We start from the raw sequence: 57,671 nt of genomic DNA, 5'->3' as shown, positions 1-57,671 counted from the left end.
CATAATCATATTGATGTTTGGTTGGCTCACAAGGTTTTGGCTCTATAAAGAATGTACCTTTAAAACCATTTTTTCGGGCATAGTCTTTGGCCGTATGTAAAAACTTAGCCAAATGCTCCTGCTCCCGTTTCATATTGGTATTCAACAGGCTCATATAACCTTCACGCCCACCCCAGAATACATAGTTTTCGCCACCAAGTGCAATGGTTGCATCTAAAGCAGTTTTCACTTGTGCAGCACCGTGAGCCAGTACATGAAAATCGGGATTGGTTGAAGCACCGTTCATATATTTACGGTCTGAGAACAGGTTTGCCGTTCCCCAAAGTAATTTAATTCCTGTTGCAGCTTGTTTTGCTTTGGCGTAATCAACCATAACCTGCATGCGGCGTTCGTTTTCAGCCACATCCTGACCATGATCTACAACGTCTACATCATGAAAGCAATAGTAAGGAAGATTCATTTTGGTTAGAAACTCAAAAGCTGCATCCATTTTATCTTTCGCACGTTCAATCGGATCGCTTTTTACATCCCATGGGAAAAGATGTGTCGGGCCGCCAAAAGGATCGGCTCCGTTACCGCAGAAAGAATGCCAGTAAGCACCCGCAAAGCGTAAATGGTCTTCCATGGTTTTACCCGCAATTACCCTTTTGGCATCGTACCATCTGAAAGCTAAAGGATTGTCGCTTTCCAAGCCTTCATAACCGATCTTTCCGATACCTTTAAAGTATTCATTTTCAAAGTTTAACGTTGACATATTGCTTTTATTTAATGTTGATTTTAAGATTTATGTTGATTTAAATGTTGTTCCAGCAGGCCTTTCCATTCCTGGTAAGCATTTTCCAGCCCCTGGTTTTCGGGCTGGATCATCTGTAATGGTTTTCTGTTAGTAAATGCTTCGGCAGCTGATTTAAAGATACCAGCACCTATACCCGCGCCAACTGCTGCGCCATAACTGCCATCATTGTCGTGTAGCTCAACCGGTACCTGTGTTATATTGACAAAGGAACTGCTGAATACCTCGCTAAGGAAAAGATTGGATTTACCAGCCCTGATAATTGCAGGCTTCATTCCATTTTCTCTTAAAATGTCCAGACCATAACGGAAAGAAAAGGCAATGCCTTCCTGTACCGCTCTGAAGATATGTGCATCACGATGCAGGTTTAAATCGATTCCGTTTAAATGAGCACCCACGATTTGATTGTTTAACATCCGCTCTGCACCATTTCCGAAAGGCAATACCCGCAAACCTTCACTTCCCGGCGCCACTCCTTGAGCAGCAGTATTCATCTCAGGATAGCTCAAACTGGCAGCAAACCTATTTTTTGTCCAGCGGTTCATGCTTCCTGTACCGTTAATGCACAACAAAACACCGAGGCGCTGTTGTTCCGGACTGTGGTTTACGTGGGCAAAAGTATTTACCCGGGACTGCGGATCGCAAAGCAATTGATCAGTAACCCCATAAATTACGCCTGACGTTCCTGCTGTTGCAGCTACCTCACCAGGTTCTGTCACATTCAAGGAGAGGGCGTTATTGGGCTGATCTCCGGATTTATACGCTATGGGGATACCCGCTTTTAAACCAAGTTGTTCAGCTACTTCTTTGGAAACTTCTCCGTGGCTGGAAAATACAGGCTTCAGTTCAGGGATCAGGCTTTCATCGAAGCCGAAATAATCCATTACTGCGGTAGAAATCTGATTTTCTTTAAAATCCCAGAAAATACCCTCAGATAAAGCAGATATACTCGTACTGGAAGTCCCCGTCAGTTTGAGGGCAATATAGTCTCCGGGCAACATGGCCTGATGTACTTTGGCATAAACTTCAGGTTCATTTGCTTTGACCCAGGCCAGCTTTGCAGCTGTAAAATTGCCTGGCGAATTGAGCAAGTGTTCCAATGCGTAAGCCGGGCCGATCGCTTCAAAAGCTTTATTGCCAATATCAACAGCCCGGCTATCGCACCAGATGATGCTGTTTCGCAAACTGTTTCCCGCCTGATCGGTAATGACCAGACCATGCATCTGATAGGCTATCCCAATGGCTGCAATGTCCTTAGGGTTGTAACTTTTTTTCGCGTTACATATCGCCAGTGCCTGACAAACATGGTCCCACCACATGTCTGGCGACTGCTCTGCCCAGCCGTATTGCGGAGAAATGATATCCGATTCTCCAGGTGGATAATGCGCGGAAGCCAATGTACTGCCTGAATTGGCATCGACTACAGAAATTTTTACGGAAGATGTACCTACATCAATGCCTAGTAACAACATGTATAATTGGTTTTTAGATAAACGAAAATAAACAAAAAAACAATAAAAGCAATCGATTGCTTTAAAAATATATATTGATATTTACCATCGGCTATAGAATAGCCTTTAAAACCCTGTTAAGCCAATGAAGAGTCAGAAAAGGACAACGATTTATGACATTGCAAAAAAGTTGAATTTAAATGCATCCTCTGTTTCCAGGGCATTGAACAATAGCAGCAATGTGAGTGAAGCTACCCGGGAATTGATTTTTAAGACTGCAAAAGAGTTAAATTATAAGCAAAACAGTCTGGCCTCTAACCTTCGCAAAGGGCACAATCAAACTATTGGTGTGGTGGTACCACGGATCAATCAAAATTTCTTTGCCAACGTTATTGCGGGAATTGAAGAGATTACTTATCAGAAAGGGTATAATTTAATCATTTGTCAATCTAACGAATCACATGCCAGGGAGGTTAAATGTATCAATACGCTAACCAATCAGCATGTCAGTTGCATCATCATTTCGGTAAGTGCAGATTTCGAAGATGACAGCCATTTAAAAAACATTAAAGAACAGGGAATTCAGCTGATCCAGTTTGACCGGGTTGCCGATCAATTGGATACGCTCAAGGTACTAAATGACAATGAACAAGCTTCAATGGAAGCGGTAACGCATATGATTGAACAGGGCTATCAGCGGATTGCCTTATTGGAGGGGCCTCAAAACCTGAACATCTTCCGCCAGCGTAAAGCAGGTTACCTGGCTGCACTGAAAAAACACGGTATAGCTTTAATACCTGAACTGGTGATGGAAAATGCCTGGACCAAAGAATTGGGCGCCGAAGCTACAAGGAAATTACTAAACCTTCCGAATCCACCGGATGCCATTTTTGCATCCACCTCTGATTTCTCGGCACTTGGGGTATTGGAAATCGCAACTAAAATGGGCATTAGGGTACCGGAAGATCTGGGTATTTGCGGTTATTCCAATGAAGCTTTTACAGAAATAACGAGTCCGGCCATCACGACTATTGACCAACATAGTGTGCAAATGGGCAAAACCATTGCAAAGCTCTATTTTGATGAAGCACAACCAAATGAGGGAAACCCATCAGCAAACACTGTAAATATACAGCCTGAGCTGATTATCCGGGAATCGACCTTAAGAAAAAAGTAAAGCTTATTTATCTACCCGCAAGGCCTCCATGCTACTCATATACCGACTGAGCGCCTCTTTATAGGTAACGTTTGCCTGAGCAGGTTCGTTAATGAATTGTTTAAAATCGGCCAGATCATTTACTGTAAACCCAATTTTTACGAATAGTTCTTTATCGGCTTCCCAGGTTGCCGGGTTTACCTTTTTCAAAGCCATTGCCTGATATAAGTTTAACCCTTTCACAAAATCCTTATAGGCGATGGTATTTTTAAAGGCGGCAAAGTATTCGATTAAAGTTCTGTAGGTTGCCGGTTTTCCCAATCGCACCTGATCCAGCATCAAAGCACCCAACAGGGAACCTTTCAAAAACACACTATCAGCGACTTCTAAATTACCACAATGTTTTAAAATCTGAATATCCCGAAGCAGCAGGCTGTCCTTTTCGTTGCCTTTATGCCTGACAAAGTAAGGCTCCCGGTCCAGCACCTTGTTACAATCCATCTGATCCTGTGCAAAAATGGCCGAACAGGAAAAAGCGAGTATAAATAAGATAAAATATTTTAAAGGCATAGTGTAATATTGGAAAGCAAAAGTACACTTATTAAAAGTGAAACATACATACATCCTCACATCTAATCATACAGACCATATTCATTTATTAATTAATCATTATATTGAACCATGAAAAAATTGACATTACTCACCTTATTACTGATCATTGCTAAAACAGGTTTGATCTTCGGCCAGTCTGAAAGCGATGATAGTAAATATACCATGACTAAATTCAAGAGATTCTACAATGCCGAACAACCTGACAGCATTTTTAATCTTTTTAGTCCGGAAACTAAAACTGCACTACCCATCAGCAAAACCAAGGCATTCCTTACCCATCTTAAAGACAACTACGGAGCCATAAAACAAACTCAGTTTATCAATAATCTTGGTCAATTTGCAATTTACAAGACAGATTTGGAAAGAGGCACGATACTACTTCATCTTGGGACAGATCCGCATCAATCAATTACTGGACTTTATGCCAAGCCATACGAAGCACCACCAGTTACGCAAATCCAAAAGCCGAATATCAGTAAAATGCAATTGCCCTTTAAAGGAGAATGGACTGTAATTTGGGGTGGTGATACGAAAGCGCAAAATTATCACGTAGTTGCCAAAATGCAGAAGAATGCTTTTGACATGGTCATCACCAATACAGATGGCAAAAGTTATAAAACTGATGGCAAAAGCAATGCAGATTATTATGCTTTCGGACAATCGCTAACCGCACCATGTGATGCCGAAGTTGTATTTGCGGTAGATGGTGTTAAGGACAACATTCCAGGAAAGATGAATACGCTGCTGACCATCGGAAACACTGTGCTTTTAAAAACGAAACACAATGAATATATACTTTTTGCTCATTTTAAGCAGGGCACAGTAAAAGTTAAACAAGGAGAGAAAGTAAAAATCGGGCAGCTTTTAGGGGAATGCGGAAATTCAGGAAACTCATCAGAGCCACACCTGCACTTTCACATTCAGGACGAAGAAGATTTTGACCAGGCTACAGGGATTAAATGCTTTTTTAGCAAGGTCAAAATAAATGGTCTGGTTAAATCTGATTATTCGCCTGTTAAAGGTGACAAGATTAGTATCCCATAGCATTACAGAAAAATCCCTTGAAATAAATCACCAGGCAACTAACGAACTGTTTCCTTTTGCTTCGTTAAATAATAAATCGGTATCCCAATCAGTACAATAATAAGTCCCGGCCAGGTAAACTGAGGTTTGAACCAGATCAGCAACAAACAGAAACTGATTCCTAAAATAATATATAAGGCTGGCAATACCGGATATCCGAAGGCTTTATACGGACGTTCTGCATTGGGCAATCTTTTGCGCAGAATAAAAATACCACCAATGGTCAATACATAGAAAATAACGACTACAAAAGAAATCATATCCAGAAGGTCACCATACTTGCCGCTAAGGCAAAGAATTGCGGCAACCAGGCATTGTGCCCAAAGTGCCCATTGCGGTACCCCATGTTTGTTTAATTTTCCTGCATTTTTAAAAAACAGACCATCTTGCGCCATGGTATAATAAACTCTTGAGCCAGCGAGGATCAAGCCATTGTTACAGCCAAAAGTTGAAATCATAATCATTACCGCAATCAATCCAGTACCAATGTCTCCAAAAATAACCTGGGAAGCAGTTACGGCTACCCTATCCTTTGCCGCATGTGCAATTTCATCCATGGGCAGTACGGCAAGGTAAACCAGATTGGCACATACATAAATAACAGTCACAATCAAGGTACCCAGGAACAGGCTAAGCCCGATATTCCTTTTTGGGTTTTTCATTTCACCGGCAATGAAAGTCACATTGTTCCAGGCATCGCTACTAAAAACAGAGCCTACCATAGCAGCGGCAATACCACCCAGCAAAGCTGTTCCCGCGATTGGCGTTACACTGAATCCTGCAGCAGGTTTACAGGCATCCAGCAAAGTCGCTTTTGTTGCCATCCAGGTATTGTCCCAGTTCGCATGCCAGATTTCGGGCTTAAACATGACAAATCCTGCAATGATCAAACCAAAAAGTGTCAGCAGTTTGGTAGAAGTAAAAATATTTTGAATCCATTTTCCGCCTTTTACACCGCGGGTATTGGAATAAGTGAGTAATGCAATTACTGCGATAGACATGAGTTGTGCAGAGCTTACAGAAAAATAGGTTGGGCTATTACAACTGTCCAGTCCGGTCTGGATGCGAAGCAATTTATTGTCTTCGCTCAATGCTGGGATCAGGTAAGCAGCAAATTTAGAGAAAGCCACCCCCACTGCGGCTATTGTACCTGTTTGTATCACTGCAAAAACACTCCAGCCATATAAAAAGGCAATCAGTTTGTTGTAAGATTCTTTCAGGTAAACATACTGACCACCAGCTTTGGGGTACATCCCACTCAATTCGCCATAACTTATGGCTGCAGTCATGGTCATCAAACCAGTAATGACCCATACGGCAATCAGCCAACCGGCACTACCTACATTTCTTGTGATGTCAGCACTGACAATAAATATCCCTGAACCGATCATGGATCCAACGACAAGCATTGTACCATCTAAAAGTCCGAGCTCTCTCTTAAAAGAGGCATCCTGGGGTTGGTTATCCATCATGGTTTCTGGTTTGGTTAAGGTTGCTTTGGTATTGCTAATATATTTAATTTTTTAAAGATCAATTCATAATGAGAAAATAAAAACCTACATTAACCTAAACAAAGTTGAAAACTGTACATTTAGAAAAAGCATGCCACAATAAATAGATGGCTGCCAGTTGAGATACGACGTAAAATGCTTAAAACAAACCAAATATAAACTAACCAAAATTCAGAACCACTAAAAGAGAATTAAAGTATGGAGTTTTTACAAAACAATTTAATTTATCTGATTCCTGTAATGGGCTTAATCGGCATCCTGGTGATGGCCGTTAAAAGCGCCTGGGTAAACAAACAGGATGCAGGAGATGCGAACATGCAGGAACTTGCCGGCTATATTGCCGATGGAGCAATGGCCTTTTTAAAGGCTGAATGGAAAGTGCTCAGTATTTTTGTGGTTTTTACCGCAGCTTTACTGGCCTATTCGGGTACAGTACATGAAGTAAATGGTGTAGCATTACACTCCAGCTGGATTATTGCAGTCGCCTTTGTGATCGGCGCAGTATTTTCAGCCACTGCGGGTTACATCGGTATGAAAGCAGCCACCAAAGCCAATGTGCGGACCACACAGGCAGCCAGAACAAGTTTAAAACAGGCTTTAAAAGTCTCGTTTACCGGTGGTACGGTTATGGGACTTGGTGTAGCCGGACTGGCTATTTTAGGCCTTGGCGGTTTATTCATCGTGTTTTTACAAATTTTCAATGTGTTAGAAGCTAACAGTACCGAAATGAAAACAGCCATAGAAGTACTGACCGGTTTTTCTTTGGGTGCGGAATCTATCGCTTTATTTGCACGCGTTGGCGGTGGTATTTATACCAAAGCTGCTGATGTTGGTGCCGATCTGGTTGGAAAAGTTGAAGCAGGTATTCCGGAAGATGATGTGCGTAACCCGGCCACGATTGCAGATAACGTGGGTGATAACGTAGGTGACGTTGCCGGCATGGGCGCCGATTTGTTCGGTTCTTATGTAGCCACCATTCTTGCCACTATGGTTTTGGGACAGGAAATTATTGTTGAAAAAATAAATGGGATAGCGGTAGACAACCTGAATGGCTTTTCGCCGGTGCTGCTTCCGATGGTCATTTGCGGACTGGGCATTATATTTTCTATTATAGGCACCTGGTTTGTACGCATTAAAGGTGAAGATTCGAATGTGCAAACGGCCTTAAACCTGGGCAACTGGGGCTCTATTGTCATTACAGCGATTGCTTCTTACTTTATCGTAACCGCTATGTTGCCCGATCAACTTCATTTGCGTGGGGTTGATTTTACAAGTATGGATGTGTATTACGCCATCATTGTAGGTTTAGTTGTGGGCACGTTAATGAGTATCATTACTGAATATTATACGGCCATGGGCAAAGGCCCGGTGAATTCGATCATTCAACAGTCGGGTACCGGGCATGCGACCAATATCATTGGCGGCTTATCGGTAGGTATGAAATCTACTGTGGCGCCCATCCTGGTATTGGCTGCTGGGATCATCTTGTCTTACTCATTCGCGGGTCTATATGGTGTAGCTATTGCTGCTGCCGGAATGATGGCTACAACAGCGATGCAACTGGCGATTGATGCTTTTGGACCGATTGCAGATAATGCAGGTGGTATCGCAGAGATGAGCCAGCTTCCTCCAGAAGTTCGCGAACGTACGGACAATCTGGATGCTGTGGGTAATACTACAGCAGCTACTGGTAAAGGCTTTGCCATTGCCTCTGCAGCTTTAACCTCATTGGCTTTGTTTGCTGCATTTGTAGGTGTAGCCGGCATTTCCGCCATTGACATTTACAAAGCACCCGTATTGGCCGGACTATTTGTTGGCGCGATGATTCCATTTATCTTTTCCGCTTTGTGTATTGCTGCTGTAGGTAAGGCAGCGATGGATATGGTTCAGGAAGTAAGACGCCAATTCCGCGAAATCCCTGGAATTATGGAGTATAAAGCAAAGCCGGAATATGAAAAATGTGTAGCCATCTCTACCAAAGCTTCTATTCGTGAAATGATGTTGCCTGGTGCCATTGCACTCCTGGTACCGATCATTGTTGGTTTTGGCTTTAAGGGCGTATTTCCTACCGTAAGTTCGGCAGAAATATTAGGTGGATTACTGGCAGGAGTGACGGTTTCAGGTGTACTGATGGGTATTTTCCAAAGCAATGCCGGAGGAGCGTGGGATAACGCAAAAAAATCATTCGAAAAAGGAGTGAAAATCAATGGCGAGATGTTTTACAAAAAATCAGAACCTCATAAAGCTTCGGTAACAGGTGATACTGTAGGTGACCCTTTCAAAGATACCTCTGGCCCATCGATGAATATTTTGATCAAACTGATGTCTATCGTATCGCTGGTTATCGCGCCATATATTGCAGTGTCAGTTCGTGATGACCTTTCTGCAAAAGCGGTAGTTAAGACAGAACTAAAAATGAGCGGACATCTGGATGCTGCAAATCAGCAATTGCAAAAAGAGCTGGATTCGATGCAAACCGAAATGAATAAACTGACAAGTAAGGCCATTCAGAATGCGCCACATTAATGTGACAGTCAATATTTAATAAAAGGGATTTCTAACACGAATCCCTTTTATTTTTTAATATATTTTATTTAGGTTTGGTACTGAGTAATTTTACATTAAACTAACATTCATAAAACCCAAACTAACCTAAAAACTGTATATGTTATTTAAAAAATCTATTCCGCAACTATTGGCTGAAGCAAATGAGAGCGGCGAGGGAACTTTAAAACGTTCTCTAAGCAGCTTCAATCTCGTCGCCTTAGGCGTTGGGGCCATCATAGGTGCAGGATTATTTTCGCTGACGGGTATTGCCGCAGCAGATAATGCCGGACCGGCAGTAATCCTATCCTTTATTATTGCCGCAGTGGGCTGTGGTTTTGCAGGTCTTTGCTATGCTGAATTCGCCTCCATGATACCCGTTGCAGGAAGTGCCTATACTTACTCCTATGCCACTATGGGTGAGTTTATGGCCTGGATTATTGGCTGGGATCTGGTATTGGAATATGCTTTAGGGGCAGCTACTGTAGCTTCCAGCTGGTCGCAGTACTTTTCCCAGTTTCTACTGGAATTTGGCATACATTTCCCGGCAGAACTGTTACATGGCCCTTGGGAGGGCGGTATTGTCAATTTACCCGCAATCATCATCGTATGTCTGCTTTCTTTATTGCTGATGAAGGGTACAAAAGATTCTTCAGCTGTAAACAATGTACTTGTTATTGTAAAAGTCGCTGTAGTACTGATATTCATCGTTTTAGGTTGGAGTTTCATCAATCCGGCCAATCATCAACCATTCATACCTGCCAATCCTGGTGAAGATGCTGTAAAAGCAGGCACCAAAGGCTTCTTTGAATTCTTCTCCAGTCCGGATTTCGGACACTTTGGAATCAGTGGTATTTTACGTGGTGCAGGTGTCGTGTTCTTTGCTTTTATCGGCTTTGATGCCGTTAGTACCGCCGCACAGGAGGCTAAAAACCCGCAAAAAGGTATGCCGATTGGCATCATCGGATCCCTCGTGGTATGTACCCTGTTATACGTACTTTTCTCTTATGTGATGACCGGCCTTGAAAATTACACCAAATTTGCCGGCGATGCAAAACCAGTAGCAACCGCTTTTGCGCAGACAGGTTATAGCTTTTTGAACCGCTTTTTAATGATCGCCATCCTGGCTGGTTATACTTCTGTGATCCTGGTGCTGTTGCTGGGACAAAGTCGCGTGTTTTACAGTATGAGTAAAGATGGTTTATTGCCAAAACTATTCTCAGATTTACATACAAAAAATCAGACACCCTGGAAAACCAATCTGTTGTTTATGGTTTTTGTGAGTATTTTTGCAGGCTTTGTACCTGTTTCTGACTTGGGCCACATGGTGAGTATCGGTACTTTGTTTGCTTTTTCGTTGGTTTGTATTGGGGTGTTGATCCTGAGAAAAACAGAGCCAGATTTGCAGAGACCCTTCCGCACCCCCTGGGTTCCATTGGTGCCAATATTGGGTATCCTGGTTTGCGTACTGATGATGGCTTCCCTTCCGATTGTAAGCTGGGAACGGCTAGGTATCTGGATGGTACTTGGTGTGGTGATTTACTACGCCTACAGCAAGAAACATAGTAAGATCAGAAATGGACAATAAAAACACGACACTTAACAATTAAACTAAAATATGCTATTTAAAAAATCTATTCCGCAACTGTTAGCAGAAGCAAATGAGAGTGGCGAAGGTACATTAAAGCGATCGCTGACCAGCTTCAACCTGGTCGCCCTTGGTGTTGGTGCAATTATCGGGGCAGGTTTGTTTTCCCTGACTGGAATAGCCGCGGCTGATAACGCGGGACCAGCGGTAATCCTGTCCTTCATTATTGCAGCAGTTGGTTGTGGTTTTGCTGGACTGTGTTATGCAGAGTTCGCCTCCATGATTCCTGTTGCAGGAAGTGCTTATACCTATTCTTATGCTACCATGGGTGAGTTTATGGCCTGGATCATCGGCTGGGATCTTGTGCTTGAATATGCGCTGAGCGCGGCTACTGTAGCCTCCAGCTGGTCGCAGTATTTTTCCCAGTTCCTATTGGAGTTTGGAATCCAATTTCCCGACAAATTTTTGCATGGCCCCTGGGAGGGTGGAATTGTAAACATTCCGGCGATTGTCATTGTATGTCTGCTTTCACTCTTACTGATGAAAGGCACTAAAGATTCTTCGGCAGTAAACAACATCCTGGTTATCGTAAAAGTAGCCGTGGTACTGATATTTATTGCTTTAGGCTGGGGTTTCATCAATTCGGCCAATCATCATCCGTTCATACCACCAAATCCGGGAGAAGATGCAGTGAAAGCTGGTACACTTGGATTCTTTGATTTCTTCTCCAGTCCTGATTTTGGACATTTCGGAATCAGTGGTGTTTTGCGCGGTGCGGGTGTAGTATTCTTTGCCTTTATTGGCTTTGATGCAGTAAGTACCGCAGCACAGGAAGCTAAAAACCCACAAAAAGGAATGCCAATCGGTATTATCGGATCATTGATTGTATGTACCCTATTGTATGTACTTTTCTCCTATGTGATGACTGGCCTGGAAAACTACACCAAGTTTGCCGGTGATGCCAAACCTGTTGCGACTGCATTTGCTCAAACAGGCTATACCTTTTTAAACCGCTTTCTGATGATTGCGATCCTCGCTGGTTATACTTCTGTAATCCTCGTGATGTTATTGGGACAAAGCCGTGTGTTTTACAGCATGAGTAAAGATGGTTTGTTGCCAAAGATATTCTCAGATCTTCACCCTAAAAATCAAACCCCATGGAAAACCAATCTGATATTTATGGCTTTTGTTAGTCTTTTTGCCGGATTTGTACCGGTATCAGATTTGGGCCATATGGTGAGTATAGGTACACTTTTCGCCTTTTCTCTGGTTTGTATTGGTGTATTGATTTTGAGAAAAACTGAACCGAATTTAGCCAGACCTTTCCGTACACCATGGGTACCTCTGGTGCCGATATTGGGTATATTGGTTTGCGTATTGATGATGGCTTCCCTGCCGATTGTAAGTTGGGAGCGTTTAGCCATCTGGATGATCCTGGGCGTTGTCATTTACTATGTATATGGCAAAAAACACAGTAAGATCAGAAACGAATATAAAAACAGCGGCCAGCAATAAAGCTACTGGACTGAACCTAAAAAACGGAGTGTAACTATGCAGCTACACTCCGTTTTATTTTATCGAAAAAATTGCGTTACTTTTGTAGCATAAAAAAACTGTGTATGGAATTTAATTTCAGTCAAATCCTGTCAACTTCAATGATCTTATTCGCCATCATTGATATTCTGGGTGCTATACCAATTGTAATAGAACTCAGAAAAAAAGCTGGCCATATTGAATCGGAGAAGGCAACTTTAGTAGCGACAGTTTTGATGATTTTGTTCCTATTTGCAGGAGAAAGCCTATTGAAAATTATCAACCTCGATGTAGCATCCTTCGCGATTGCCGGTTCAATGGTGATCTTTGTAATCGCGCTTGAAATGGTATTGGGGTTAACCATTTTCAAAGAAGGTGATGCTCCTGAAACCGTTTCTATTGTTCCATTGGCTTTTCCTTTAATTGCAGGGGCAGGTACGATGACCACCCTGCTATCGCTAAAAACAGAATATGCTACCCAAAACATAATTGTAGGTATTATGATCAACATGATGTTTGTTTATTTCGTGTTGAAGAATACCGAACGTCTGGAAAAACTATTTGGAAAATCGGGGCTGAATGTATTGCGCAAAGCCTTTGGTATTATTCTTCTGGCAATCGCCATCAAATTGTTCAGAAACAATACCGGACTATAATGCTTTTTTAAGCAGCCGTGCAACAAACATGGTATCTGCTTTTTGGGTATAGCCTTTAACCAGCTCCATTTCTTCAAGCTCCAGCGGTAAGTTCTCCAGCATCCAATGAACTACCCCTTCATTTTCCTGTTCAAATGCAGAGCAGGTAATGTAGATTAATGGTTTGCCGGGCTTGAGGTATTTAATGACATTGGCAGCAATGTTCTTTTGTAGCCTGGAGAAATAATCAATTTTATGATCTTCAAAGTAATACAGCATTTCTGGTGTACGGCCCCAGGTACCAGCACCAGAACATGGCGCATCCAGTATGATGCCGTCGAATTCATAATGATGCAGGTCAGGATCGTTGTTTTGAAGCAAGTCAAGCACTTTCTTTTGGTATTGCTTTAACCCAGCTTCCTGAAAACGCTCATCCAGATTGTTTAAGCTATTTTCCCGGACATCACTGACCAGTAGTTCCACTTTAGGTTCCAATGCATGTAGCAACAGCGATTTACCACCAGAGGCTGCACAGCAATCCCACCATTTATCCCATGGCTGTGGTTTAAAGAACTTACCAGTTTGCTGCGAAGATAAATCCTGCACCTGATAATACTTTTGTACCGGCAGTACCTGTTCCAGTTTGGTACCATTAGGCAAAGCCAGGGTGTATTCAGTAATGGCGTTAAAAGGCACAGCATGCTGCTTCAAAGCCTCGAAGGTTTGTTGTGCAAAAGCCGTGTTTAAACGAATAAACAAATCTGGCTGTACAAAAAAGGAGGCGAAAAACAGCTTTTGATCTATGCTTTTGGAAAGGGCTGCATGAAAAGGAAAAACATCTTCCAATTTAAACTTTGGATAGGCTTTTTGGATCAATTCAATTTTTTCTGCTGTTGGGCGTGCTACCTGTTCTGCCAGTTGAGGCAAATAAGTACTGGTCACCAAACTTGCATCCGCGTTGCAGAGGAAATCGGCAATGGCCAAACGCAATAAGGGGTTTTCCTGAATTAAGGCCTTACCCAATCGGAAAAAGCTATAGATATAGCGTGTAGCCCAACGCCTGTCGGACGAGCCCATCTGTTTATGCTGTTTATAATACATAAACAAAAACCGATGTAGCGGATTTACGCCATCATATTCTTTAAAGATTTGCTCAAAAGCCCTAACCTGGTGTTCTACCCTCATTCTACAACGTTTAAAGCAAAGTTTTTATAATGTAACAGCATCAAGCTGGTATTAATATACCCAAGCGCATTGTCATGAACAAAGCTGAAAGTATTGTGCAGGCCTTTGTATTTATCTTTAGTCAGGTGTTTCAAATAGCTTTGTCCGTGCTGAGCCAGCAGTTTACCGAAGTAAAAACCAATGTCAAAACCTTTAAAAGCATATTCTCCAGGTTCAAAATTGAACAAAGCCCGGTATTGTTTGATAAAGACGTTTACCTCAGAGCGGGTATAATCGACTTTGTAAGATGAGGTTACATAGGTATTTAAGGCCTGTAACTGATCGGTATTGTAATTTTGTTTCACCCAATCCGGATGTCCAAAAAGTAGTTCATCCAAACCTACCCTTTTCATTTTCATGAGTTTATCCAGTGTTGGAACCACAAATTTGCGATCGGACGAGCTCAATAGGATCACGTACTTCTTCCCTTTCTGTAATTTGGTTTCCAGGGTAAAAACGGAACCATATTCCTGAAACTGAAAATTGGGTTTGGCAGAAAAATACTGCCTCAATGGCGCGCCCATCACTTCATCGCTTGCCGACTTGGGGTTGATCAATACCACAACGGTTGTTGCCGGATTATAAGTCCTGGTAACGTAATCACCTATTTTACGCGCATGCAAATCTATGTTATTGACAATAGAAATGAGGTTGGGATTGTTAAATTCCGCAGGCTGAGAGGCGGCCAATGGATTAACCACAGGGATACCTTTAGTAACGGAATAATTGGTCATGTATTTTAATCCATCGGGATACACTGGCCCAACGATCAAATTGGTACCGATTAAACCTCCGTTTTCAATGATGCCTTCGATTTGAGTATTGCTATCCCGGGTATCAAAAACCTTGAGTTTAAAGTTCTGACCCGCTACTGCAGCAGCCGAATCTACACCCAATTTAAAACCCTGGTAAAAGTCAATGGCCATGGCTGCTTTTTCCACATCGGCTTTAACAGCAGTTTTAAGTTTAATTTCATTTAAACGAAAAGGGACGAGCAGGGCAATGTTAGCCTCAGAAAATCTGCTCACAGTTTTTTCCGGAACTTTTACCTCTTTTGGAACTTCGGGCTTTTTAGTTACGGGTTTTATTTTTGGCGAGCAGGCGGACAAGAGTATGCCCGCCATGCAAATCAGCCAGTATTTATTCCCACTCAATGGTAGCTGGTGGTTTTGAACTAATGTCATATACTACGCGGTTAATTCCTTTTACTTTGTTGATGATTTCATTGGAAATTTTAGCAAGTACCGGATATGGTAAATGACACCAATCGGCAGTCATACCATCTACAGACTCGACAGCGCGCAGGGCTATTGCGTTTTCATAAGTACGCTCATCTCCCATTACCCCTACAGATTGAACTGGCAAAAATATCGCTCCGGCCTGCCACACTTTATCGTACAAACCAGCTTCTTTCAAATTATTGATATATATTGCATCTGCTTCCTGCAGGATCGCCACTTTCTCGGCAGTCACTTCACCCAAAATACGAATGGCCAGACCTGGTCCAGGGAAAGGGTGACGTCCGATAATGAAATGCTCCAATCCTAAAGAAGTACCTACCCTTCTTACTTCGTCTTTGAACAAAGTTTTCAATGGTTCTACTACTTTTAGTTTCATAAAATCAGGCAATCCGCCAACATTATGGTGAGATTTGATTGTTGCTGAAGGCCCACCATTTACAGATACAGACTCAATGATGTCCGGGTAAATTGTGCCTTGTGCCAACCATTTTACGTCTTCAACCAGGTGCGCTTCCGTATCGAAAACCTCGATGAATACACGTCCGATTGCTTTACGCTTCAACTCAGGATCGGTAACACCGGCAAGCTGGCTTAAGAAACGTTCTTTAGCATCTACGCCTTTGATGTTTAAACCAAGGTGTTTATATTGCTCCAGTACGGCAGCATATTCATCTTTACGAAGTAAGCCGTTGTCTACGAAAATACAATGTAAGTTTGCCCCGATTGCTTTGTGTAATAAAACCGCGGCAACGCTGGAGTCTACACCACCTGAAAGGCCAAGGACCACTTTATCATCTCCAAGCTGAGCTTTCAACTCTGCAATTGTAGTTTCTACAAAGGCATATGGGGTCCACTCTTGTTTACATCCGCAAATGTCTACCAGAAAATTCTCTAACAATTGTTTACCATCGATGCTGTGTGTAACTTCAGGGTGAAACTGGATACCATAAGTTTCGCTACCTTTTACCTGGTAAGCAGCCACTTTAACACTATCTGTACTTGCAATCAATTCGAAGTGTTCAGGCACTTTAGTGATCGTATCACCATGAGACATCCATACCTGAGAATCTAAGGCTATATTCTTCAATAATTTATTGTCTGTAGCTACAAAATTCAAATTTGCACGTCCGTATTCACGAGTAGAGGAAGGCTGAACCTCACCTCCGGAATGCTGAGCGATGTATTGTGCGCCATAGCAAACAGCCAGGGTCGGGTAATTAGTAAACTGACCCAAATCTACCTGCGGTGCATCTTCCTGACGAACAGAATAAGGGCTACCTGATAGAATAATTCCTTTTACATCAGTTGAGAGTTCAGGAATCTTATTAAATGGATGAATCTCGCAATAAACATTTAGCTCACGTACCCTTCGGGCAATCAATTGTGTGTATTGGGAACCAAAATCGAGAATAATGATTTTTTCTAGCATGGCCAAAGTTAAGAATACTTAATGACTTCTACGCCAAACCGGCTCAAAAAATCTACTCCTTCATCACTTGGAAGGCCTTTATAGGCCGCATATGAATCTTTGAAATATACGGTTTTAATTCCCGAAGATAAAATTAAACGGGCACAGGCAATGCACGGCGATAAAGTGGTATAAAGGGTTGCACCTTCTATATTGGAACCGTTTCTTAGTCCGTAAAGAATGGCATTTTCCTCTGCATGTATCGCCAGGGAACAGCTTCCCCTGGAATCCCTGGCACAGCCATCCTCCGGCCACTCTTCATCGCAGTTGTGTGTTTCTGGTGGCGGACCGTTATAACCAATGGAAATGATCCTGGTGTCTTTGGTTAAAACAGCACCCACCTGAGCACGTACGCAATGTGAACGACCGGCCAGATCGGTGGCCAGATTCATAAAAATATGGTTGAAGCTTGGTTTTGTTCTGATATTATTTGTAGTCATACTATTCCTTGTAATTTCGATACTTAATGGGCATCAACAGCGTTTAAGTTAAGTTATTTATTGGCCCGGATGCTAAGTAAGGTCAAACTTAGACAAAAATAAAATAATGCCCCAGACAAAATTCATTGAGAAAAAAGGGGGCACTTTATGTTTAAAATTGCATATTAGCACAATAATATATATACGTTAGGTGGATGTTTGAAGCAATATTACAAGGGATAGGAGCGGGTATTTTATTTTCTTTTTTAACAGGTCCGGTCTTCTTCTCGATGATCAAGACCAGCATTGAAAAGGGCTTTAAAGCAGGTTTCTCTCTGGCGATTGGTGTAGTCTTTAGCGATATCATCTTCATCGCACTCACCATATTCAGCGCACAGTTTGTAAATTATAAATCAACATATTTTCAGTATATAGGCATCATTGGAGGCCTTTTTTTATTTGGGATCGGGTTGTATTACCTGCTCCATAAGGTGAAAGTCAGTTACGATGTCAGCGAAATCGCCAAGATTAAAAAGCGGGGTTATATCCTCAAAGGATTTTTAATGTGCCTCCTCTCTCCTACTACCTTAATGTTTTGGATTATGGTAGGTGGTATTGTTTCAGTGCAGCTGCATTTAACCATGGCAGAAAAGGTTGTATTCTTTATTGTGGCCATGGCGACACAACTTACCGTAGATGGGGTAAAAACATATTATGCTGCTAAATTAAGATACCGCATCAAGGAAAAGACCATACAGAACCTCAACAGGATTGCAGGCGCCGTGATTATCATTTTTGCCATTCGGCTGTTTGTAGAGGTGTTGTTGAAGCACTATAAAGTGTAAAGTGTAAAGGGGAAAAATAATACATCGTTAAATGTAAAAAAAAGACCTGTTACAACGCGTAACAGGTCTTTTTTTACATTTATTTTAAGGGACGCCAAACAAGCCGCCCAGTTAACACACTATACAAGCCGCCTAGTTGGAAGCAAAAATGCTTACTGTGAAGAGGCCTAAGCGCTGTGCGCTTTTTCAGCGCCTCAGATGCCAGACTCAGAACAGTACAGCTTTTTTGCCTAGTAAGCCCGCTGGTTATTTCCTTCTTTCCAGTTTACAAAAGCTTTATTCACTACTTTATTACCACCTGGTGTAGGATAATTTCCTGAGAAGTACCAATCTCCGGTATGATTAGGACAAGCCACGTGTAAGTTATCAAGTGTCTGATAAATCACTTCAACTTCCGCATTGATATTTTCCGGAGTAATGATTTTGGTGATTTGCGCAGAAATCTCTTCCTGTTTAAACGGTCTGTAAATATCTTTTACGTGGTTTACGATTTCTTCTTTAGGCAATAATAATGAAGCTTTACATTTCTGATAAACCTCTTCAATGATATGCTCAAGGCCTCTTTCTTTCAACAATTGAATCGCTGCTTCGAAGGCTACAAACTGTCCCATTTTAGACATATCAATACCGTAGCAATCGGGATAACGGATTTGTGGTGCTGAAGATACAATGATAATCTTTTTAGGATGCAGCCTGTCAATAATTTTGATGATACTTTGCTTTAAAGTTGTTCCCCTTACGATGGAATCGTCAATGGCAACCAGCGTATCCGTATGATTTTTAATTACACCATAGGTCGTATCGTAGACATGGGCAACCATATCGCCACGATCTGCATCCTGGGTAATGAAAGTTCTCAATTTAACATCCTTAATGGCCAGTTTCTCTACCCTTGGGCGCATAGAAAGCAATTCATCAAGTGCGGTATCATCCAGAATATCTTTGCGACGCAATAAAGCATCCTTTTGGAAATCCCTGATATAAGCATGCAGACCGTCTACCATTCCGTAAAATGACACCTCTGCAGTATTTGGTATGAAAGAGAATACTGTATTTTTCAAATCAGCACTCACCGCTTTTAAGATCTGGTCGCACAATAATGCACCCAGGTGTTTTCTTTCTTTATAGATTTCGGCATCACTTCCTCTGGAGAAATAGATCCGTTCAAATGAACACGCTCTTTTTTCTGCAGGCTCTCTGAATTCTTCTTGAGTTACGGTACCGTCTTTTTTAACAATTAGCGCATGCCCTGGTTTAATTTCCTGAACATTTTTAAACTGAATATTGAAAGCCGTTTGAATCGCTGGTCTTTCAGAAGCTGCTACCACGATCTCATCGTCAGCATAGTAATAAGCCGGACGGATTCCAGAAGGATCACGCAAAACAAAAGCATCACCATTACCTACAATTCCGGAAATGGCATAACCTCCATCCCAGTTTTTTGCAGAGCGTTTTAGAATTTTAGCAATGTCCAGGTTTCTAGAGATCTTTTGAGTAATCTCTACGTTATCCAGACCTTCTTTTTTATACTGATCAAACAACTGCTGATTTTCATCATCCAGGAAGTGACCAATTTTTTCCAGTACGGTTACGGTATCCGCCTGCTCTTTTGGGTGCTGACCAAGCTCATATAACTGCTCCAGTAACTCATCCACATTGGTCATGTTGAAATTTCCGGCAATTACCAGGTTCCTGGTCATCCAGTTGTTCTGACGAAGGAAGGGGTGACAGTTTTCGATGCTGTTCTTACCGTGTGTTCCATAACGCAGGTGCCCTAACAATACCTCACCAATAAAACTTACATTTTGTTTTAGCCATTCCGCATCTTGCATCAGTTCCGGCGTCTCATTTTGGATGTCTACAAACTTGTTCTGCACATACCCAAAAATATCTGCTACAGCATTTTGTGCCATAGAGCGGTATCTGCTGATGTAACGGTGTCCTGGCTTAACATCAAGTTTAATGGTTGCAATACCGGCGCCATCTTGCCCGCGGTTGTGCTGTTTTTCCATCAAAAGATAAAGCTTGTTCAGGCCGTAAAGTGCAGTACCGTATTTTTCCTGGTAGTATGAGAGAGGTTTTAAAAGGCGGATAAAGGCTATTCCGCATTCGTGTTTTATCGAGTCACTCATTAGGTGTGTTATTTGAGCCGCAAATTTACCGTTAATAATAATCAGAACCTAGAAAGAAATAGAATCTTTCATTCAGATTAGAATTGCAGGTTCAAGCACCTATAATTTTAAATCTACACGGTTCGAATTTACTGTTTCACCAAAAAAGATGGATGCACTGGCATCAAAAGCCCGGGGATCTCCGGAAGTATAAAATGCTCTTATTGCTGCTTTACCGAGCTGACCTGCGATCTCCGGATGCCTTTCGAGATACGACACCAGGCTATCCGCCACAATATCATCCTGGCCCAGGAGATCAATCCCGTTGGGAAGAAATTCTTTAATTTTAGGGATCAGCAAGGGATAGTGTGTGCAAGCCAGAATGATGCAGTCTATATGCGCATCCTTAGCCAGTAATTCAGCTACGTATTCTTTGACAAAGTAATCAGCACCTGGCTCCAGGTGTTCATTGTTTTCAATCAATGGCACCCACATCGGGCAGCTCTGCTGTACCACTTTAACATTTGGAAAGAAGTGATCAATTTCCATCAGGTAAGATTCTGAATTGACAGTTCCCCTTGTTCCCATTACACCTACAACATTGGATTTTGTAAAGTCACCAACAATTTCCGCTGTGGGTCTGATCACGCCAAGCACCCGGTATCCCGGATATTTATTCGGTAATATGTTTTGTTGAATGGACCGTAAGGCTTTTGCTGAAGCTGTATTGCAAGCCAGAATCACCAAGGGGCAATTTTGCGCAAACAACCATTCCACACATTCCAGCGTGTATTGGTAAATGGTATCGAATGAGCGGTCTCCATAAGGCGCACGACCATTATCCCCGAGGTAAATGTAATTGTAGTCAGGAAGTTTATTTACAATAGATTTGAAGACGGTTAAACCACCATATCCGGAATCAAAAACACCAATAGATTGCTGCGTATTTATCATAAAAAAACGGGATTGAGTTTTAAGACTCAATCCCGCAATTTAAATATTATAATTTAATACTGACTATTTTTTAGGTGCAGGTGCAGCTGTTTTAGCAATACCCAATTTAGTTTTTACTGCTTCAGTGATGTCGTCACCACCTTCCCAGTAAATCAAAGCCTGGTTTGCAGTATCGAATACATAAGCAAAACCTTTTTCTTTAGAAACTGCTTTAATTGCAGCATCCGCTTTAACTTGAATTGGATTAAACAATTCAGCATTTTTGGTTTCTAATTCTTGTTGTGCTTTAGTTCTTGCATCAGTAATGCGTTTTTCTAAATCCTGTAACTCACCGCCCAATACTTGCAATTCTTTTCCAACCACTTCTTTATTGGCTTCGCTCATTGTTTTTTCTTTTTCCTGAGCTGCTTTCAATTTAGTTTGATATTCGGCAATCATTTTTTCAATATCAGCCTGTTTTGTTTTCTGGAAGGTTTCCAAAGTAGCACGTGCTGTTTTAACTTCTGGCATTGCCTCAATAATAATTGCAGAGTTTAAATGTGCCAACTTTTGTTGTGCATTTGCAACATTCGCAATTAACAATAATCCTGCTCCAACAACAAATGCGTTAATTAACTTTCTCATTTCTATTTTTCTTAATAATTGTTTCTAATATATGTTATATTTTTTATTTAATCATAGCACCTGGCTTAAAACCAAGTTTTTTAATCACATCGTTACTTACATCGTATGTGCTGCTGGCATAAATCATCATGGTTGCCTCACTGCTCTTGTCAAAAATAAAGTCGAGCAATTTGGACTTGGCCACTTCGGCAATCACCTTAGTAACATTATCCTGAATCGGGTTCAATAATTTGGTACGCGACTGGAACAACTCCCCTTCCGGACCAAAAATCCGACGCTGAAATTCCTTCGCAGCTTTCTCTTTTTCAATGATGTCATTTTCCCTGCGCTTACGCATATCCTCTGTAAGCAATACCTGATCGGCCTGATAAGCTTTATACATCTTATCGATCTCGGTAAAATTATTATCTACCTGTTGCTGCCACTGACCAGATAACACGTTCAATTGGTTCAATGCAGACTTATAATCAGGTAAGTGCTTTAAGATATATTCCGTATCCACATAAGCAAACTTTTGAGCAAATGCGCCTGAACACGCAAATATCAGGATGCAAATTAAAAAGTATTTCTTCATTTTCTAAATATTTATGAATTAAAGTCCTCCAAGCTGTTGAGCGATACTGAACGTGAAGTTCTGTTTTCCACCATCTGTAATTCCTGGAATCCGGTCAAACGCATGTCCGTAATCGATACCCAACATTCCAAATATCGGTAAAAATATCCTAGCTCCAATACCTGCAGAACGTCTAACGTTAAAAGGATTGAAATCACCAAACTTATTCCAGGTATTACCAGCCTCACCAAAGGCAACCAAAAAGGCTGTAGCCTGCTGACTTGCAATAACCGGATATCTCAACTCCATCACATATTTAGAGAAGATCGGACTACCTGACTGTTGTGCAATACTTGGATTGGATCCTTGTGGGATAACCGCATTGTTTGCATAACCACGCATTTTAATCACCTCAGAACCTTGCAGGAAGTCGAAGCCTTGCATACCGTCGCCACCCAATTTAAAGCGTTCAAATGCAGACTCTCCAACAGCACTGTTGTACGTTCCTAAGAAACCAAATTGTGCCTGTGCCATCAATACGAATTTACCAGTTACCCTTTGGAACCATTGAGATTCGAATTTCCATTTGTGGTACTCTGTAAATTTATAACGTTGTTTATCTGATGCAGTAGCATAGTTCACATTGTTCATTAAAGAGTATGGTGGTGTTGCCTGTACAGTAAACTTGAAATAAGAACCTCCGGTTGGGAAAATTGGGGAATCTCTTGAATCCCTGCTGATCTCTTGCGTTAAGTTGAAGTTATAAGAAGTACCTGTGCTGAATAAAAAGCCCGGGTAATTGTTCAGAATATATTGTTGCGCATTCACCGCGTAAGTCAACTGAAAGTAGTTGTCCGGGAAGTTCAAACGTTTACCTAAACTCACTGTTATACCATTCAAACGAATCTTTTGGTAAGAAGGATTACTTGGATCAATCGTTGCATAATAAGGACTCTTTCCTCCATTTGATTGCAATGAAGTAAATGCACTCACACCAAAGCTGATTGGTTTTTTACCACCTAACCATGGCTCTGAGAAGGAGAAACTATACGATTGGTAATATTTACCATTGGTTTGTCCACGTAAACTTAACTTCTGTCCGTCACCTTTTGGAAGTGGTTTGTAGGCACTCAGGTTAAACAGGTTTTTTAATGAGAAGTTGTTGAACGTTAAACCCAGTGTACCGATGATGTTACCACCACCAAAACCACCTGATAACTCAATCTGGTCAGAAGGTTTTTCTTCTACTGTATACTCAATATCTACCGTTCCATCTGCCGGATTTGGTTTCGGAACAGGATTGGTTTTTGACTCGTCAAAATTACCCAACTGACCAATCTCACGAACCGTACGGATCAATAAATCTTTAGAGAATTTTTCTCCTGGTTTGGTACGGATCTCACGTCTCACTACGCGGTCGTTGGTAATGGTATTTCCTTTGATGATGATCCTGTTGTTGGTATACTGCGGACCTTCATAAATACGCATCTCTACATCAACAGTATCGTTATGGATTTTGGTTTGTACCGGATCAACGTTAAAAGTTAAATAACCATCATTCAGGTATACACTCGAAACATCATCTCCATTCGCACTACCTCTTAGTTTTTTCTCTAATTTTTCTTCACTAAAGACCTCACCTTTTTCAATACCCAAAACCTTCTCCAGGTAATTGGTGGTGTATTTGGCATTACCTACCCAGGTGATACCGCCGAAATAGTATTTAGGACCCTCATAAAGGTCAATTTTAATGCCTACAGATTTTTCATTAAAACGATAAACAGTGTCTTTCAAAATTACCGCATCACGGTAACCTTTATCATGCATTTTAGCAATCAGTTTCACTTTATCCTCATCGTATTTTTCTTTATTGAATTTACCGGAACCAAAGATTTTATAAAAAGCCTGTTGTTTGGTTTTCTTTAAAAACTTGCGCAGTTTAGCAGAAGAGAAATCTTTATTTCCTGTGAAATTGATCTCATGAACCTTCACCTTGCGGCCTTTATCCACAAATACCTGTAAGGTTACCGTATTCTCCTGAGAAGGATCCGGTTTTGTTTTATAAGTTACATCGGTAAAGAAATAGCCTTTTTCCAATAAGAACTTTTTGATTTTTGCAGTTGTGGTATTGTATAAGTTTTCGTTGATGATGGATTTACCTGTTTTTTCATTCAGTTTTTCAAGGATATCCGTTTTTTGGGATTTGCTGACACCATTGATTTCATATCCACCTAAACGCGGACGTTCTACCACTTCGATATCGAAGAAAACAGTATCTCCTGAAATTTTGGCAATGTCCAGTTGGATATCGTCAAACAATCCCTGGTCCCAAAGGTTTTTAATTGCATTTGCTGTTGCCTCACCCGGCAAAACAATGTGTTCTCCGACGATCAATTTAGAGAGTGTAATGATTACATCCTTATCTAAATATTTTGTCCCGGTTAAAGTGGTACCACCAATGATGTACTCTTTAGGATTGAAATAATCCAACTCCAGGCCATTCACTTTTAGCGAAGGCATTGCCGGGTTAGACTGAGGACGGGTAATCTGTGCCATTGTTGGTAAACCAATCAATAACAATAATATGAGTTGATATATTCTTTTCATTTACAATCTAAAAATCGATGCTAAGTTAATTTAAACACATGTTAAAAAGTGTTAAAAGTAAAATTAGTTCAGTTGTTCGCTAATTTTACCGAAGCGGCGTTCGCGTTTTTGGTAGTCTACAATGGCTTCAAAAAGGTCTTCCTGTCTGAAGTCAGGCCATAAAGTATCCGTAAAATATAATTCTGTATAAGCCATCTGCCACAACAGAAAATTACTCACTCTATGTTCTCCGCTTGTTCGGATCATCAATTCCGGATCGGGAATATTGACAGTGGTGAGTTCGGCTGAAAAATTAGCCTCATCAATGTCATCAATGCTAATCTGACCGTCTTTAACTTTAGCGGCAAGCTTCTTCGCGGCTTCCAGGATCTCCCATTTTGCGCTGTAACTTAAAGCCAATGTCAAAGTACAACGCGTATTATTTGCGGTGTTGTCCATGGCACTTTTCAAGTCGTCAATACATTTTTGCGGAAGTGAGGCGATGTCGCCAATCGCGTTCAGACGGATGTTATTTTTGTTTAAAGTAGGCGTTTCCTGGTTAATGGTAGAGATCAGCAATTCCATTAAAGCATTCACTTCTTCTATCGGCCTGTTCCAGTTTTCAGTGGAAAAAGCATATACAGTCAGGTATTTAATGCCAATATCGGCGCAACCTTCCACAATATCTTTTACGGATAACACACCGCTTTCATGACCAAAATGCCTGAATTTGCCTTGATTTTTTGCCCATCTGCCATTGCCATCCATGATGATTGCAATGTGTTGCGGCAGTTTTGTGCTATCTATTTGTTCTTTAAATCCCATTTATTCTTGCAAATATGCCTAAAATGTATAACATTTTTGGGACACAAAGGTATAAGATATGCCAATACCTACAAACATATAAGTATCTCTTTTTCTAAAATCGCCTCTTTGTAACCCTGGAGTACCATAAGGAGCTACATCTGAAGGGTTTGAAAGTCGCTTTCTGGTGTTTAAATCTCCATCTTGCGGCCAGACTGCCGGACTCGGATACCGGGCGCTTACGTCATCCAGATAATCGGTAAATACGGTCCGGTAGCCAACCTGGGAAAACAGTCCCCAGTTCTCTTTCATCCGTAACTTAACCCCTACTCCATACGGAACTGTGATTGCATAATTTTTATATACTTCAGTCTGACCTTCAGTCTTATAAAAGCGAAGGTTGTAATATTTATCTTCCAGCGTAGGATCGTTTGTATATTTTGCTTTTGGACTGAAAAACACCCCACCAATTCCAGTAAAAATATAGGGCGTAAATGACTTGGTACCACCTCCGGCAAAGTAATTGAACAGATTAAAATCAACCTGGGCACTCACTTCGTTTAAAGCCGTTTTGAAATTAAGATTGCGGTCCCTGAACTGGGCATTGTCGGAAGTCGCATCGTTTGCCCTGACTTTACCGTAATTGTAATGCAATCCAAGTGCCCAATACGGATCCAGGTTTAACTTCACATATCCACCCAGGTTCATGCCTGTAATTTTCAAAAGCTTATCCTGATTTAAATCACCGATATAACCAGCACCACCACCAGAAAGACCAAGCTCCAGGGTCTGCGCTTTTGCAGCACAAAATGTCATAAAAACAACAAGAATACTGAGTAAATATCGTTGGTTTGGCATGTTAATAATTGCGCGTATCAATACCCCATAACAATTTATTTCTTAACGTAGTGAGGTACGTTTCGTTGTTCAATCTGATCAAATTTACATGAAACTTAGCTTTATTCAATGTAATTTTTACAGAACGGTCTACCGTTTCTGTTCTTGAATCACAGGATACCAAGAATTTAGCACTTCGAACTTCCACTTCAAAAGTGAGTGAGACATCGTCAGGCACAATAACCGGACGAACGTTCAGGTTGTGAGGTGCTATTGGCGTAATTACAAAATTCTGCGAATTCGGATAAATAATTGGCCCGCCGCAACTTAAAGAGTACGCTGTTGAACCTGTAGGTGTGGCAATAATTAATCCATCCGCCCAATAGGAATTGACAAATTCATTATTCATATAGGCATGAATGATCATCATGGCTGAGTTGTCGCGTCTGTGGATGGTGATGTCATTCAGCGCAAAATTCTCTTCTCCAAAAAGATCATGTGTAGATTCCAGACTGATCATGGTTCTTTGATCAATGGCGTATTCTTTATTTTTCAAGGCGTGAATGGCCTTTTTAATTTCTTCTTTATTGATACTGGCCAGAAAACCCAAACGGCCAAAATTAATCCCAACCACTGGCAGACCGGAGTCACGGATCAGTGCAAGTGTATCCAGCATGGTACCATCTCCTCCAAGGCTCAGCAATACATCCGTACGGCCAAGCAAATCTGCATGTTTACTAAAAGTTTCTACATGTACCGGCAGCTTAATCTTATCTTTAATAAAATCCAGGTACTTCTTGTAAACGAGGATCGGGATCTGCTCCTGTTCCAGTACATTAAAAACTTCCTGAACATAAGGGAGCACACTATTGTTGAACTCTCTGCCGTAGATTGCAATCTTCATCAATTTGTTATTGTTTATACATTCAGATAGTTCATGAATGAATTAAATCGGTCTTCAGTACCGTCGTCAGTCTTAGTATTGTTAAAAACGGCCTTCACCTGGTAATTGTAGCGTTCAAAAGCGGCAATGATACCAGACAGTTCCGTTTTATTTATTTTAAGGGTAACTTCTAATTTGGTAGAATCAGGAAAAGACTGCACGTAAGAAGAAAGAATCTGGGCGTTATCTGCCTCCACAATCTGGGCCATGTGCGACAAAGAATTGTTTCGATTGCCAATTTCCAGTACGATGATCCCACCATGTTCTTTTACGGCAAAAATTTCTGCCGCATAATCCAGCAAACTGTTTAAAGTGATCAAACCGAGGTAATTTTTCTTGTAGTCCAATACTGGAACAACAGAAAGGTGTAACTGATCTAACAGTCGGATCACTTCATAAATATGCGTATCCTCGTATACAAAGGGATTTAAAAGCGATAAAGACAGGCCACCGATTGGTTGTTCCACATCCCGTACTTCAATTAAATCCTCTTCTGCAAGTAAACCCAAAAAAGCGGTATCATTTACAATGGGCAAATGGAAAAGCTTAAACTCAGTCAGCCTATCCAATGCCTTCTGAACAGAATCAGATGTAATTAGCGGAGGTATAGCGTTCGATATGAGTTCAGTTGCCAGCATTATTTCAATAATATCCTGTTTAAAAATGTGTTCAAATATTCATTAAAAACTTCCGGGCGCTCCATCATCGGGGCGTGCCCGCATTTATCCACCCAGTTCAATTCAGAATTGGGTAATAACTGATGAAATTCTTCCGCAACTTCCGGAGGTGTAACCTTATCCTGTTTACCCCAGATTAAAGACACAGGAATGGTGATCCTGGATAAGTCTTTAGACATGTTGTGACGAATAGCAGATTTGGCCAGGGCCAGAATACGGATAACACGAGAACGTTCGTTTACCGTTTTATAAACTTCATCCACCAATTCTTTGGTTGCTGTAGCGGGATCATAAAAAGTATAGGCTACTTTTTCGCGGATATATTCATAGCTTTCTCTTTTCGGAAAAGATCCCCCAAATGCATTTTCATATAAACCAGAGCTACCGGTAAGTACCAAAGCCTTCACATTTTCCTGGTGCGAAATGGTAAATACCAAACCAACATGACCACCCAGTGAATTTCCAATCAACACCACCTGGTTTAGCTTTTTATACTTCAGGAATTTGTGGATGTATTTAGAAAGACTTCTTACCCCAAGCGTTAGTATAGGCAATTCGTATATGGGTAAAATGGGTACAACAACGTGATAACGATCTTTAAAATGATCGATCACAGGCTCCCAATTACTCAATTCGCCCATCAAACCATGAAGTAATACCAGGGTTTCACCTTTTCCGGCTTCTATATATTTAAACCCATCATCTTCTATTACTTCGTATCTCATATATATCTTGTGAATGGTTTTTGCTACTAAGTTAGTAGAGTAAAATTAATTTAATGTAATTTAATAGATTAATTTGAATAAAAAAGCGTTAACTCAGCAAACAGCATCACAATTTATGCCAATTGCGTTTTCACAACTTCGGCAATCAATTTACCATCGGCTTTTCCGGCAAGCTGTTGATTGGCCAGGCCCATAACTTTCCCCATATCCTTTACAGAACTCGCTCCAGAGCTGGTAATCACTTCCGCAATAACCTTTTCAATTTCTGCTCTATCCAGTTGTTTCGGCATAAAAGCACTGATCACTTCAATTTCTTCTTCCTCTACCGTACTTAAATCTTCACGACCTTGTTGTTTATAAATGTCTGCTGATTCCTTACGTTGTTTGATCAAGCGTTGTAAAATTTTCAATTCTGCCTCTTCCGTAATCTCTTCAGCCGATCCTTTTTCAGTTTTAGCCAATAAGAGTGCTGCTTTTATTGCACGTAATCCCCTTAACTTTGCCTGATCTTTAGCCAACATGGCTTGTTTGATTTCCTGATCTATGGTATTTGATATCATATCTTTAAATTAATTCTATTTTCTATCTATAATTGTTCCGGTCGCCTGCGCGGTCGGCATAATCAGCATGTCATTAATATTGACGTGCGCCGGCCTGCTCACGGCAAACCAGATTGCTTCGGCAATGTCGTTGGCCATTAAGGGTGCTAAGCCATCGTAAACTTTTTTAGCCCGGCCTTCATCTCCTTTAAAACGTACTTTAGAGAATTCTGTTTCAACCATGCCCGGATTAATTGCTGTTACTTTGATACCATGTGGCAGTAAGTCAATCCGCATGCTTTTATTTAGGGCATCTACAGCATGTTTAGTGGCACAATATACATTTCCATTCGGATACACTTCTTTTCCCGCAATCGACCCAATATTGATGATGTGACCCGTTTTTTCTGCCACCATCCAATTGGAAACAATTTTTGTAGCATACAGCAATCCTTTCACATTGGTATCAATCATGGTATCCCAATCGCTGATACTGCCTTTATCAATCGGATCCAGTCCCTGACTCAGACCTGCATTGTTGATCAATACGTTTACTTTTTTCCAGGAAGTCGGTAAAGTTTCCAGTAAATAGGAAAGGTTCTCATAATCTCTAACATCCGCTACAATTTTTTTGACCTCAACGGCATATTTATCTTCCAAATGTCTGGCATTTTCTGCCAAAAGAGCTTCCCTTCTGGCCACCAGAATCAAATTATAACCTTGTGCAGCAAATAAATGGGCACATGCTGCTCCGATGCCCGAAGTTGCTCCTGTGATTAATGCAGTCTTCATATTTTTGTTTTTATGAAATAAATCTAATTCAATCCTTAAGCAAAGCTATCATTTTTTTAAATGGCCTGCCTATTCAAAGAATAAACTGAAAGTCACGTGACGCAGCATGAGTTTATCTATGGGTTGAGAAAAGGCACTCGGTTTACCGCCATCCGTAAGGATATTATTTAAGGAATAGGACAATTTGATCTCCGGCGACATCTTGAAGTACTCAAAATAAAGGTCCATGCCCAGTCCTGCTTCGGCCGAGAAAAAACCTCTTTTATTTTTCAAAAACTTCTCCAGCGCCGAATTGGGATCATCGTTTGTTTTCTTTTTGGAAGAAATATCCACTGAATACTTTGCACCACCGATCATATAAGCCCTAAAATTATTTCTACGGTCTGATTTCAATTTAAAACTGATGGGAAGATCAACCATAGTAGCCTGTACCCTTCTTTCTATAGTAGCCGGTGCGCCATTTACGTTAAAGTCATAATAGGCCAGCCGATCGTTAAAAACCAGTGTTGGGGTAAACCTCAGGTCGGAATGTTCTGAAACCTTTAAATTTACCAGCAAACCGATTCCAAACCCAGGTGAAGTTTTAGAATACAGGGCATTTAGTGTATCTGTTGCCTTTATGGGCGGAAGCGTTTCATCTTGCTTATCATAAAAAGGTTTGGTCCAGTCCCTCTTTTTTAGAAACTTAAACTCCGAAGAAATGTATTGAAAAGTAAAACCAAAATGCAGGGTATTGTCATCAATACCGCCACCCCAATTTTGAGCCTTTGCCGCATTCAGAAAAAAAATGCCTACCAATAAAAGGTACAACTTTGGTTTCATGCTTATCGGTTCTATTTTAAGATCAGGGGTTAATTTAGCTATTTTTGTCCGGTATATATGGTACTGATACCAAATGTTAAACGAATTTCTTTAGTTTGTTTAAATCCAACCTTCTCCATCAATTCCACAAAAGCATCTCCATCTGGAAAAGCCGACACCGACTCTGGCAAATAGGTATATGCACTGTTATCTTTAGAAAACAGTTTACCAAAATGTGGTAAAATCTGTTTAAAATAAAAATTATAAGCCTGTTTAATGGGGAAAGCACGTGGTTTTGAGAATTCAAGAATTACAATTTTGCCGCCTGGTTTTAAAACCCGGAACATATCCGATAGTCCTTTTTCCAGGTTTTCATAATTCCGCACACCAAAAGCCACTGTGATGGCATCAAAATGATCGTTGTCAAAATGTAAACCTTCAGAATCACCCATTTGCACTGAAAAAACACCACCTAAATTGCGTTCCGCAATTTTTTTACGGGCCACATTCAGCATACCATCAGAAATGTCAACACCGATTATTTTCTCGGGCTGCAAAATCGTGATTGCTTCAAAAGCAAAATCTCCAGTTCCGGTGGCCACATCGAGCATCACCCTTGGTTTAATTGATTTTAGTTCTCTTATGGCCCTTTTACGCCATAGGATGTCAATTCCCAGAGAAAGAAAGTGATTTAAAAAGTCGTACTTTTTCGATATATTATCAAACATCGAAGCTACCTGCTCTTTCTTAGTAGCCGTTTCGGATTGGTAAGGTGTAATGTTTTCGTTCATCGCTGGCAGCAAAGATAAGTATCTTTGAAACCAATATGAGTTTACACTCATACTAATTTTCTACCTTTGTAAAATGATTATAAAATCAGCAACATTTATTTGCAGCAATACCAAAGTCTCGGCTTTGCCAGTAGCCAACATGCCAGAGTATGCCTTTATTGGCCGTTCTAATGTAGGCAAGTCTTCTTTAATCAATATGCTGGTTAACCAGCACGGCCTTGCAAAAACTTCGCAAAGACCAGGTAAAACCCAGTTAATCAACCACTTTCTAATTAACGAAAAATGGTATATTGTCGATTTACCAGGCTATGGCTATGCCAAAGTATCCAAAAGCAGCCGAGAGAACTGGGAAAAATTCATTCGCAACTACATCACTAAACGTGAAAGTCTGCAATGCGTTTTTGTGTTGATCGACAGCCGTTTGGAGCCACAAAAAATAGATCTAGAATTTTGCTGCTGGATGGGGGAAATTCAAATTCCTTTTGCATTGGTGTTTACCAAGGCGGATAAACAATCGGCCGTAAAAACAGATCAGAACGTAGCCGCATTTAAAAAAGCACTGGGTGGCTGGTTTGAAGAAATCCCTTCCTGTTTTGTAACATCTGCTGAAAAAGGCGCCGGACGTGATCAGGTACTTGGCTTTATTGAAGAAGTAAACCTGGATTTTGTGATGCCTGTTTTAGCACCAAAAGAAACCCCGAATACGAATAACTATTAAGATACATGAAGAAGTATTTTTCTCTGGTTTTGTTTGCACACTCCATTTTCGCCTTGCCTTTTGCAATGATTGGATTTTTTCTGGGTGTAACCACAACTGACAATCCGTTCAACTGGATCAAACTTGCACTGGTACTTTTGTGTATGGTGTTTGCCAGAAATGCCGCTATGGCGTTTAACAGGTATCTGGACCGGAATATTGATGCTAAAAATCCACGGACAGTGATGCGTGATATACCCGCTGGTCGGGTATCGGCCAATGAAGCCTTACTTTTTGTCATCTTCAACTGTGTCTTGTTTATCATCACAACCGCGTTTATTAACAGTTTGTGTTTCTATCTGTCGCCTGTGGCGCTATTTGTAGTCCTTTTTTACAGTTACACCAAAAGGTTTACTGCTTTGTGCCATCTGGTTCTTGGCTTAGGTCTTTCTCTCGCCCCCATTGGTGCATATATTGCCGTAACTGGTGTATTTAATCTGGTGCCGGTATTGTACTCCTTTGCTGTACTGTTTTGGGTAAGTGGTTTTGACATCATTTATGCCCTACAAGATGAAGATTTTGACAAAGCTGAAAAACTACATTCCATTCCGGCTGCACTGGGCATAAAAAACGCACTCAGGCTGTCCGTGGTATTGCATGTACTTTCAGCAACTTGTGTCATCCTGCCTATATTTTACAGCCATTTTAGCTGGTTCTATTACCTGGGCGTAGCTTTTTTCTGCTGCATGCTCATTTACCAGCACTTGCTGGTGAAACCAAACGACATCAGTAAAGTGAACCGGGCATTTGCCACCACAAACGGCTTCGCTTCAGTAATTTTTGCCGCCTGTTTTTTAATTGATGCTTTTTTAAGAACTCATTTCAACTTTTAAATTCCATGATTAACCTGACCATACCTCAAAAAATTAGGACTTATATCCCACAACAACTGGACATCAAATGGGAAAACCTTGAACCCATTTTCAATGAGCTTCTGGCCCGACCGATTGACAATGTAACAGAACTGGAACAATGGTTAAAGGACAAAAGTGAACTTGAAGCAGCACTGGAAGAAGACTTTGCCTGGAGATACATCAAAATGAGTTGCGATACCGGCAATGAACAACTGGTAGAAGCTTTTCAGTATTTTGCTACGGAAATTGAACCAAAAATCTCTCCGGTAGCGAATTTGCTGAACCAGAAATTTAATGACAGTGCTTATATTGATGAGTTGGATCAGGAGAAATTCTTTGTATACATCAGGTCAATCCGTAAAGCCATAGAACTATACCGTGAAGAAAACGTAGAGCTGTTGACCAAATTACAGGTTGCCCAGCAAAAATATCAGGGCATTACCGGTGCAATGACTGTGCTGATCAACGATCAGGAATACACGTTGGAGCAAGCGGCAAACTTCATTAAAGATACCGACCGCGCTATCAGACAGCAAGCCTGGGAAACCATACAGCAACGTCGCCTGATTGATCAGGACGATTTAAATATACTATTTGATGAGTTGATCGTAATGCGGCACCAGGTAGCTTTAAATGCTGGTTTTGAAAACTATAGAGATTATATGTTCCAGGCATTGGGACGCTTTGACTACACCCCTCAGGATTGCTATCATTTCCACGAAGCGATTGAAAAGCACATTGTACCGCTATTGAAGGAACAAGCGGACCAAAGGGCTGTTGCTTTAAATATCGAGGTATTGAAACCCTGGGATATGGAAGTGAGTACGACCGGGAAACCGGCGCTAAAGCCATTCAAGGATGGTAATGAATTAATTGATAAGAGCATCAGTTGTTTCAACGCCATCAACCCTGAACTGGGACAAAAGCTGGCGATCATGAAAGAAAACAACCTGTTCGACGTAGAAAGCAGGAAAGGGAAAGCACCAGGCGGCTATAACTATCCGCTAGCAGAAACCGGTGCACCTTTCATTTTCATGAACTCGGCCAATTCATTCCGCGACCTGACGACTATGGTACATGAAGGTGGCCATGCCATCCATACCTTCCTGACTGCAAATCTGGAACTGAACGACTTTAAGCACTGCCCATCAGAAGTTGCAGAATTGGCTTCGATGAGTATGGAATTGATATCGATGGACAACTGGAATATCTATTTCGACAATGACGCCGATTTAATCCGTGCAAAGAAAGAACAATTGATAGATGTGCTCAAAACACTGCCATGGGTAGCGGTAATTGATCAGTTCCAACACTGGATTTACACCAACCCAACGCATAATGCAGCGGATCGTGAAGAAGCTTTCAAACAAATATATACCCGTTTTGGCGCCGGTTTCAGCAACTGGGATGGGCAGGAAAAACAACTGGCCAATTTATGGCAAAAACAATTGCATTTGTTTGAAGTACCTTTCTATTATATTGAATATGCCATTGCCCAGCTGGGTGCCATAGCGATCTGGAAAAACTATAAAGAAAATCCTTCAAAGGCCCTGGAGCAATATTTAGACGCATTGGCCCTGGGGTATACCAAACCGATCAATGAAATCTATGAAACTGCCGGTATTAAATTTGATTTCAGTCAGGCTTACGTTGCAGAACTTGCCAACTTTGTCAAAGATGAATTGCAGAAATTAGGCTAGTTTACAAACTAAATTTATAAGTTTGAATAAACTTAAACTAATTTATGCTTCAAAAACTGTTCAGGAAAAAGTCTATTAGCAAAATACTGGCAGATGCCGAAAAGGGATATGGCGAACATGGAGCCTCTTTACATAAAACACTTGGCGTAAGAGACCTTACGGCATTTGGTATTGCAGCAATTATCGGGGCCGGCATCTTCAGTACCATCGGTAAAGCAAGCGCAGATGGCGGGCCGGCGGTGATCTTCCTGTTCATTTTTACTGCGGTTGCCTGTAGTTTTGCGGCTTTTGCATATGCAGAATTCGCATCTATGGTTCCGGTTTCAGGAAGTGCGTATACTTATTCTTATGTCGCATTCGGTGAAATTGTAGCCTGGATCATCGGCTGGTCGCTCATCATGGAGTACGCCATTGGCAACATTACGGTAGCCATTTCCTGGTCTGATTATTTTACCAGTCTCCTCTCGTCAATACGAATCCCCTGGTTGCACATCAACGGCATTAACCTGCCTGATTGGATGACTATGGATTACCTGACAGCTTATAATGGCCATAAACATGCAGAAGCACTTGTCAATGCCGGAAAAAGCTTTGTCAACCTGGATGACGCTACCCGAATTGCCAACAATGCATGGGTCACTGCTCCAAAGATCGGAAATTTCCACCTTGTAGCAGATTTACCGGCATTGGGGATCATTATCTTCATCACCTGGCTTGTATACCGTGGGATGAAAGAATCCCGCAATGCAAGTAATGCCATGGTAATTGTAAAACTGGCGGTGATTTTACTGGTGCTTTCTGTAGGTATCTTTTATGTAGACACAGCCAATTGGAACCCTTTTGCTCCTAACGGTGTTAGTGGTGTACTGAAAGGAGTTTCGGCTGTATTCTTCGCTTATATCGGCTTTGATGCCATTTCAACCACAGCCGAAGAATGTAAAAATCCGCAGCGTGACCTACCTCGTGGAATGATGTGGGCCATTATCATTTGTACCATATTATATGTAGCCATTGCCCTGGTGCTGACAGGTATTGTGAATTATAAACTGCTTGCTGTTGGCGACCCGCTAGCCTTTGTATTTGACCAGATCAACCTCAAGCTCATGAGCGGTATCATTGCCGTAAGCGCTGTTTTTGCTATGGCAAGCGTATTACTTGTCTTCCAAATGGGCCAACCAAGAATCTGGATGAGCATGAGTCGTGACGGTTTGTTACCCAAATCATTCTCTAAAATTCATCCAAAATATAAGACTCCTTCTTTTGCAACCATTGTAGTTGGTTTTGTTGTGGCCGTTCCTTCTTTGTTCATGAACCTGACGATCGTTACCGATTTATGCTCTATCGGAACCTTATTTGCCTTTGTATTGGTTTGCGCCGGCGTATTGGTTTTACAAAACCGCCCCGATGTACAAAGGGGGAAATTCAAAATCCCCTATGTAAATGCTAAATACATTGTTCCCGTAGCCTTTGTTGCTGCTATTATTTTTGGTTTCACCAAATTTAAAGTAGAAACTACACACTTTTTATTCAATACGGCAACGATCAATGATCCTGTCCGGATCATCACTTCGCTAAACGACACAGAGCTCAATACCATTAAGAAAGAAATCCAGACAGAACAGGCAAAACTCAACATCATTGACAAAAACACGGATGCTGAAGCTTACCTGAATCAACTGGACGCACAACAATACCAACAGTTTATCGACAATTCTGCGATTGACCAGGAAAAAAAATACGAAAGTGGCTGGGCACTGTTCAAACACAAAATTCCAATGTGGATTTTCTTAGGCATTTGCCTGGTGATCATCTATTTCTGCATTACCAAAAACCTGTCCCTAATTCCCGTACTCGGCCTCATCAGTTGTTTGTACATGATGTGTGAACTGGGTATATCAAATTGGATTGGTTTTGGAATCTGGTTGATTATAGGGCTTGTGGTTTACTTTGCATACGGTTACAAACACAGTAAATTGAATGCAGTCCGGCCTTAATTAAATAAAAACGAAATAATTCCAATTATTAAAATAATCTAGCTATCTTTATAATAACGTATGCGTTATTTATAAAGCATTGCGCTTTGAGCAGTTAGTTCGGGGAGAACTTGAAAGAATTGATCAATAAAATAGCCCTCCTAATTATCCCTATAAAAATTGATTTGGTTGGACGACCAAACAATGAAGGCTCCTCCCCGGAGCCTTATTTATTTGTTTAAATGCTATTATAGATTGTTATCTTACCACAACTGCTCCGGAACTTCTCCTTTTTGAATTTGTGCTAAATTTGCCCATAACAGTTTTTGTTTATCTCCACCTTTGACGAAACTGTCTTCGCTGGCTTTTCTCATCATATCCGCAGCTTCTTTTTTCCTGCCAGATTTCAAAAGTAAACCGGCATATACAGCTTCGATGGAAAAGTGAGGAAAATATCCTTCTGCCAATTTCACCCATTCCATAGCTTTTGTAAGCATTTTAGGGTTATCTGCTATGGAATAAATGGCCTGAGCGGCATCACGCAATTTATAACATATATCCACCATTTGCTGATTGGCAGAGATTCTTTGCATGCTGGACCAGCCTTCCACCTGAGCGGAATCTTTCTCACCTTTGATATAAGGTTCCCGCATTTTCTGATAAGCCGCTTTATCAGCCGCAATTTTTCCAGGTATATCCAATTTCAATAGTCCATTATTAACATAGTCCAAAGCCGCAGGAACCAGTTTTTTTGCATTTTTAGTCCCCCTATAATATTTCATGGTTAGCCCTTTTAAAGTCGCATCCACATCATCACGTTTCATCAGTTCCATCAGTTGTTTTTGCGCAGCCAGCATTACGGTCAGCATTTCTTCCTTATTGTTCTTAATGATTTCCGTGTTGAAGTACTGATACATCCCAGCATTAGTCACCCCCAACACATAATCGTCTTTTTTTCCTATGCGTGCTTGTATGGCTTTATAGTTCTTGATCACGTACTGGTAGAACTTGCCTCCAGGAACGAAAGTCATGTTCGGATCGTAAGCAAATACTGCCTCCATCAATTCTTTATTCTCCAAATCCTCCTTAATCAATACAAGAAAAGCCTCTTCTAATATATCACCATTGGGTACTTTAACCACAGCTCGTTTTTTTAAATAGTCAATTAAAAAGGTTTTGTCTCTCCTACCTGCGAGATACTCATCGTCCCATAAAGCCAAAGGCTTTGGATCGTGCTTTTCTTTGATCGCTATGTTAGCTTCCTTCAAGAAGGCAGGAGCAGGATTATACCCTCCGGAACGATATACGAGTATGCCATCCCCATTGACAAACAAATAGGTGGGAAAAGATCTTACTCCGAATTGCCGGGCAATGTCGATACCTTCTCCTTTTTCTGCATCAATTTTATAATTCACAAAACTGGGGTTAAAAACTTCCCCGACCTGAGCAAGTGGAAATACCTCTGCAGACATCTTTTTACAAGGACCACACCAACTGGTATATACATCTATAAAAACCAATTTATCCTCAGCCTTTGCCTTAGCCAAAACTTCCTTCCAGGTGCCTTGATCAAAATTAATTCCCTGTGCAAATAAAGCTGTCGTACACAAGAATAGGCAGTTCAATAAAAAACATTTTCTCATCTGATTTACTTATAACTATTTACCAAAAATGGACTTCAACTTCGAATCAAGTTCATCTCCATCTCCAACATAACGCGCGATGATATTACCTGCCTTATCCAGTAAAATTTTAGTAGGAAAAGCGGTTACCCCATAAGCATAAACCGCATTAAAATTATCAATCCCTTCGTTATTTAAAACCTGCAGCCAGCTGATCTCATCCTCTGCAATTGCTTTTTTCCAGGCCTTCAGGTTGTTTTCCAAATTGTCGTTTTGCTCTTGTGCAATACCTACGATTTCGAATCCATCAGTCTTGTATCTGGCATACAATTTTTTCAGATATGGATGTGAGGAACGACATGGTCCGCACCAGCTTCCCCAGAAATCGAGCAGCACATATTTACCCTTCAAGCTTTCCAGATTTACATCCTTACCATTGATGTCTTTTTTATGGAGCGGAATCGCCTTCTTTCCGATAGCTGTAGCATCCATATTGGTGATTTTAGCAGTCGTAAGCTTGGCAAAGGAACTATTTTTATGGGCACTGCCCAACTTAGCATATTCATTTTTTAAGTCTCCAAGACTAAGAGAATTCTGCATTTCAGAAAGAAAATACATACTAACCAGCGATCCTGGATACTTTTTCATAAAATCAAGTTTTAGCTTTTCTACCTGAATATTATTGTCCTCACGTAATTTGTCTGCCTGTTTAAAAACGACAGAGTCATCCCCAGGCTTATATGTCTCAAATGCTTTTTTTAATGTGATCCAGCTTTTATGCGTCAAGCCATTGAGTTTGGGCTTGATGATATTCCATTCTTTATTAGCCAATCCTCCCTCTACCTTTGCAAGGTAGATTGCATTGATATCGCCGTCTATTTTGATTTCCTCATTGGTTAAGAAGAAATTGAGCGCCGGTCCGGGGATAAGTCCAATACTGGTTTTAATTAAATTGGCCGGGTTCCGACGTACGCCAAAACTGGCTATCATGGGTTCAGTCACTTTACCTTTAAACAACATCCAGCCGTTTAACATGGTATAATTAGTATCTACCACATATTTACCTGCACCTGCATAGGCCAGATAGGGCGTATAGTTTTTGATATTGCTTATTTTTACTTTTATAGTATACCCATCCTGGGCTGCGCAAGTCATTAGGCTAAACACAAGGCATAGCATTAAAAAATATCTTTTCATTGTTCTGAATTAAGGTTAATAGAGCAATTATTTAATTAATCGGCTGAGTTCCTTTTCTAAATCTTGGCCACGAAGATTTTTAGCAAGGATAGTTCCATCAGGTGCTATGAGGAAGTTCTGAGGTACGGCTTTTATATCATATAAATCGGCAACTGAGTTTTTCCAGCCTTTCAAATCGCTCACGTGTATCCATGGTAAACCATCAACTTGAATAGCCTTTAACCAAGCCTCCTTATTGTCATCCAAAGAAACCGCAATGATTTCAAAATTTCTATTTTTAAACTTTTGATAAGCTTTGACCACATTTGGATTCTCTGCCCTGCAGGGGCCACACCAGCTTGCCCAAAAATCGATCAGTACGTAACTGCCCTTAAATGAAGATAAAGAGATCGGCTTACCTTCTGTATTGTTCTGAACAAAGTCCATTGCAGGTTGGCCCAGGTCGATTTTTTTTGCAGCGCTTAATCTTGCGGCTAAATTCTTTCCTTTTTGAGAATTTCGCATACCTGGACTAAGCGCATTAAATAATGGTTCGAACTTTTTCGGATCTATTACCGCGCTTCTTGTGCTAATGAGGTTAAAACTGACATAGGAATCAGGATGCTGATAAATAAAATCATCTTCTACCTTGTTCATTTGCAAACGTACCGCCCTTAACTGTGGAAAAAGCTCATCCCTGGCTTTATCATTCTTATCCTCAAAATACTGAAGCATTTTTTTACTAAGCGGTTCCATTTTATCTTTCAAAGGCTTTAATTGTGATTTCAAAATCAGGTAATCTCCTTGTACCACCCCTCCTTTAATTAGGGCTGTTTTAACATTTGCTCCTTCAATATTAAAGTTGCCATTTTCCAGAAAGAATTCCTGCTCATCTAAGGCTTTCATTTTCGTTCTGGGTTCTCGATCTTCTACCAGAGCCTTTAGTACAATATTCGCTTTTACAGGCTCTTTCACTTCACCTTTTAATAAAAAACTACCATTTTTCACGATAGCAGAGTCCTTGACAATCTTTTCGCCAGAAAGGTAATTCAGCATTACTTTTTGTCCGTCTTTGGCACCTGCAAGATTTCCTTTTAGAAAAAAACTATGCTGTGCATTTGCAGAAAAAGCCAAAAGAGCACATACTGCAGTAAATAATTTTCTTAACATATCTATTTAAAATAATGGATAAAGAATAGGGTTAAATTGATTAGGGATTGTTTTGCATACCTGGATTTTCGTCAATTACCTTTTGCGAAAACTTCAAGGTAAAACGATCCGGCTTCAGAGTATAAATACTTGCTACAGCACCCGCTTCAGTATATAAAGTATGGGTATATACAATGCCATTAAAAAGAGGATCTACGGACAATCGCCTCATGTCAAACCAACGATAACCGAGCAGCGCAAATTCGCGGATGCGCTCTTCTATAATAAACTTTAACAATGGCAGTTGCTGTGTTGCAATGGCTGTAGGCACACCGAAACTAGCGGGAGTCATCCTTTTGCTACGTAAACTCTCTAAATCAGTTTTTGCACCAGCCAAATCATTTAGTCTGGCTTTACACTCTGCCCTCAACAAATACAAATCAGGCAAAACAACTCCCATTTGTATACTATTAGGGCCTATCCTCCGCAATAAACCGTTCGGGTAAACTGGGCCGGAATAAGCATTGATGGAATAGCACTTCAGGCGCAGGTCTGAAGTAACATATAAATCTGCTGTTTGCTTCGTGACTACCAACTCATTATTGATAAAAGTCCAACTATCTGCCGCTTGCTTGCCAAATACATTTTCTTCGTTATTGGGGATCGTTGGATACGAAGGCCCAAAAAGACCGATAGGCATGAAGATTCCACCCGGGCCAAAAGTTATATTGTAATCGTATAAACGTAAGGGAATAACCGAATTTCCGATATCAGTGAACGCAGCGTTCAAAAGTGGTAAAGCTTCATTAAATTTCGCCATAAATACATATACTTTGGCCAGTAATCCTTCCGCAGCAGCTCTGGACATCCTTAAACGATGCGTTGTTTTCGCTGGTAGGTTTGGAATCGCAGTAGTCAGATCGCTCACTATAAAATCATACACTTCCTTCACCGTAGCCCGTTCAAACTTAGTTCTCGTCACATCATTTTGTTTTACAATCGGGAAGCCTGGATCATTGACAGAATTTTTGGTGTGATAAGGCTTACCAAAATAGTTGATTAGCAAAAAATACGTCCATGCTCGTCCTGCCATCGCTTCGGCTTGTATAGCCAACTTTTCCTGTTCTGTACCATCTATTGCTGCAGGAACTTCATTGATGATCTTATTGTAAGTATAGATATTCTGAAGTGGAACTTTCATCTCAGCAGCATCCTCATTAGGTTCGTAAACGGGATCTTCCCAACGAAAAAGTCTTTGGGTTTTTAAATCTGCTCCACTAAAAAAGGGTTCTATAGCAGCTACTTCATCACCCATAGGCACCTGTGCATTTGCAACAATATTTACAAAGTCCAGATTGCTGAGCAATAAATTATAATCTGCTACTTTTTGGGCGATTAATTTACCTTTTGGTGTTACCTCCAGGAAAGTTTTCTTACAAGAGCAGATTAATGCACAAGTCAGCATCAATACCATACTCCAGTTTGGTTTATATATAGTTTTCATTTGTGTTGGAATTAGAATTTCACGTTTAGTCCTAATGATACTGCTCCCTGGTTAGCCAGGACACTTCTGGTACCATAAATTGCATTCATATATTCTGGATCGATGCCATCTCTATTTGCCTTCCACAGCATCAGGTTGGACACTTGTATTCGAAAAGTAACCTGATCTGCCTGTAGCTTTCTAACCAACAATTCCGGCAGACTATAGGCCAGTGTAATGTCTCTCAATTTAACAAACGAAGCACTTACCACGTTGATGTCAGCGTAGGTATAGTACTCAATATCCCTACGCGTCTCACTCAACGAAGAATTGGATAAGTAAGATGGAATGTTAGTCTGTAGCTCATCTCCAGACTGCTTCCAACGGTTGGCGAAATCAGCATGAGGATCTCCGCCCGTAAAGCCTTTAGCCGTACTCAGTGATTCAACATTTCTATGCGTAATCCTACCCGAATAAAGCTGATTGACGTCTTTACGCATCACATGACCAAGGTTAAATATGGCATTTGCAGTCAGACTAAAATTTCTGTAGTTAAATGTATTCGTTAAACCGCCACTCCATACTGGCTGATAAGTACCCTTAAAAATAACATCAGAAATCTTACCTGCATTTGGCGTTTTGATGATCGATCCGTCTGCCAGCTTAATCTGTGGGTCTCCTAAATTATCTAATCCGGCAAATTTGTAGGCAAATACGGTAAAGGCTGGATAATTCTCTGCATATTGTTGTTTTACCTGACTTCTGGCTGTGGTAATTGGTGCGCCGAGATTCAATTTTGTAATTGTGTTTTTGTTATAAGCAATATTCAACATTGTGTTCCACCTGAAAGCGCCTTTGCGGATGTTCAGCGAATTTAAACTGAGTTCTATCCCTTTGTTCTCTAAGTCGCCCATATTTCCGACTATGCTTGCATATCCGGTGAAGGTATTGGTAGGTAAATTGCCCAGTAGATTACTTGTTTTTTTCTGATACCAATCAATCGAACCACTAAAGCGGTTATTAAATAAGCCAAAATCAATCCCAATATCAATGTTCCTCGTACTTTCCCAGGTTAATTTAGTATTGGACGGTGTAACAACGCGTAATCCTGCACCACCTGGTAAAAAACCACTTCTTTGCGTAGCCAAAATGTCATAAGAGGCGGCAGTTCCTGGAGCAGGAGAATTTCCTGTTAAACCATAAGTACCCCTTAAAGCAAGGTGGCCTAACCAGATCAGGTTTTTCATAAAATATTCCGAACTTATTGTCCACTTTCCGCCCAAACTCCATACGGGCTTGTTTTGAGCCGACCTATCTAATCCAAAAAGATTACTCTTATCAATGCGTAAACTTGCATTAAGGGCATATTTTCTATTATAAGTGTAGGCCAGGTTCGAATAATAGGACGAGAACCGGGTTAACCGCTCAAACTGACTAAAGACATCGTTACTGAGCAAGCTTCTTCCTATATTATTTGGCATGACTGGATTCGCTACGCCAGTTACACCTAGAGTGGCATAATCTACAGCACCAAAAGCCTGCAATAAATCACTATATCCCCTCACTACACTTCCGTTACCGGTTTCCAACTGTTCCTGCGCTTCCTGCCCCAACAACAAACTTAACTGATGGCCGTCATTACTCCAGCTATTGTTATAGCTCAACTGGTTCCTGATGGTCCAATATTGTTGATTTAGATTGTTAACACTATATCTTCCGCCATTATTGGGCAAATAATATGCTGGTGTAGAAGCGGTAGTTGGAGCTACTGTAAACTGCACCAATTCACTTCTTACTTTATAACTTTTAGTATCTTCATAATTATCAGTCTTTCTATTACCTTTAACAAAACCATAGGTTCCCTCAAATTTTAATCCTTGAAGTAATTTAACATTTAAGCCCAATACATTACGACTCAAAAAACTGTTGCTTTTAGTATACCCATAATTGAATTCATCAAGTGGATTGTAATTTAAATTAATACGGCTCCGGCTTTCAAAATCAATACGAACCTCATCGCTCAAAATTCCCATATAAGGCATAAAAAGATTATTTCCAGCAGCATCTCTGAACATTTGATACGGATAAAAATTATAATCTATTTCAACATTGCGGGCAGCTGCAGTTACGCCTTTCGTCATGTCAGTAATTAGATTGAGTTGGATGGCTTTGCCCAGTGAAAAGTCCTGCCTAAAATTAATTTTATAACTATTATTCTGCTCACCGGGACGATTACTTACAGCATTTGTATATGCAGCAGAACCATAAAATGCATATTTGCCTGTACCCGCTGATAAAGATACGGTGTGGTTCATTAACGAAGCATTTCTGTACCACAGGTCTCTAATCTGCTGCCGGTTGTTTAGACCAGCCAGGCTATCCAGACCAGCCCTGGCCTTATCCGCTGTAATCAGCCCCCTCGATAGGTCGTATTGGATCCTTTCGTGTGGCGCAACGCCACTTCCAACAATGGAGGAGAAACTAGAAACAGTGGGCCAAGGATTCAGTACAGGATCAAAGACATCAATAGCAGCTTGAATAAACTGCTGACTATTTAGTGTACGAAAGTAATCGAGATCAGGCCTGCCTTGAAAATTAATAAAGGCATCATAATTGATTTTTACCTTTTCACTATGCCCCCCCCTTTTCGTTACAATTACAATTACCCCATTAGAAGCTCTCGCGCCCCATATAGAGGCGGCAGTAGCATCTTTCAATACTGTAATGTCGGCCACATCCTGCGGATTAACGGTAGACACATCTTCCATAGCGATTCCGTCGACTACAAACAACGGATTTCTACTGGTGCCAGAGGAAATTCCCATTTGATCAATCAACCCTACAGTATTCAATCCACGTACCAGCAGGGGATGTTGGGCGGCATTCGGCGCATTATTTATCGTTAAACCAGCAACTAATCCATCCAGACGCTGCAAAATATTCATGCTCCCTGTCCGATTTTCTATAATAAGCATATCTGGCTTAGCAAAAGCTCCAGCGCTTCGCTCTTTTGATAGCGTCTGGTACCCCGTATTTATGGTAACATTTATCTCGGTCAGCTTTCCTGAATGCATCTCCATTTTTATTAGTCCCATCTCTTTACTAGCTTGTATGCGCTGTGGCGTAAAACCGACATAAGAAAAAACGAGGTACGCATTTTCTTCTATATTCTTGATTAAAAACTCTCCCGCCAGATTTGTAAATGCAACTGCTTTGAATTTTCTAGCCATAATAACAGGCCCATCCGCTTTAATCGCATCCATATCTTCTCCATTAGGTAACAAAAAAACTGTAGCTCCGGCAAGAGGCTTTCCGTTTTCATCTGTTACTCTACCTCTGACATCAATGGTCTTGAAAAGATCGATAACTTTATCGAGGATGGAGGCTTCTCGGGGTTTAATAATGATGTTTTTTGAATCTATAGTATATTCCAATGGTTGCCCTTTTATCACCAGATCCATGACGCTCTTTAAACTTACGTCTCTAAAATCGACGTTCAATTTTCTCCCTACATCGACTTTTTCGTCTGCATAAAACACATGATATCCTGTCTGTTTCCTGATTTGAGTAAAAATTTCGGTTAAACTCGCAGCATTTTTGATGTAGCTGAGCCGCTGTGCAAAGGTGGCTGCACTCACTTGCGCGAGGGTTAAGATGATTATGAAAGTTGTGAGCCTCATAATTAACAATAGTTTAGCAGGTAGCCTAAATTGCGGCATACCCGAATTAAAAGCATTTTTATTCATACTTTTGACATGGTTTGAGTTGATCGTGAATAGTTGGTCTATTTTATTCCTTCGGTATTAACCGATAGAAAAGGTTTGCTCAAGCTGCTGCCGGATTGTGTTCCACCACTTTCCGGCTTTTTAAGCCTACCTGTACAAGTTTAGGATAGTTATGCTACATGGACTTAGATTTAGGGTTATATATTTATAATACTTGAATTTTTCTGCCTTCCAATTTGAACCTTATAGTTCCTGCTTGTTCCAAGGCACTTAAAACCCCGGAAACCTTATCATAACGAGAGAGTGATCCGCTGAAAGTTAGCGTTTTAAGCTCCGGGTGTGCATAAATAACATCTACATCATACCAACGCGAAATTTTCCTCATGATACTGTTCAAAGGCTCATTTTTACATACAAATTCTCCATTTTTCCAATCTATGGCATCATCAACATCTACAGATTTTGTACTGACCTGATCATTTGAAATGATGGACTGCTCATTTGGTTTTAATACTGTACCAAAAGATTGCCGAATATTTTGTCCTGTTATTGTATCGTGAATACCTTTCCTCAATTGCGAAACGCGCACAGAACCTTCTAAAAGTGTTGTTTTAGTGCTAATTTCATCATCGTAAGCATTGATGTTAAAGTGTGTGCCAAGAACTTCAACTTGCTGACCTTTACTCACGACAATAAAAGGCTTGGTTTTATTTTTAGTTACCTCAAAATAAGCTTCCCCTTTTAATATAACTTGACGTTGCCCGGACCCTGTAAAACTGGAAGGAAACTTCAAAGTACTTTCTGCATTTAGCCAAACTTTGGTTCCGTCCTGTAACGTAATTTGATAAGTTCCGCCCCGGGGAGTAGCTGCGGTAAGGATTGCAAAACGCAATGATTCATCTAATACAGTTCCGTCATTGTATTTCAAATTGGTTCCAACCACTACCCCGGTCTGCGCATCACTCAGACTAATGGTTTTGCCATTATCCAACATAAGGGTTGCTTTGTTTCTCCCTGGAGATATATCGTTTTGCCATACGGTTTGAGAATGACGATTTACAACCTGGCTATCGGAAAACAACCAAAGTCCGACAATAACCGTTGCGACCACCGCTGCCGCAACAACCGAAATTCGTGTCCACAGTTTGATGATTTTGCGCTCATATTGAAAAACAGTAAGATCCATCTGATTCCACATTTCTTTTCCAATGGTCTCTAAATCTAGTTTACCTTCAGGAAATTCTTTCGAATCCAATGTTTGAATATACCAACCATCTACCATTTTTTTTTCAGCTGGAGTACATTCATTCCTTTCATACTTAATTAACAATTTTTTTACTTCCTGTTCCGTCATGATGCCATGGCAATTAAAAAATACTTTCGTAATAATAGTATAACTAACAGCTTGTTCAAAAGGGGTAGCAGAAAATTAATTATTTTAAAAAAAGTAGGCCTTTAATTTACTACGTAATATTTTAAGTGCATTATAGATTTGCTTTTTTACAGTCTCCTCAGATAATTGTGTACTTTCTGCAATTTCCTTCCTACTAAGATTGGCTTTACGGCTTAACTCAAATATCTCGCGCATTTTAGGTGGCAAACTGGCGATTTCCCGATCTATTTGTCGTTGCATATCATTTTCCAGAACCTGATTGTCAGTTACAAATTCACCAGCATTTAGGTACTTCCGGAAACTGGCGATATAGTTAATTTTTAGTTTATTACGATTAGCCAAGGTAATAACAGCATTTCGAATCAGTGTATACAGATAAGGAGCTATTTTGACCTCCTGAAAATTCAGAATCCCAATCTGAGCATATAGTTTTGTAAAAGCGTCTTGCACAATGTCTTTTGCCTGCTCATTATCTTGAAGCATTTTTCTGGCAAAATTATATAATACCGGCCAGTAACGTCTATAAATTTCTTCAAATGCGTCATGGTCCCGCTGATCAAGCTTGTCAGTAAGCTGCGCATCTGTAAGTAATTTATAATCTTCTTTCATGAACAGGTCTTCAGATCGATATGAATTATTTCCGAACTTATAGATTAATTTTCTTTACTCCTAGAACAACAGTATTTTATTTGATAAAAGGAGAGATAAAAAAAGGGAGGCCAGCCTCACGCTTAACCTCCCTGCTTCAAAAACAATCACCTGCGGTATTATTATACCGGCAACCTATTCATTTCAATCTCGTCCGGTGTTACAAAGATCAATGGCACCTTCTCTACATTCACATAACTGGAATCCAGTCCAAAACTGCTTTCCTCAGAAAGACTCAGGTGTTTCAATACGAAGTAGTAATCCATGATTGATCTTTCGTAGAAACTCAGGTTAGAAAACTTGGAAAGGTGTTTTTCCAAAAGTACAAATCTAAAGTCGCCTGCAATTTTATGCTTATTCAATGAAGTATACTGACTGGTGATGTCAACTTCACCATTTTTAACCAGGTCTTCGATTACCTTTCTATACAATAAGTTTACGCTTTGCTCAACCCGGAATCCCAATCTAAAATCGATACGGATCAATTTACCCGGAATCAAGAATTCAACTTTATAATCACGGGTATACGGTTCGTCTACCACATCAACGTGCACCAACCAATAGATATCGGCTCTTTTAGGCTCTTTCTGGATGATGGAATAAATAATTTTCGACTCAATTTCAGTTTTAAAATTGGCACTGGTTAAATACACCAGCTGAGAAGAATATTTTGGAACAGAGATATCTTCACTAAGCTCACTAATGATTTGATAATAATCCTCAATCTCTACATATTTTACAAAACGGTTTTTGATTTTTCTGGCTACATACCAGCTCCACATCACAGTAAACAAGGCCGACCCGATCAATACCGTTACCCAGCCACCATGTAAAAACTTAGCCATATTACCTACCAGGAAGGTAGCTTCCAGGGCTACATAAATGATAAAAAATACACTGATTACATACAATGGCACTTTTTTACGGCGCATGTAAGCGGCAATCAATATGGTTGTAGAAAGAAATGTTAAGTTGATGGCCAGGCCATAAGCCCCTTCCATCGCACCTGAATTTTTAAAGATGAGTACTATCGCAATACAACCTGCCCAAAGAATCCAGTTGATAGAAGGCACGTAGATTTGTCCCTTTTGGTTACTTGGGTAGTTGATTCGTACTTTAGGCCAAAGGTTTAACCTTACAGCCTCAGAAATTAAGGTAAATGAACCTGTGATCATCGCCTGACTGGCAATTACTGCTGCTACTGTTGCCAATGCAACCATAAAGAGCAGGTACGATGCAGGTACGATCTCAAAGAAAGGGTTTAAGCCGGTATCGTAATTGCCATGGTGTAAAATCCAAACGCCCTGTCCCAGGTAATTTACGATCAGCATCAACTTTACAAACACCCAGCTTACGCGGATATTGTCCCTTCCGCAATGTCCCATATCCGAATACAATGCTTCGGCTCCTGTGGTACATAAAAACACGCCACCCAAGATGAGGAGCGCCATAGGATTATGCACCAATAAATTATAAGCATAATAAGGATTCAATGCTTTTAATATGCTCCAGTCTTGTACAACAAACAAGATTCCGATGATACCAAGGGCGGCAAACCACAAAAACATAATCGGACCAAAGAGCTTACCTACCAGGTTTGTTCCGAACTGTTGGATGACAAACAAGCCTGTAATGATGGCCAATACAATAGGGATGACACTTACGGTTGGAAATTTAAGTTGTAAACCTTCGATGGCCGAAGTAACCGTAATGCTTGGCGTAATGATCCCATCAGCCAGCAGGGCACAGCCCCCAACCACTGCAGGAATAACCAGCCATTTGGCCCTTTTACGAACCAGGGAATACAAGGAGAAAATTCCCCCCTCGCCTTTATTATCAGCCCTGAGGGTAATGACTACATATTTAACTGTCGTTTGAAGCGTTAAAGTCCAGATGATACAGGACAATGCTCCCAGTACCAGATCTGGCGTGACGGTTTGTCCGCCGTTAACAACTGAATTAAAAATAGCTTTTAAGGTATAAAGCGGAGATGTACCGATATCACCATAAACAATTCCTAAACTGACTAATAATCCACCGGCAGAGAGCGCGTTAAAATTCTTATGACTTGACACTTTTTGATAAAATTAGACGGCAAAAGTACAGTAAATAAACAAAATACAATTCATTAATATTTGAATAACAATTAGAACGATTTAAAATTGCGGACTGTATGTAACGGTTAAACATGTTAAATATTGTTAAATCTTCAATTAGTAAACAAATAGTTTGATTTTTTTGTTTTATTATTTATATTTTTGGCAGTACCAAGCATGAGACTAAAACGAAAAACAGCGCTTCTATACAACATTATTTGCATCCTATGCATCTCAGTGTTCTGCAGCGCTCCTATTTTCGCTCAAAAAGCCGACACCTCGGCAACAGGTATCCGTTCAAAAAGAATAAACAAAACTCCGCAGATTAAAGCCAGTGTACCTACTTACAAGCCAAAATATAACTTTGGTTACGTTCAGTACAGTGATGTGGTATCTGGAGCAGTGTCTGGAGTGAAAACCCCGGCTAGCAGCAATACCAAGCCTGAAAAATTGTTAACCGTTTTAAAGGTTTATCCAAACCCGGTTGATGATCAGATCAATATTATTTTACGTTTAGACAGAGATTCTAACCTTTCTGTTAAAATTCTTGATTTGTTGGGAAATGAAATCGTTACCTTATCCAATGAACGCATTCAGGCTGGAGAACATACCAAGAACTACAGCATTCCAAACCGTTTAAATAGTGGAATCTATTTCCTGAAGATCGTTTCTGGTTCTGAAACTATTGTGAAGCGAATCTCAGTTTTATAAGCCTGCCCAGGTTTGGCTTAATCCTTGTTAGCTCATATCCATTAAACATATTATTTCCATATGAAGATTATTGCCATCGGACGTAACTACGCTGCGCACGCTAAAGAATTAAACAATCCAGTACCCGAAAAACCGGTTATATTTCTAAAACCAGATACGGCGCTTCTAAAAGACAACAAAGCATTTTACATCCCTGATTTTTCTTCAGATATCCATTACGAGCTTGAGGTAGTCTTGAAAATCTGTAAAGAAGGAAAGCACATTTCAGAAAAGTTTGCACCAAAATATTATGAGGAAGTTGGACTGGGGATAGATTTCACGGCACGTGACATTCAGGCAGAACACAAGTCGAAAGGCTTACCATGGGAATTGGCCAAAGCATTTGACCACTCAGCAGCAGTCAGTAATTTTATCCCTAAAGCGGAGCTGCAAGATTTGTATAGCAGTAATTTTAAACTGCAGATCAATGGTGAAACCAGGCAGGATGGAAACACGCGCAACATGCTGTTTTCTTTTGAACAGATTATCGCATTTGTATCCAAATACATTACCCTTAAAAAGGGAGATCTGATTTTTACAGGTACCCCCGAAGGTGTGGGACAGGTTAAGGCCGGTGATAAACTGGAAGCCTGGCTGGAAGACCAACAATTGCTTAGTTTTGATATAAAATAATACGGATGATCAGATTACACTACATAGCCCTTTCCCTTTTTTTAACATCGTTTACAGCCTCTGCCCAGCAAATATTTAGCAACAACAAATATCCGCTGGTCGACTTTCGCCCACCAATGGACATTACCCCAGCTTCCCTGGCAGGTTCTTTTGGAGAAATCAGGGGCAACCACTTCCACTCAGGCATGGACTACCGCACCAATCAACGCGAAGGTTACCCGGTTTATGCAGTCGCAGATGGTTATGTTTCGAGAATACGTGTACAAAACGGAGGTTTTGGCCAGGCGCTTTACCTGGTACACCCAAACGGCTATACCACGGTTTACGGACACTTGCAACGGTTTAATCCTAAAATTGCGCAGTATACTGAAAAGACACAATATGCCAAAAAAACATTTGAGCTGGATGAATACCTGACATCAAGTATCATCCCTGTTCATAAAGGGGATTTAATCGCCTGGTCTGGAAACCGGGGAAGTTCTGGCGGGCCGCACCTTCACTTTGAAGTGAGGGACAGTAAAACGGAAGCAACCATTAACCCGCAGCTTTTCGGCCTGGATATCCCGGATAACATTCCGCCGGTAATCCATGCCATGTATGTGTACCGACTAAATAAGAAACCTTTCAATGAGTTTACGCCTAAGCAATATTTCCAGGTACTCGGCGCAAATGGTAAATATCATTTGAATCAGGTCAGCACGATTAATCTGGGTGAAGAAGCTGGCTTTGGTATCACTGTAACGGATAGAGGAAATGGTGCCTCCGGTACAAACGGCGTATATTCCATCATGCTTGAAGTAGATGGGAAACCAGTATACACCTCGGCTTTGGAACGTTTTAGTTTCGACAACAGTAAAGCTGTGAATTCCCACATGGATTATCCAGCCTACATGAATACCAAACGGGTGATTCAAAAAAGCTTTGTTGATCCGGGAAACCCGCTTCAGATTTATTTTAACCTGGTTAATAATGGCCGGCTGGAATTTGAGGACGGTAAGCTATATGCGCTAAAGTATACCGTTACAGACGCAAAAGGCAATCAAAGCACACTCGAATTTAAGGTAAAAGGCGACGGCAAAGCAACGATTGCAACCAAAGACCTGCCAGCAGGAACTTTATTTCCTTACAACCAGAATAATGAATTCAACACCAACAATGTCAAAGTGATTATCGCTCCGGGCAATTTATACAATGACCTGAACTTTACTTATGCAGAAAAACCGAGACCTGCATCCAATGCGTTCTCAGCCATGCACCAGATCCAAAATGCGCTTACCCCTTTGCATACTGGCTTTGAGCTTTGGATCAAGGCAGATTCCAGCTTGTCAAAATACAAGGACAAAGCGATTATAGTAAATGCAAACCGAGCTTCACAGGGTGGTTATTTCGAAAATGGTTACGTCAAAGCGAAACCACGGACCTTTGGAACTTTCTTTATTGCCATTGATACCATTGCACCAAGCATTGTCCCGATCAATATCTCCTCAGGTAAAAATATGGCCGGGCTCAGTAAAATGACTTTTAAAATAAGTGACAACCTATCTGGTTTGAAAAGCTTTAATGGCTATATTGACGGAAAATGGGTGTTGATGGAGTTTGACGCCAAAACTGCAACTTTATGGCACAGTTTTACCAGCCAGACAGCGACAGGAAAACATACACTGCGACTGGTAGTAGACGATGTGAAAAACAACAGCAAAACACTTACAATTGATTTTTATAAATAATCTTTGATATGAGCGAATTAAAAGAAGGCCAGAAGGCCCCTGAATTTACAGCCAAAGACCAACATGGAGAGACCATATCTTTGGCACAGTTCAATGGAAAAAAAGTGGTTCTTTATTTTTATCCTAAAGATGATACCCCAGGTTGTACAGCAGAGGCATGTAGCTTTAGAGACAATTACCAGGGTTTAATAGCGCAGGGTATTGTGGTTTTGGGTGTAAGTGTAGATGATGAGAAATCGCACCATAAATTTGCAACCAAACACAATCTTCCCTTTACACTTTTAGCCGATACCGAAAAGGAAATTGTTACCGCTTATGGCGTGTGGGGCGAAAAGAACAACTATGGCAAAAAATATATGGGTATTAACCGAACTACCTTTTTAATTGATGAAAATGGGATAATTACCCACATTGTGAAAAAAGTGGATACGAAGAATGCCACAGCGCAAGTCTTAGACTTGTTGAAATAATGAGGCTAAAAAGCGGTGTAGAATTAAATCCTACACCGCTTTTTTATTAGATAAACATTTCATTTAGTAAATGGGTCAGGCAAAGCCATCAATGATGTTCTTAAGTTGTCCGGCCTGGATTACGCCACTTTGCCTCCATTTAATTTCTCCACCTTTGAAAATAATTAATGTAGGTACTCCCTGGATGTTATAAGCCCTGGAGACATCGGGATTCTTATCCACATCTACTTTAAGTACGGTTGCTGTATCACCAATCATCCCCTTTAACTGTTGCAGAATTGGCGCCATCATTTTACATGGGCCACACCACTCCGCTGAGAAATCGACCAGTACAGGACGATCTGAATTGATTATTTCTTTAAAACTTGCCATAACACAAATGTCTGTTGATCTTTTAACAATCAGAAATGTGGAATTGTTCTTCTTTATCCGTTTCTTTATAAACTAACCTATAGATACTCAGCAATGAAAAAGACGCTTTATTTAGTCCTTAGCCGATTCATTTTTTTGCTGGGCCTGTTGTTTGCATTTTTCTTTAACCTTGCATTTCCTTTTTTATATTATATCCAACAGTTTACATTTCCTTTGCTTAACCGGTTTATCCCCTGGTTTGGCAATACGTTTCTGGCTATTCGGGAGACCATTGACCCGGTTCCAAACGGTAGCGGCGATACGACATACAGCTATGTTTTGCTTTTTTGCATAGCATTACTTTCCGTATTGGGAACCATCATCTGGTCGGCGCTAGACCGCAAACCAAAAAGCCATGAACAGCTTTTTCAATGGCTTATCGTATTGTTCCGGTTTTACGTTGGTTTTATACTAGTCAACTACGGAATTGCCAAACTCAACAACGGTCAGTTTCCGGCTCCTTCGCTTTACCGCCTCACTTCAACTTATGGAGACTCCTCTCCCATGGGCCTGGCCTGGACCTTTCTGGGTTACTCAGCAGGCTACAAGTGGTTTATGTTTACAGCCGAAATCATGGCCGTCTTTTTATTCTTTAGAAGAACTGCAACCCTGGGCGCATTGCTGTGCTTGATGACAACCATCAATATCATGGCCATCAATTATTGTTTTGACGTTCCTGTTAAAATGTTAAGTACAGCCCTGGTACTGATGTGCCTGATCATGCTGTCACCAAATATTATCAACCTGTTCAATTTGTTTTTTAAAGGCCAAATGGTGCAGTTAAAGTCGCCCGCCCTCCCGGTCACTGAAAAAAAATGGATTCGGATCACGCTAACAGTACTAAAATATCTGGCCATCATCTCCTATGCTCTGTTACCTTTAATCATGGCTATGAAAACTGCTTTATTTGAGCGAAAATCAACCAGTAAATTCAGCTTGTATGGAGCCTATGACATCACGTCTTTTACAACCCAGGATACACCGGGCGCACGATACGCTTACAAATGGCAGTTGCTGGCATTTGACCATAACGACAATGCGATCGTAAAGTATAGCAATAAAGAAAGTGACTGGTGCAAATACCAGGTAAATGAAAACAAGAAAAGCCTGGAGCTAAAATTTAACGATGATCCCAACACCATTTACAAACTCAATTACAAAATTCTGGATAGTAACCAGCTGATGCTAAGTGGCGAACTATTTAATGGCCCAACGAAGATTATACTTAAAAGGAAGCAATTCGAATTGATGGAACGCAAATTCCACTGGATCAGCGAACATCCTTATAACCGGTAAATGATTTTTCAACACCCCGTCTTTGCTCAAAAAATTAGCTAATTTTGTAATATGAGCAATAGCGGCACTTCGAATCACATTTCTGACCAGGTTTTATCTTTCATCAATTATACCAATCAAAATATTTTTCTGACCGGAAAGGCAGGAACGGGTAAAACTACGCTGCTCAAAAAAATTAAAGAAAGTACGAGCAAGAAAATGGCTGTGATTGCTCCTACCGGTGTTGCGGCCATGAATGCCAAGGGCACTACGATCAACTCGTTTTTCCAGCTTCCTCCAGGATCCTTTTATCCAGGGGACATCAGTCTGGAAAACCTCCAGGCAGGCATTCTATCCATCCAGTCTATGGTTTCAGATTTAAGCTATAGCCGGGAGAAAATAAGCTTGTTTCATGAGCTTGAACTTTTGGTCATTGATGAGGTATCGATGGTACGCTGTGACCTGCTGGACGTGATCGACGCCATACTGCGGACAGTAAGACGAAACAATCTTGTTTTTGGTGGTGTACAATTGCTCCTGATTGGAGATCTATACCAATTGCCGCCGGTAACGAAAAGAGAAGACTGGTCATTTTTAAGCCATGCATATGCATCTCCTTATTTTTTTGATGCACATGCTATCCGTAAAAACCCTTTGCTGCAGGTCGAGTTGACCACAGTATACCGGCAAACGGAACCTGAGTTCATCAACATCCTGAACGACATCAGGAATAACCAGATTACTGAGCAAAGCCTGGCTTTGTTAAATCAAAGGTACGACCCGCTCTTTAGTGCAGCCAATGAATTGAATCCGATCATCATTACCTCGCACAATGCAGAAGCCAATGCCATTAACAATGAAAAGCTAAACGAGCTGGCCGGAGAGGAATATGTTTTTGAAGGAGAAGTTAGCGGAGAGTTTAGAGATCTGGGCTTACAGGCCGAGCAAACATTAAAACTAAAAGCGGGCGCTCAGATCATGTTCATTAAAAATGATACCGGGGACAACCGTAAGTTTTACAACGGTAAAATTGGACGGGTAAAGTCTATCCAGGATGGCACAATCTACATTTCCTTTCCGAATGAAGACGATTTGCTGTTGGAAAAGACATCATGGCAGTCTTTTGAATACAAAACCGATCCCGAACAGGAAATTGTACAACAACAGGTGGGTGAATTTTCACAATACCCCATTAAACTGGCCTGGGCGGTAACCATTCACAAAAGTCAGGGTTTAACTTTTGACAGCGCTATTATTGACGCCGGAAAATCGTTTGTGGCCGGTCAGGTATATGTAGCTTTGAGTAGGGTAAGGACACTGGATGGCCTCATTTTGAAATCAAAAATCGGTACAGAAAGTTTAAGGTCTAACACAGAGGTGATCAATTACATGAAACCGGCTAAACCCGAAGCGCTCAATGACCTCTTACTGGCTGAACAGGAAGCTTTTATCCTGCAACTTGTATTGAACCATTTTTCTCTAAGCAGTTTACCTGTTGGATTGGAAAAAATAGCAACCAACCCCGATGTGCTTAGATGGAATGATCCCGAGTTTAAGACCTTGCTTGCACAACTTAAAAAATCTATTAATGAGCTGATTGGCTTATCCGACAGATTTCAAAGCCAGGTTAGACAATTGCATAAACAGCATGGGTTTAAAGACCAGGAGATCCTGCAAAGCAGGATAGCATCCGCAGATGCGTACTTCAGAAAAGAAATTACGGCACTGGTTTTAAATCCTGTAAACAGACACATCCGGATTAAACCAAAAAATAAAGTACAACAGCAAATCCAACATTTACTTCAAAAGTTTAGACAAGGAATCGATTCACGGATCTCATTGATTCAATTGGCCACTACTTTTTTAAACGAGCCGATCAAACAAACTGATTACCTGGAATGGATTGTTAAACATAAAGCACCGGCCAAATCTAAACCGGACAATGCATTAGGGAATCAGCCCCCGGTAAGTCTGCAATTGTTTTAGGTC

The 57,671-nt window shown here is 40.8% G+C and carries 48 protein-coding genes (1 of these 48 running past the window's edge); 17 read left to right on the top strand and 31 right to left on the bottom strand.

The genetic code is table 11. The annotated features are described in order from the left end of the window. Positions 1-754 carry the 5' portion of a xylose isomerase gene (gene xylA / locus IM797_RS22875; protein WP_194129529.1) on the bottom strand. The gene continues 575 nt to the left of window position 1, outside the view, so only the first 754 of its 1,329 coding nucleotides appear in the window; the start codon lies at positions 752-754; its stop codon lies off the left edge, out of view. Between the two features lie 23 nt (positions 755-777). Then, positions 778-2,265 (bottom strand): xylulokinase, encoded by a 1,488-nt coding sequence (locus IM797_RS22870; RefSeq protein ID WP_194129528.1) that lies wholly within the window; start codon positions 2,263-2,265, stop codon positions 778-780. Positions 2,266-2,389: 124 nt separating this feature from the next. Here IM797_RS22870 and IM797_RS22865 point away from each other — a divergent pair, with 124 nt between their 5' ends. Continuing rightward, positions 2,390-3,421 (top strand): LacI family DNA-binding transcriptional regulator, encoded by a 1,032-nt coding sequence (locus IM797_RS22865; RefSeq protein WP_194129527.1) that lies wholly within the window; start codon positions 2,390-2,392, stop codon positions 3,419-3,421. A gap of 3 nt (positions 3,422-3,424) precedes the next feature. On the opposite strand, the gene IM797_RS22860 is transcribed toward IM797_RS22865, so the two are convergent. Further along, positions 3,425-3,970, bottom strand: a complete 546-nt coding sequence (locus IM797_RS22860; RefSeq protein ID WP_194129526.1) for a hypothetical protein — start codon at positions 3,968-3,970, stop codon at positions 3,425-3,427. 111 nt (positions 3,971-4,081) lie between these two features. Between IM797_RS22860 and IM797_RS22855 the strand changes: the two genes are divergently transcribed. Further along, positions 4,082-5,056, top strand: a complete 975-nt coding sequence (locus tag IM797_RS22855) for a peptidoglycan DD-metalloendopeptidase family protein (RefSeq protein ID WP_194129525.1) — start codon at positions 4,082-4,084, stop codon at positions 5,054-5,056. Positions 5,057-5,094: 38 nt separating this feature from the next. On the opposite strand, the gene IM797_RS22850 is transcribed toward IM797_RS22855, so the two are convergent. Continuing rightward, complete coding sequence (locus tag IM797_RS22850; RefSeq protein WP_194129524.1) at positions 5,095-6,567, bottom strand: APC family permease; 1,473 nt, start codon at positions 6,565-6,567, stop codon at positions 5,095-5,097. A 237-nt stretch (positions 6,568-6,804) separates the two neighbouring features. Here IM797_RS22850 and IM797_RS22845 point away from each other — a divergent pair, with 237 nt between their 5' ends. The 4 genes from IM797_RS22845 to IM797_RS22830 all read left to right on the top strand — a co-directional run bounded on the left by IM797_RS22845 (position 6,805) and on the right by IM797_RS22830 (position 12,927). Further along, positions 6,805-9,132: a sodium-translocating pyrophosphatase gene (locus IM797_RS22845; protein WP_228099062.1), complete on the top strand. Its 2,328-nt coding sequence runs from the start codon at positions 6,805-6,807 to the stop codon at positions 9,130-9,132. 139 nt (positions 9,133-9,271) lie between these two features. Continuing rightward, positions 9,272-10,738, top strand: a complete 1,467-nt coding sequence (locus IM797_RS22840; RefSeq protein ID WP_194129523.1) for an amino acid permease — start codon at positions 9,272-9,274, stop codon at positions 10,736-10,738. Positions 10,739-10,768: 30 nt separating this feature from the next. Continuing rightward, on the top strand, positions 10,769-12,253 hold the full coding sequence (locus IM797_RS22835; protein WP_194129522.1) for an amino acid permease: 1,485 nt from the start codon (positions 10,769-10,771) through the stop codon (positions 12,251-12,253). A 104-nt stretch (positions 12,254-12,357) separates the two neighbouring features. Then, positions 12,358-12,927, top strand: coding sequence for a MarC family protein (locus tag IM797_RS22830; RefSeq protein WP_194129521.1), 570 nt, complete (start codon positions 12,358-12,360; stop codon positions 12,925-12,927). Here IM797_RS22830 and IM797_RS22825 read toward each other — a convergent pair. From IM797_RS22825 to IM797_RS22810, 4 genes are read right to left on the bottom strand one after another with little or no spacing between them, the layout of a single operon-like run. Continuing rightward, a complete protein-coding gene (locus tag IM797_RS22825) occupies positions 12,922-14,091 on the bottom strand; it encodes an RsmB/NOP family class I SAM-dependent RNA methyltransferase (protein ID WP_194129520.1) in 1,170 nt (389 codons plus the stop codon). The two genes, IM797_RS22830 and IM797_RS22825, sit on opposite strands and share 6 nt — an antisense overlap. Continuing rightward, the gene (locus IM797_RS22820; protein ID WP_194129519.1) at positions 14,088-15,314 is read right to left on the bottom strand and encodes an ABC transporter substrate-binding protein; all 1,227 of its coding nucleotides are present in this window, start codon (positions 15,312-15,314) and stop codon (positions 14,088-14,090) included. Before IM797_RS22820 ends, IM797_RS22825 begins: the two co-directional genes overlap by 4 nt. Next, positions 15,271-16,800 carry a glutamine-hydrolyzing GMP synthase gene (gene guaA, locus IM797_RS22815; RefSeq protein ID WP_194129518.1) on the bottom strand — a complete coding sequence of 510 codons (1,530 nt, stop codon included), beginning with the start codon at positions 16,798-16,800 and terminating at the stop codon, positions 15,271-15,273. Before guaA ends, IM797_RS22820 begins: the two co-directional genes overlap by 44 nt. Before the next feature lie 8 nt (positions 16,801-16,808). After that, positions 16,809-17,231, bottom strand: coding sequence for a dCMP deaminase family protein (locus IM797_RS22810; RefSeq protein ID WP_194129517.1), 423 nt, complete (start codon positions 17,229-17,231; stop codon positions 16,809-16,811). Positions 17,232-17,473: 242 nt separating this feature from the next. On the opposite strand from IM797_RS22810, the gene IM797_RS22805 reads away from it, so the two are divergent. Further along, the gene (locus tag IM797_RS22805; protein WP_194129516.1) at positions 17,474-18,103 is read left to right on the top strand and encodes a LysE family translocator; all 630 of its coding nucleotides are present in this window, start codon (positions 17,474-17,476) and stop codon (positions 18,101-18,103) included. A gap of 230 nt (positions 18,104-18,333) precedes the next feature. Here IM797_RS22805 and IM797_RS22800 read toward each other — a convergent pair whose 3' ends face one another. From IM797_RS22800 to ubiE, 14 genes are all read right to left on the bottom strand, one after another. Beyond that, on the bottom strand, positions 18,334-20,235 hold the full coding sequence (locus tag IM797_RS22800; protein ID WP_194129515.1) for a class II glutamine amidotransferase: 1,902 nt from the start codon (positions 20,233-20,235) through the stop codon (positions 18,334-18,336). A gap of 99 nt (positions 20,236-20,334) precedes the next feature. Continuing rightward, positions 20,335-21,168: a glutamate racemase gene (gene murI / locus IM797_RS22795; RefSeq protein ID WP_228099060.1), complete on the bottom strand. Its 834-nt coding sequence runs from the start codon at positions 21,166-21,168 to the stop codon at positions 20,335-20,337. 63 nt (positions 21,169-21,231) lie between these two features. Continuing rightward, entirely contained in the window at positions 21,232-21,792 is a 561-nt protein-coding gene (locus tag IM797_RS22790) for an OmpH family outer membrane protein (RefSeq protein ID WP_194129514.1), read from the bottom strand. A 43-nt stretch (positions 21,793-21,835) separates the two neighbouring features. After that, complete coding sequence (locus IM797_RS22785) at positions 21,836-22,366, bottom strand: OmpH family outer membrane protein (RefSeq protein ID WP_194129513.1); 531 nt, start codon at positions 22,364-22,366, stop codon at positions 21,836-21,838. Positions 22,367-22,384: 18 nt separating this feature from the next. Further along, complete coding sequence (gene bamA, locus IM797_RS22780) at positions 22,385-24,952, bottom strand: outer membrane protein assembly factor BamA (protein WP_228099058.1); 2,568 nt, start codon at positions 24,950-24,952, stop codon at positions 22,385-22,387. Positions 24,953-25,015: 63 nt separating this feature from the next. Then, positions 25,016-25,756 (bottom strand): isoprenyl transferase, encoded by a 741-nt coding sequence (locus IM797_RS22775; RefSeq protein WP_194129512.1) that lies wholly within the window; start codon positions 25,754-25,756, stop codon positions 25,016-25,018. Between the two features lie 18 nt (positions 25,757-25,774). Further along, positions 25,775-26,593, bottom strand: coding sequence for a DUF6089 family protein (locus IM797_RS22770; protein WP_194129511.1), 819 nt, complete (start codon positions 26,591-26,593; stop codon positions 25,775-25,777). A 1-nt stretch (position 26,594) separates the two neighbouring features. After that, positions 26,595-27,476 carry an NAD kinase gene (locus tag IM797_RS22765; RefSeq protein ID WP_194129510.1) on the bottom strand — a complete coding sequence of 294 codons (882 nt, stop codon included), beginning with the start codon at positions 27,474-27,476 and terminating at the stop codon, positions 26,595-26,597. A gap of 14 nt (positions 27,477-27,490) precedes the next feature. Next, complete coding sequence (locus IM797_RS22760) at positions 27,491-28,153, bottom strand: CBS domain-containing protein (protein WP_194129509.1); 663 nt, start codon at positions 28,151-28,153, stop codon at positions 27,491-27,493. Continuing rightward, entirely contained in the window at positions 28,153-28,917 is a 765-nt protein-coding gene (locus tag IM797_RS22755; protein WP_194129508.1) for an alpha/beta fold hydrolase, read from the bottom strand. Before IM797_RS22755 ends, IM797_RS22760 begins: the two co-directional genes overlap by 1 nt. Before the next feature lie 113 nt (positions 28,918-29,030). After that, a complete protein-coding gene (locus tag IM797_RS22750) occupies positions 29,031-29,477 on the bottom strand; it encodes a GatB/YqeY domain-containing protein (RefSeq protein ID WP_194129507.1) in 447 nt (148 codons plus the stop codon). Positions 29,478-29,492: 15 nt separating this feature from the next. Next, positions 29,493-30,248 (bottom strand): SDR family NAD(P)-dependent oxidoreductase, encoded by a 756-nt coding sequence (locus IM797_RS22745; RefSeq protein WP_194129506.1) that lies wholly within the window; start codon positions 30,246-30,248, stop codon positions 29,493-29,495. Positions 30,249-30,317: 69 nt separating this feature from the next. Continuing rightward, positions 30,318-31,070, bottom strand: coding sequence for an outer membrane beta-barrel protein (locus IM797_RS22740; RefSeq protein WP_194129505.1), 753 nt, complete (start codon positions 31,068-31,070; stop codon positions 30,318-30,320). 38 nt (positions 31,071-31,108) lie between these two features. Further along, a complete protein-coding gene (gene ubiE, locus IM797_RS22735) occupies positions 31,109-31,840 on the bottom strand; it encodes a bifunctional demethylmenaquinone methyltransferase/2-methoxy-6-polyprenyl-1,4-benzoquinol methylase UbiE (RefSeq protein ID WP_194129592.1) in 732 nt (243 codons plus the stop codon). A gap of 73 nt (positions 31,841-31,913) precedes the next feature. On the opposite strand from ubiE, the gene yihA reads away from it, so the two are divergent. The 4 genes from yihA to IM797_RS22715 are packed head-to-tail and all read left to right on the top strand — an operon-like array spanning position 31,914 to position 37,145. Next, positions 31,914-32,558 carry a ribosome biogenesis GTP-binding protein YihA/YsxC gene (yihA, locus tag IM797_RS22730; protein WP_194129504.1) on the top strand — a complete coding sequence of 215 codons (645 nt, stop codon included), beginning with the start codon at positions 31,914-31,916 and terminating at the stop codon, positions 32,556-32,558. 5 nt (positions 32,559-32,563) lie between these two features. Next, positions 32,564-33,430: a UbiA-like polyprenyltransferase gene (locus IM797_RS22725; RefSeq protein WP_194129503.1), complete on the top strand. Its 867-nt coding sequence runs from the start codon at positions 32,564-32,566 to the stop codon at positions 33,428-33,430. Positions 33,431-33,435: 5 nt separating this feature from the next. Beyond that, positions 33,436-35,151, top strand: a complete 1,716-nt coding sequence (locus IM797_RS22720) for a M3 family oligoendopeptidase (RefSeq protein ID WP_194129502.1) — start codon at positions 33,436-33,438, stop codon at positions 35,149-35,151. A gap of 44 nt (positions 35,152-35,195) precedes the next feature. After that, positions 35,196-37,145 (top strand): amino acid permease, encoded by a 1,950-nt coding sequence (locus IM797_RS22715; protein ID WP_194129501.1) that lies wholly within the window; start codon positions 35,196-35,198, stop codon positions 37,143-37,145. 242 nt (positions 37,146-37,387) lie between these two features. On the opposite strand, the gene IM797_RS22710 is transcribed toward IM797_RS22715, so the two are convergent. From IM797_RS22710 to IM797_RS22675, 8 genes are all read right to left on the bottom strand, one after another. Continuing rightward, positions 37,388-38,734, bottom strand: a complete 1,347-nt coding sequence (locus tag IM797_RS22710; protein WP_194129500.1) for a thioredoxin fold domain-containing protein — start codon at positions 38,732-38,734, stop codon at positions 37,388-37,390. 48 nt (positions 38,735-38,782) lie between these two features. After that, positions 38,783-39,943 (bottom strand): TlpA disulfide reductase family protein, encoded by a 1,161-nt coding sequence (locus IM797_RS22705; protein ID WP_194129499.1) that lies wholly within the window; start codon positions 39,941-39,943, stop codon positions 38,783-38,785. Between the two features lie 27 nt (positions 39,944-39,970). Next, a complete protein-coding gene (locus IM797_RS22700; protein ID WP_194129498.1) occupies positions 39,971-41,092 on the bottom strand; it encodes an AhpC/TSA family protein in 1,122 nt (373 codons plus the stop codon). A gap of 40 nt (positions 41,093-41,132) precedes the next feature. After that, on the bottom strand, positions 41,133-42,575 hold the full coding sequence (locus IM797_RS22695) for a RagB/SusD family nutrient uptake outer membrane protein (RefSeq protein WP_194129497.1): 1,443 nt from the start codon (positions 42,573-42,575) through the stop codon (positions 41,133-41,135). 11 nt (positions 42,576-42,586) lie between these two features. Continuing rightward, positions 42,587-46,234 carry a SusC/RagA family TonB-linked outer membrane protein gene (locus IM797_RS22690; protein ID WP_194129496.1) on the bottom strand — a complete coding sequence of 1,216 codons (3,648 nt, stop codon included), beginning with the start codon at positions 46,232-46,234 and terminating at the stop codon, positions 42,587-42,589. A 250-nt stretch (positions 46,235-46,484) separates the two neighbouring features. Next, entirely contained in the window at positions 46,485-47,633 is a 1,149-nt protein-coding gene (locus IM797_RS22685; RefSeq protein WP_194129495.1) for a FecR family protein, read from the bottom strand. An 84-nt stretch (positions 47,634-47,717) separates the two neighbouring features. Then, a complete protein-coding gene (locus tag IM797_RS22680; protein WP_194129494.1) occupies positions 47,718-48,281 on the bottom strand; it encodes an RNA polymerase sigma factor in 564 nt (187 codons plus the stop codon). Between the two features lie 161 nt (positions 48,282-48,442). Continuing rightward, positions 48,443-50,395 (bottom strand): KUP/HAK/KT family potassium transporter, encoded by a 1,953-nt coding sequence (locus tag IM797_RS22675; protein WP_194129493.1) that lies wholly within the window; start codon positions 50,393-50,395, stop codon positions 48,443-48,445. Positions 50,396-50,593: 198 nt separating this feature from the next. Between IM797_RS22675 and IM797_RS22670 the strand changes: the two genes are divergently transcribed. From IM797_RS22670 to bcp, 4 genes are read left to right on the top strand one after another with little or no spacing between them, the layout of a single operon-like run. After that, positions 50,594-51,127, top strand: coding sequence for a T9SS type A sorting domain-containing protein (locus IM797_RS22670; RefSeq protein ID WP_228099056.1), 534 nt, complete (start codon positions 50,594-50,596; stop codon positions 51,125-51,127). 60 nt (positions 51,128-51,187) lie between these two features. Continuing rightward, positions 51,188-51,799 carry a fumarylacetoacetate hydrolase family protein gene (locus IM797_RS22665; protein WP_194129492.1) on the top strand — a complete coding sequence of 204 codons (612 nt, stop codon included), beginning with the start codon at positions 51,188-51,190 and terminating at the stop codon, positions 51,797-51,799. A 5-nt stretch (positions 51,800-51,804) separates the two neighbouring features. Continuing rightward, positions 51,805-53,526, top strand: coding sequence for a M23 family metallopeptidase (locus IM797_RS22660; protein WP_194129491.1), 1,722 nt, complete (start codon positions 51,805-51,807; stop codon positions 53,524-53,526). Positions 53,527-53,534: 8 nt separating this feature from the next. Next, the gene (gene bcp / locus IM797_RS22655) at positions 53,535-53,996 is read left to right on the top strand and encodes a thioredoxin-dependent thiol peroxidase (protein ID WP_194129490.1); all 462 of its coding nucleotides are present in this window, start codon (positions 53,535-53,537) and stop codon (positions 53,994-53,996) included. A 75-nt stretch (positions 53,997-54,071) separates the two neighbouring features. Here bcp and trxA read toward each other — a convergent pair whose 3' ends face one another. Further along, entirely contained in the window at positions 54,072-54,368 is a 297-nt protein-coding gene (gene trxA / locus IM797_RS22650) for a thioredoxin (RefSeq protein WP_194129489.1), read from the bottom strand. A 93-nt stretch (positions 54,369-54,461) separates the two neighbouring features. On the opposite strand from trxA, the gene IM797_RS22645 reads away from it, so the two are divergent. Further along, on the top strand, positions 54,462-55,703 hold the full coding sequence (locus tag IM797_RS22645; protein WP_194129487.1) for a hypothetical protein: 1,242 nt from the start codon (positions 54,462-54,464) through the stop codon (positions 55,701-55,703). Between the two features lie 51 nt (positions 55,704-55,754). Next, complete coding sequence (locus IM797_RS22640) at positions 55,755-57,668, top strand: ATP-dependent RecD-like DNA helicase (RefSeq protein ID WP_194129486.1); 1,914 nt, start codon at positions 55,755-55,757, stop codon at positions 57,666-57,668. Positions 57,669-57,671: the final 3 nt, after the last annotated feature.

The sequence above is a fragment of the Pedobacter sp. MC2016-24 genome, assembly GCF_015223055.1.
In the GTDB taxonomy this organism is placed as follows: domain Bacteria; phylum Bacteroidota; class Bacteroidia; order Sphingobacteriales; family Sphingobacteriaceae; genus Pedobacter.
This window is presented reverse-complemented; position numbering and strand designations above follow the sequence as displayed.

What these genes read in the sequence shown, in the direction of transcription:
- IM797_RS22700 (WP_194129498.1), bottom strand. Translation starts at nt 41,092, where the DNA reads ATGTTAAGAAAATTATTTACTGCAGTATGTGCTCTTTTGGCTTTTTCT.
- IM797_RS22855 (WP_194129525.1), top strand. Translation starts at nt 4,082, where the DNA reads ATGAAAAAATTGACATTACTCACCTTATTACTGATCATTGCTAAAACA.
- IM797_RS22860 (WP_194129526.1), bottom strand. Translation starts at nt 3,970, where the DNA reads ATGCCTTTAAAATATTTTATCTTATTTATACTCGCTTTTTCCTGTTCG.
- IM797_RS22820 (WP_194129519.1), bottom strand. Translation starts at nt 15,314, where the DNA reads ATGACATTAGTTCAAAACCACCAGCTACCATTGAGTGGGAATAAATAC.
- bcp (WP_194129490.1), top strand. Translation starts at nt 53,535, where the DNA reads ATGAGCGAATTAAAAGAAGGCCAGAAGGCCCCTGAATTTACAGCCAAA.
- IM797_RS22835 (WP_194129522.1), top strand. Translation starts at nt 10,769, where the DNA reads ATGCTATTTAAAAAATCTATTCCGCAACTGTTAGCAGAAGCAAATGAG.
- IM797_RS22720 (WP_194129502.1), top strand. Translation starts at nt 33,436, where the DNA reads ATGATTAACCTGACCATACCTCAAAAAATTAGGACTTATATCCCACAA.
- IM797_RS22870 (WP_194129528.1), bottom strand. Translation starts at nt 2,265, where the DNA reads ATGTTGTTACTAGGCATTGATGTAGGTACATCTTCCGTAAAAATTTCT.
- IM797_RS22680 (WP_194129494.1), bottom strand. Translation starts at nt 48,281, where the DNA reads ATGAAAGAAGATTATAAATTACTTACAGATGCGCAGCTTACTGACAAG.
- IM797_RS22785 (WP_194129513.1), bottom strand. Translation starts at nt 22,366, where the DNA reads ATGAAGAAATACTTTTTAATTTGCATCCTGATATTTGCGTGTTCAGGC.
- IM797_RS22670 (WP_228099056.1), top strand. Translation starts at nt 50,594, where the DNA reads ATGAGACTAAAACGAAAAACAGCGCTTCTATACAACATTATTTGCATC.
- IM797_RS22765 (WP_194129510.1), bottom strand. Translation starts at nt 27,476, where the DNA reads ATGAAGATTGCAATCTACGGCAGAGAGTTCAACAATAGTGTGCTCCCT.
- IM797_RS22865 (WP_194129527.1), top strand. Translation starts at nt 2,390, where the DNA reads ATGAAGAGTCAGAAAAGGACAACGATTTATGACATTGCAAAAAAGTTG.
- murI (WP_228099060.1), bottom strand. Translation starts at nt 21,168, where the DNA reads ATGATAAATACGCAGCAATCTATTGGTGTTTTTGATTCCGGATATGGT.
- trxA (WP_194129489.1), bottom strand. Translation starts at nt 54,368, where the DNA reads ATGGCAAGTTTTAAAGAAATAATCAATTCAGATCGTCCTGTACTGGTC.
- IM797_RS22775 (WP_194129512.1), bottom strand. Translation starts at nt 25,756, where the DNA reads ATGGGATTTAAAGAACAAATAGATAGCACAAAACTGCCGCAACACATT.
- IM797_RS22845 (WP_228099062.1), top strand. Translation starts at nt 6,805, where the DNA reads ATGGAGTTTTTACAAAACAATTTAATTTATCTGATTCCTGTAATGGGC.
- IM797_RS22645 (WP_194129487.1), top strand. Translation starts at nt 54,462, where the DNA reads ATGAAAAAGACGCTTTATTTAGTCCTTAGCCGATTCATTTTTTTGCTG.
- IM797_RS22810 (WP_194129517.1), bottom strand. Translation starts at nt 17,231, where the DNA reads ATGAATCTGGCCACCGATCTGGCCGGTCGTTCACATTGCGTACGTGCT.
- ubiE (WP_194129592.1), bottom strand. Translation starts at nt 31,840, where the DNA reads ATGAACGAAAACATTACACCTTACCAATCCGAAACGGCTACTAAGAAA.
- IM797_RS22665 (WP_194129492.1), top strand. Translation starts at nt 51,188, where the DNA reads ATGAAGATTATTGCCATCGGACGTAACTACGCTGCGCACGCTAAAGAA.
- IM797_RS22850 (WP_194129524.1), bottom strand. Translation starts at nt 6,567, where the DNA reads ATGATGGATAACCAACCCCAGGATGCCTCTTTTAAGAGAGAGCTCGGA.
- IM797_RS22685 (WP_194129495.1), bottom strand. Translation starts at nt 47,633, where the DNA reads ATGACGGAACAGGAAGTAAAAAAATTGTTAATTAAGTATGAAAGGAAT.
- IM797_RS22705 (WP_194129499.1), bottom strand. Translation starts at nt 39,943, where the DNA reads ATGAAAAGATATTTTTTAATGCTATGCCTTGTGTTTAGCCTAATGACT.
- IM797_RS22660 (WP_194129491.1), top strand. Translation starts at nt 51,805, where the DNA reads ATGATCAGATTACACTACATAGCCCTTTCCCTTTTTTTAACATCGTTT.
- IM797_RS22640 (WP_194129486.1), top strand. Translation starts at nt 55,755, where the DNA reads ATGAGCAATAGCGGCACTTCGAATCACATTTCTGACCAGGTTTTATCT.
- IM797_RS22790 (WP_194129514.1), bottom strand. Translation starts at nt 21,792, where the DNA reads ATGAGAAAGTTAATTAACGCATTTGTTGTTGGAGCAGGATTATTGTTA.
- IM797_RS22755 (WP_194129508.1), bottom strand. Translation starts at nt 28,917, where the DNA reads ATGAGATACGAAGTAATAGAAGATGATGGGTTTAAATATATAGAAGCC.
- IM797_RS22760 (WP_194129509.1), bottom strand. Translation starts at nt 28,153, where the DNA reads ATGCTGGCAACTGAACTCATATCGAACGCTATACCTCCGCTAATTACA.
- yihA (WP_194129504.1), top strand. Translation starts at nt 31,914, where the DNA reads ATGATTATAAAATCAGCAACATTTATTTGCAGCAATACCAAAGTCTCG.
- IM797_RS22840 (WP_194129523.1), top strand. Translation starts at nt 9,272, where the DNA reads ATGTTATTTAAAAAATCTATTCCGCAACTATTGGCTGAAGCAAATGAG.
- IM797_RS22750 (WP_194129507.1), bottom strand. Translation starts at nt 29,477, where the DNA reads ATGATATCAAATACCATAGATCAGGAAATCAAACAAGCCATGTTGGCT.
- IM797_RS22830 (WP_194129521.1), top strand. Translation starts at nt 12,358, where the DNA reads ATGGAATTTAATTTCAGTCAAATCCTGTCAACTTCAATGATCTTATTC.
- guaA (WP_194129518.1), bottom strand. Translation starts at nt 16,800, where the DNA reads ATGCTAGAAAAAATCATTATTCTCGATTTTGGTTCCCAATACACACAA.
- IM797_RS22725 (WP_194129503.1), top strand. Translation starts at nt 32,564, where the DNA reads ATGAAGAAGTATTTTTCTCTGGTTTTGTTTGCACACTCCATTTTCGCC.
- bamA (WP_228099058.1), bottom strand. Translation starts at nt 24,952, where the DNA reads ATGAAAAGAATATATCAACTCATATTATTGTTATTGATTGGTTTACCA.
- IM797_RS22690 (WP_194129496.1), bottom strand. Translation starts at nt 46,234, where the DNA reads ATGAGGCTCACAACTTTCATAATCATCTTAACCCTCGCGCAAGTGAGT.
- IM797_RS22800 (WP_194129515.1), bottom strand. Translation starts at nt 20,235, where the DNA reads ATGAGTGACTCGATAAAACACGAATGCGGAATAGCCTTTATCCGCCTT.
- IM797_RS22825 (WP_194129520.1), bottom strand. Translation starts at nt 14,091, where the DNA reads ATGAGGGTAGAACACCAGGTTAGGGCTTTTGAGCAAATCTTTAAAGAA.
- IM797_RS22770 (WP_194129511.1), bottom strand. Translation starts at nt 26,593, where the DNA reads ATGCCAAACCAACGATATTTACTCAGTATTCTTGTTGTTTTTATGACA.
- IM797_RS22740 (WP_194129505.1), bottom strand. Translation starts at nt 31,070, where the DNA reads ATGAAACCAAAGTTGTACCTTTTATTGGTAGGCATTTTTTTTCTGAAT.
- IM797_RS22715 (WP_194129501.1), top strand. Translation starts at nt 35,196, where the DNA reads ATGCTTCAAAAACTGTTCAGGAAAAAGTCTATTAGCAAAATACTGGCA.
- IM797_RS22745 (WP_194129506.1), bottom strand. Translation starts at nt 30,248, where the DNA reads ATGAAGACTGCATTAATCACAGGAGCAACTTCGGGCATCGGAGCAGCA.
- IM797_RS22695 (WP_194129497.1), bottom strand. Translation starts at nt 42,575, where the DNA reads ATGAAAACTATATATAAACCAAACTGGAGTATGGTATTGATGCTGACT.
- IM797_RS22805 (WP_194129516.1), top strand. Translation starts at nt 17,474, where the DNA reads ATGTTTGAAGCAATATTACAAGGGATAGGAGCGGGTATTTTATTTTCT.